This window comes from Cyanobium sp. NIES-981 (assembly GCF_900088535.1).
Taxonomy (GTDB): Bacteria; Cyanobacteriota; Cyanobacteriia; order PCC-6307; family Cyanobiaceae; genus NIES-981.
In genome coordinates this window covers 215,978-272,294 of the sequence record NZ_LT578417.1, presented here as the reverse complement: position 1 = coordinate 272,294, position 56,317 = coordinate 215,978, and the positions used below count along the sequence as shown (strand labels likewise).

54 protein-coding genes and 4 pseudogenes (2 of these 58 cut by a window edge) are annotated in these 56,317 nt (G+C 65.5%); 45 read left to right on the top strand and 13 right to left on the bottom strand.

The features are described 5' to 3' along the window. Positions 1-458, bottom strand: partial view of a 4Fe-4S binding protein gene (locus CBM981_RS01410; RefSeq protein ID WP_087066948.1) — the beginning only. The gene continues 1,684 nt to the left of window position 1, outside the view; the window shows 458 of its 2,142 coding nt (coding positions 1-458); its start codon is at positions 456-458; its stop codon lies off the left edge, out of view. Between the two features lie 110 nt (positions 459-568). After that, positions 569-916, bottom strand: a complete 348-nt coding sequence (locus tag CBM981_RS15130) for a hypothetical protein (RefSeq protein ID WP_172820784.1) — start codon at positions 914-916, stop codon at positions 569-571. A 434-nt stretch (positions 917-1,350) separates the two neighbouring features. Here CBM981_RS15130 and pdeM point away from each other — a divergent pair, with 434 nt between their 5' ends. Continuing rightward, the gene (gene pdeM, locus CBM981_RS01405) at positions 1,351-1,995 is read left to right on the top strand and encodes a ligase-associated DNA damage response endonuclease PdeM (RefSeq protein WP_369801659.1); all 645 of its coding nucleotides are present in this window, start codon (positions 1,351-1,353) and stop codon (positions 1,993-1,995) included. A 9-nt stretch (positions 1,996-2,004) separates the two neighbouring features. Here pdeM and CBM981_RS01400 read toward each other — a convergent pair whose 3' ends face one another. Continuing rightward, positions 2,005-2,442 carry a CBS domain-containing protein gene (locus CBM981_RS01400; protein ID WP_087066946.1) on the bottom strand — a complete coding sequence of 146 codons (438 nt, stop codon included), beginning with the start codon at positions 2,440-2,442 and terminating at the stop codon, positions 2,005-2,007. A 91-nt stretch (positions 2,443-2,533) separates the two neighbouring features. Here CBM981_RS01400 and CBM981_RS01395 point away from each other — a divergent pair, with 91 nt between their 5' ends. Further along, positions 2,534-3,034, top strand: a complete 501-nt coding sequence (locus CBM981_RS01395; RefSeq protein ID WP_087069098.1) for a CDP-alcohol phosphatidyltransferase family protein — start codon at positions 2,534-2,536, stop codon at positions 3,032-3,034. A 17-nt stretch (positions 3,035-3,051) separates the two neighbouring features. Here CBM981_RS01395 and CBM981_RS01390 read toward each other — a convergent pair whose 3' ends face one another. Next, positions 3,052-3,978 carry an NAD-dependent epimerase/dehydratase family protein gene (locus tag CBM981_RS01390; protein WP_087069097.1) on the bottom strand — a complete coding sequence of 309 codons (927 nt, stop codon included), beginning with the start codon at positions 3,976-3,978 and terminating at the stop codon, positions 3,052-3,054. Between the two features lie 63 nt (positions 3,979-4,041). Continuing rightward, positions 4,042-4,950, bottom strand: a complete 909-nt coding sequence (locus CBM981_RS01385) for a hypothetical protein (protein ID WP_087066945.1) — start codon at positions 4,948-4,950, stop codon at positions 4,042-4,044. Here CBM981_RS01385 and CBM981_RS16140 point away from each other — a divergent pair. The 15 genes and pseudogenes from CBM981_RS16140 to CBM981_RS01315 form a co-directional block, all read left to right on the top strand. Next, positions 4,901-5,221, top strand: a pseudogene (locus CBM981_RS16140) (TIGR02450 family Trp-rich protein); the annotation flags it as partial. The gene CBM981_RS01385 and the pseudogene CBM981_RS16140 sit on opposite strands and share 50 nt — an antisense overlap. 27 nt (positions 5,222-5,248) lie before the next feature. Further along, positions 5,249-6,022 (top strand): 1-(5-phosphoribosyl)-5-[(5-phosphoribosylamino)methylideneamino]imidazole-4-carboxamide isomerase, encoded by a 774-nt coding sequence (gene hisA, locus CBM981_RS01380; protein WP_225867610.1) that lies wholly within the window; start codon positions 5,249-5,251, stop codon positions 6,020-6,022. Positions 6,023-6,162: 140 nt separating this feature from the next. Next, complete coding sequence (locus tag CBM981_RS01375) at positions 6,163-6,546, top strand: Fur family transcriptional regulator (RefSeq protein WP_225867609.1); 384 nt, start codon at positions 6,163-6,165, stop codon at positions 6,544-6,546. Between the two features lie 36 nt (positions 6,547-6,582). Then, on the top strand, positions 6,583-8,208 hold the full coding sequence (locus CBM981_RS01370) for a DUF3685 domain-containing protein (protein ID WP_087066942.1): 1,626 nt from the start codon (positions 6,583-6,585) through the stop codon (positions 8,206-8,208). Between the two features lie 157 nt (positions 8,209-8,365). After that, on the top strand, positions 8,366-8,908 hold the full coding sequence (locus CBM981_RS01365) for a thylakoid membrane photosystem I accumulation factor (protein WP_087066941.1): 543 nt from the start codon (positions 8,366-8,368) through the stop codon (positions 8,906-8,908). Further along, a complete protein-coding gene (fumC, locus tag CBM981_RS01360) occupies positions 8,905-10,317 on the top strand; it encodes a class II fumarate hydratase (protein WP_087066940.1) in 1,413 nt (470 codons plus the stop codon). The genes CBM981_RS01365 and fumC overlap by 4 nt, the downstream gene beginning before the upstream one ends. Before the next feature lie 244 nt (positions 10,318-10,561). Continuing rightward, positions 10,562-10,699, top strand: a complete 138-nt coding sequence (locus CBM981_RS15125; RefSeq protein ID WP_157665292.1) for a hypothetical protein — start codon at positions 10,562-10,564, stop codon at positions 10,697-10,699. Between the two features lie 218 nt (positions 10,700-10,917). After that, a complete protein-coding gene (gene speB / locus CBM981_RS01350) occupies positions 10,918-12,108 on the top strand; it encodes an agmatinase (protein ID WP_087066938.1) in 1,191 nt (396 codons plus the stop codon). Further along, positions 12,068-12,511 carry a hydrogenase maturation nickel metallochaperone HypA gene (locus CBM981_RS01345; RefSeq protein WP_369801658.1) on the top strand — a complete coding sequence of 148 codons (444 nt, stop codon included), beginning with the start codon at positions 12,068-12,070 and terminating at the stop codon, positions 12,509-12,511. The genes speB and CBM981_RS01345 overlap by 41 nt, the downstream gene beginning before the upstream one ends. A 5-nt stretch (positions 12,512-12,516) precedes the next feature. Next, positions 12,517-13,230 carry a hydrogenase nickel incorporation protein HypB gene (hypB, locus tag CBM981_RS01340; RefSeq protein ID WP_087066936.1) on the top strand — a complete coding sequence of 238 codons (714 nt, stop codon included), beginning with the start codon at positions 12,517-12,519 and terminating at the stop codon, positions 13,228-13,230. Beyond that, a complete protein-coding gene (glnT, locus tag CBM981_RS01335; RefSeq protein WP_225867462.1) occupies positions 13,227-14,630 on the top strand; it encodes a type III glutamate--ammonia ligase in 1,404 nt (467 codons plus the stop codon). The genes hypB and glnT (CBM981_RS01335) overlap by 4 nt, the downstream gene beginning before the upstream one ends. Positions 14,631-14,737: 107 nt before the next feature. After that, a complete protein-coding gene (locus tag CBM981_RS01330) occupies positions 14,738-15,769 on the top strand; it encodes an ABC transporter substrate-binding protein (RefSeq protein WP_087066935.1) in 1,032 nt (343 codons plus the stop codon). A gap of 20 nt (positions 15,770-15,789) precedes the next feature. Continuing rightward, complete coding sequence (locus CBM981_RS01325; RefSeq protein ID WP_087066934.1) at positions 15,790-16,617, top strand: ABC transporter permease; 828 nt, start codon at positions 15,790-15,792, stop codon at positions 16,615-16,617. Positions 16,618-16,629: 12 nt separating this feature from the next. After that, positions 16,630-17,400 (top strand): ABC transporter ATP-binding protein, encoded by a 771-nt coding sequence (locus CBM981_RS01320; protein WP_087066933.1) that lies wholly within the window; start codon positions 16,630-16,632, stop codon positions 17,398-17,400. Beyond that, positions 17,397-18,443: an aromatic ring-hydroxylating dioxygenase subunit alpha gene (locus CBM981_RS01315; RefSeq protein ID WP_087066932.1), complete on the top strand. Its 1,047-nt coding sequence runs from the start codon at positions 17,397-17,399 to the stop codon at positions 18,441-18,443. Before CBM981_RS01320 ends, CBM981_RS01315 begins: the two co-directional genes overlap by 4 nt. On the opposite strand, the gene CBM981_RS01310 is transcribed toward CBM981_RS01315, so the two are convergent. Together CBM981_RS01310 and CBM981_RS01305 are read right to left on the bottom strand one after the other, a co-directional pair. Further along, positions 18,427-19,275, bottom strand: a complete 849-nt coding sequence (locus tag CBM981_RS01310; protein ID WP_225867461.1) for a sugar phosphate isomerase/epimerase — start codon at positions 19,273-19,275, stop codon at positions 18,427-18,429. The genes CBM981_RS01315 and CBM981_RS01310 overlap by 17 nt on opposite strands. A 35-nt stretch (positions 19,276-19,310) precedes the next feature. Then, positions 19,311-19,511, bottom strand: a complete 201-nt coding sequence (locus tag CBM981_RS01305) for a hypothetical protein (RefSeq protein ID WP_087069094.1) — start codon at positions 19,509-19,511, stop codon at positions 19,311-19,313. Between the two features lie 122 nt (positions 19,512-19,633). Here CBM981_RS01305 and CBM981_RS01300 point away from each other — a divergent pair, with 122 nt between their 5' ends. The 11 genes and pseudogenes from CBM981_RS01300 to CBM981_RS15735 all read left to right on the top strand — a co-directional run. After that, complete coding sequence (locus CBM981_RS01300; RefSeq protein ID WP_087066931.1) at positions 19,634-20,551, top strand: fatty acid desaturase; 918 nt, start codon at positions 19,634-19,636, stop codon at positions 20,549-20,551. Next, positions 20,548-21,549 (top strand): alpha/beta fold hydrolase, encoded by a 1,002-nt coding sequence (locus CBM981_RS01295; protein WP_087066930.1) that lies wholly within the window; start codon positions 20,548-20,550, stop codon positions 21,547-21,549. The genes CBM981_RS01300 and CBM981_RS01295 overlap by 4 nt, the downstream gene beginning before the upstream one ends. Before the next feature lie 49 nt (positions 21,550-21,598). Then, positions 21,599-22,915: a type III glutamate--ammonia ligase gene (gene glnT / locus CBM981_RS01290; RefSeq protein WP_087066929.1), complete on the top strand. Its 1,317-nt coding sequence runs from the start codon at positions 21,599-21,601 to the stop codon at positions 22,913-22,915. A 37-nt stretch (positions 22,916-22,952) separates the two neighbouring features. Continuing rightward, positions 22,953-23,939 carry an integron integrase gene (locus tag CBM981_RS01285; protein ID WP_225867460.1) on the top strand — a complete coding sequence of 329 codons (987 nt, stop codon included), beginning with the start codon at positions 22,953-22,955 and terminating at the stop codon, positions 23,937-23,939. 396 nt (positions 23,940-24,335) lie between these two features. Further along, positions 24,336-25,450 (top strand): IS3 family transposase gene (locus CBM981_RS01280; RefSeq protein ID WP_369801657.1). Its coding sequence is split into 2 segments (ribosomal slippage): positions 24,336-24,597 and positions 24,597-25,450, totalling 1,116 coding nucleotides; the frame shifts between segments, so codons are not numbered across the junction. Between the two features lie 127 nt (positions 25,451-25,577). Continuing rightward, entirely contained in the window at positions 25,578-26,492 is a 915-nt protein-coding gene (locus CBM981_RS01275) for a site-specific integrase (protein WP_087066927.1), read from the top strand. Next, positions 26,489-27,547, top strand: a complete 1,059-nt coding sequence (locus CBM981_RS01270) for a transposase (RefSeq protein WP_087066926.1) — start codon at positions 26,489-26,491, stop codon at positions 27,545-27,547. The genes CBM981_RS01275 and CBM981_RS01270 overlap by 4 nt, the downstream gene beginning before the upstream one ends. Before the next feature lie 618 nt (positions 27,548-28,165). Further along, a complete protein-coding gene (locus CBM981_RS01265) occupies positions 28,166-28,519 on the top strand; it encodes a type II toxin-antitoxin system PemK/MazF family toxin (protein WP_087066925.1) in 354 nt (117 codons plus the stop codon). Between the two features lie 93 nt (positions 28,520-28,612). Then, positions 28,613-29,521 carry a pYEATS domain-containing protein gene (locus CBM981_RS15120; protein WP_157665291.1) on the top strand — a complete coding sequence of 303 codons (909 nt, stop codon included), beginning with the start codon at positions 28,613-28,615 and terminating at the stop codon, positions 29,519-29,521. Between the two features lie 186 nt (positions 29,522-29,707). Beyond that, positions 29,708-29,869: pseudogene (locus CBM981_RS16135) on the top strand (hypothetical protein); the annotation flags it as partial. A 57-nt stretch (positions 29,870-29,926) separates the two neighbouring features. After that, positions 29,927-30,163, top strand: a pseudogene (locus CBM981_RS15735) (transposase); the annotation flags it as partial. Between the two features lie 444 nt (positions 30,164-30,607). Here CBM981_RS15735 and CBM981_RS01255 read toward each other — a convergent pair. The 3 genes from CBM981_RS01255 to CBM981_RS01245 form a co-directional block, all read right to left on the bottom strand. Beyond that, a complete protein-coding gene (locus CBM981_RS01255) occupies positions 30,608-32,014 on the bottom strand; it encodes a penicillin-insensitive murein endopeptidase (RefSeq protein WP_157665290.1) in 1,407 nt (468 codons plus the stop codon). 53 nt (positions 32,015-32,067) lie between these two features. Then, positions 32,068-32,961, bottom strand: coding sequence for an N-acetylmuramoyl-L-alanine amidase (locus CBM981_RS01250; RefSeq protein WP_087069092.1), 894 nt, complete (start codon positions 32,959-32,961; stop codon positions 32,068-32,070). Positions 32,962-33,057: 96 nt separating this feature from the next. Continuing rightward, a complete protein-coding gene (locus CBM981_RS01245) occupies positions 33,058-33,984 on the bottom strand; it encodes a peptidoglycan-binding domain-containing protein (protein WP_197686661.1) in 927 nt (308 codons plus the stop codon). 193 nt (positions 33,985-34,177) lie between these two features. Here CBM981_RS01245 and CBM981_RS01240 point away from each other — a divergent pair, with 193 nt between their 5' ends. Next, positions 34,178-35,017 carry a patatin-like phospholipase family protein gene (locus tag CBM981_RS01240; protein WP_087066922.1) on the top strand — a complete coding sequence of 280 codons (840 nt, stop codon included), beginning with the start codon at positions 34,178-34,180 and terminating at the stop codon, positions 35,015-35,017. Here the strand turns inward: CBM981_RS01240 and CBM981_RS01235 are convergent. Then, positions 34,996-36,134 (bottom strand): annotated as a pseudogene (locus CBM981_RS01235) (IS3 family transposase). The gene CBM981_RS01240 and the pseudogene CBM981_RS01235 sit on opposite strands and share 22 nt — an antisense overlap. A gap of 227 nt (positions 36,135-36,361) precedes the next feature. Between CBM981_RS01235 and CBM981_RS01230 the strand changes: the two are divergent. The 9 genes from CBM981_RS01230 (at position 36,362) to CBM981_RS01200 (ending at position 48,345) form a co-directional block, all read left to right on the top strand. Then, positions 36,362-37,498 (top strand): IS5 family transposase, encoded by a 1,137-nt coding sequence (locus tag CBM981_RS01230; RefSeq protein WP_087066680.1) that lies wholly within the window; start codon positions 36,362-36,364, stop codon positions 37,496-37,498. Positions 37,499-37,613: 115 nt separating this feature from the next. Beyond that, entirely contained in the window at positions 37,614-37,943 is a 330-nt protein-coding gene (locus CBM981_RS15560; RefSeq protein ID WP_172820783.1) for a hypothetical protein, read from the top strand. Positions 37,944-39,181: 1,238 nt separating this feature from the next. Next, the gene (locus tag CBM981_RS16130; protein ID WP_197686680.1) at positions 39,182-39,316 is read left to right on the top strand and encodes a BrnA antitoxin family protein; all 135 of its coding nucleotides are present in this window, start codon (positions 39,182-39,184) and stop codon (positions 39,314-39,316) included. Between the two features lie 112 nt (positions 39,317-39,428). After that, entirely contained in the window at positions 39,429-40,439 is a 1,011-nt protein-coding gene (locus CBM981_RS15110) for a hypothetical protein (protein WP_157665289.1), read from the top strand. Positions 40,440-40,677: 238 nt separating this feature from the next. Beyond that, complete coding sequence (locus CBM981_RS15105; protein ID WP_157665288.1) at positions 40,678-41,391, top strand: hypothetical protein; 714 nt, start codon at positions 40,678-40,680, stop codon at positions 41,389-41,391. 400 nt (positions 41,392-41,791) lie between these two features. Continuing rightward, positions 41,792-41,992, top strand: coding sequence for a hypothetical protein (locus CBM981_RS01215; RefSeq protein ID WP_087066920.1), 201 nt, complete (start codon positions 41,792-41,794; stop codon positions 41,990-41,992). Positions 41,993-42,020: 28 nt separating this feature from the next. Next, the gene (locus CBM981_RS01210; RefSeq protein ID WP_087066919.1) at positions 42,021-42,659 is read left to right on the top strand and encodes a hypothetical protein; all 639 of its coding nucleotides are present in this window, start codon (positions 42,021-42,023) and stop codon (positions 42,657-42,659) included. Beyond that, the gene (locus tag CBM981_RS01205) at positions 42,656-45,547 is read left to right on the top strand and encodes a CAAX protease (protein ID WP_157665287.1); all 2,892 of its coding nucleotides are present in this window, start codon (positions 42,656-42,658) and stop codon (positions 45,545-45,547) included. Before CBM981_RS01210 ends, CBM981_RS01205 begins: the two co-directional genes overlap by 4 nt. 68 nt (positions 45,548-45,615) lie before the next feature. Then, a complete protein-coding gene (locus CBM981_RS01200) occupies positions 45,616-48,345 on the top strand; it encodes an HAD-IC family P-type ATPase (RefSeq protein ID WP_087066917.1) in 2,730 nt (909 codons plus the stop codon). A 237-nt stretch (positions 48,346-48,582) separates the two neighbouring features. Here the strand turns inward: CBM981_RS01200 and CBM981_RS01195 are convergent, their stop codons facing one another. Both CBM981_RS01195 and CBM981_RS01190 read right to left on the bottom strand, forming a co-directional pair. Next, positions 48,583-48,810, bottom strand: a complete 228-nt coding sequence (locus tag CBM981_RS01195) for a hypothetical protein (protein WP_087066916.1) — start codon at positions 48,808-48,810, stop codon at positions 48,583-48,585. A gap of 25 nt (positions 48,811-48,835) precedes the next feature. Then, positions 48,836-50,236, bottom strand: a complete 1,401-nt coding sequence (locus CBM981_RS01190) for a PhoH family protein (protein WP_087066915.1) — start codon at positions 50,234-50,236, stop codon at positions 48,836-48,838. A 90-nt stretch (positions 50,237-50,326) separates the two neighbouring features. Between CBM981_RS01190 and CBM981_RS01185 the strand changes: the two genes are divergently transcribed. The 7 genes from CBM981_RS01185 to lpxD all read left to right on the top strand — a co-directional run. Continuing rightward, positions 50,327-51,538 carry a F420-0:Gamma-glutamyl ligase gene (locus CBM981_RS01185; RefSeq protein ID WP_369801656.1) on the top strand — a complete coding sequence of 404 codons (1,212 nt, stop codon included), beginning with the start codon at positions 50,327-50,329 and terminating at the stop codon, positions 51,536-51,538. A gap of 155 nt (positions 51,539-51,693) precedes the next feature. After that, on the top strand, positions 51,694-52,866 hold the full coding sequence (locus CBM981_RS01180) for a hypothetical protein (protein ID WP_087066914.1): 1,173 nt from the start codon (positions 51,694-51,696) through the stop codon (positions 52,864-52,866). Between the two features lie 2 nt (positions 52,867-52,868). After that, positions 52,869-53,372 carry a Holliday junction resolvase RuvX gene (gene ruvX, locus CBM981_RS01175; protein ID WP_087066913.1) on the top strand — a complete coding sequence of 168 codons (504 nt, stop codon included), beginning with the start codon at positions 52,869-52,871 and terminating at the stop codon, positions 53,370-53,372. Positions 53,373-53,412: 40 nt separating this feature from the next. Further along, on the top strand, positions 53,413-53,970 hold the full coding sequence (locus tag CBM981_RS01170; protein WP_087066912.1) for a DUF3727 domain-containing protein: 558 nt from the start codon (positions 53,413-53,415) through the stop codon (positions 53,968-53,970). Continuing rightward, the gene (locus CBM981_RS01165; RefSeq protein ID WP_087066911.1) at positions 53,967-54,482 is read left to right on the top strand and encodes a YqeG family HAD IIIA-type phosphatase; all 516 of its coding nucleotides are present in this window, start codon (positions 53,967-53,969) and stop codon (positions 54,480-54,482) included. The genes CBM981_RS01170 and CBM981_RS01165 overlap by 4 nt, the downstream gene beginning before the upstream one ends. Positions 54,483-54,520: 38 nt before the next feature. After that, positions 54,521-55,615, top strand: a complete 1,095-nt coding sequence (gene proB, locus CBM981_RS01160) for a glutamate 5-kinase (RefSeq protein ID WP_087066910.1) — start codon at positions 54,521-54,523, stop codon at positions 55,613-55,615. A gap of 83 nt (positions 55,616-55,698) precedes the next feature. Next, a protein-coding gene (gene lpxD, locus CBM981_RS01155; protein WP_087066909.1) for a UDP-3-O-(3-hydroxymyristoyl)glucosamine N-acyltransferase crosses the window boundary here: on the top strand, positions 55,699-56,317 show its 5' portion. Its footprint extends 485 nt past the window's final position; the window shows 619 of its 1,104 coding nt (coding positions 1-619); it begins with the start codon at positions 55,699-55,701; its stop codon lies off the right edge, out of view.

Sequence of the window (56,317 nt, the reverse complement as noted above, 5' to 3'; positions counted from 1 at the left end):
CCTGGGAAATGGCGCTGGGAGGTGCCCGGCCCCGGCGCGCTCCACCGCCCCGTGGCGGCCAGCTCCAGCAGGGCGGGCACCAGCTCCTCGGGAACCTGGTCGACCTTGTCGATCAACAGGGAGCCCGAGCCCAGGCAATCGAGCAGCGCATCCACGCCATCGGAGTCCCTGGGGCCGAACAGGGTCGAGCCGTCGGACCGGAGGGTGGCGCCGTCCAGCCTCAGCATCAGCTGGCGCCGCTGCGGCGAACCGAAATGAATCAGGGCGGCGGTGTTGTCCTTTTCGAGGCCGGGCTCGCCACTGATCAGCACCGGCCGCCGCTGCGGATCCGCCGCCGCCGCACGGATCTGATCCCGGAGCCGGCGGGCGTAGCGGCTGCCGCCGACGACACCGCGCCGGGAGCGGCCCACCAGGTGGGGGGCCAGCTTGAGGAGGCGGTCCTGGGGATCAGAAGACACCGCAGAGGGGTTGCCGTTCCAGACCAGTCTGGATCCAGCCCGTTGGCGCGTTGGCGTGTCGCACGCCAACGCGAGGAGTGTCAGCGCTGAGTGTCAGGTTGAGGGGGAGGTCAGGCCAGCGGCGGCAGCATCGGAGGGATGGAACCGCCCGCCAGAAGAGCGCCGGCAAGGGGAGCGAGCGGACCGCTCGGGTTGAACTGAACTCCGCTGGTGTCGATGAAGCTTGCCGCGGCCACGGGGTTGGCAATGATCTGCTTGTTCAACCGGACAGCCGGTGAAAACGGCACCTGGAGATCATCAAGCCCAAGCAACAAGGAGCCGCTCCTGTTATTGGCCCGAACATTCAACCCACCAGTAATCAGCCTGGTTTTGAAATCCTTGGCCAGGAGTGATTGCTTGGCGCTCAGGATAGCCTTCCCCTTCAGAATGATCCTGCCGGTGAGATAGAGCGAAGCCACCGTGCCTCCCCCCAGGGCCGGCGGCAGGCTGGGCAATGGCGAAACAAGGCTGTCCAGACCAACCTTGGCCTTGAAATTCAGAGTGAATTTCTTCGGCGTGATGTTGAAGCGGCTCTAGACACCAGAAACAGAAGACGAAAGCCCCGGGGCAATCGCCTCACTGAGGTTGTCAACGAACTTCTTGAGCGGCCTGGTGTAGCGATAGTTCGTCCTCTCGCGATACACCTTGCCAGACGACTTGAAAAAGACCGGGTTGGCAGTCATGGCGCTAATCTCCTAACGCACAGCTTCACTGTAGAAATGGCCTGAACTCAGGATTTCCGCCCGTGCGGATTCTTCATCTGCCCCCCCGATCCACCGTTTCACCTCCCTTGCTCCAGGCCCCCGGACCCCCCAGGAGCAGCACGCCGCTCCCTTGTGCAGGCGATCCCTTGGTGAGCGGCCCCGCTGCCACCCCCTTCCTGTGGCGGGGCCATCCGCTCACCCTGCTGGCGGATCGCGCCGTGTGGGATCCGACGCAGGCTGTGCTGCTGGTGGCAGACCTGCACCTCGGCAAGGCCGAAACCTTCCAGAGCCATGGCATCCCCCTGCCCAGCGACGGCGATGCCACCACCCTGAACGCGCTGCTGGCGTTGGCCCATCGCCATCAGCCGCGGCAGGTGGTGGTGCTGGGCGACCTGATCCACAGCCGGCTCGGGCTCACCCAGGAGCTGCGCAGCAAGCTGGCCGCCCTGCCGGCGCTGCTGGGCTGTCCCCTGCGCCTGATCGGCGGCAACCACGAACGGGGCAGCTGGATCGAGGGGTTGCCCCAGGAACCGTCCCTGGCGCTCGGGCCCTGGTGGCTGAGCCATGAACCCGACCCCCGGCAGGACCGGCTCAACCTCTGCGGTCATCTCCATCCGGTGGCGCTGGTGGGGCGGGGGCGCGACCGCCTGCGCCTGCCCTGCTTCAGCTACAGCCTGCAGCAGGAACGGCTGGCCCTGCCGGCCTTTGGTGCCCTCACCGGCGGCCATCCCCTGGGCAGCGGCGAACAGCAGTGGCTGGTGGTGGAAGGAAACGTGCAGGCCTGGCCAGGCTGAGCAGCGCGTTCAGCCCTCGCTGGCCAGGGCCCGCACCACATCCCCCCGGGTCAGCACCCCCACGGGCCGCCGCTCGTCATCCACCACGAACAGGCGCTGGGTGCCGCTCTCGTGCAGCTGGCGTGCCGCCGCCGGCAGCGGCAGATCGGCGCCACAGGTGTGGCAGCCCTTGCGCATCACCTCGCCCACCGTGCTGCCCAGCACCTGATGCACCTGCTTGTCCCACTGCAGGGGATTGCGCAGGTAGATCACCGCGTCGAGCAGCATCACGTAGGGGCCGGCATCGAAGCCGCTCTCCCGCACCATCAGGTCCTGCTCGGTGAGCTCGCCCACCAGGGCGCCGGCCCCATCGAGCACCGGCACGCCACCGATGTGGTGCTCACTCATCAGCTGCACCGCCTCCTGCAGGGGTGTGTCCACGCCCACGCTCAGCACCGGGCTGGTCATCACGGCAGAGACGGACTGGGCAACCACGGCATCGGGAACGGCTTGCAGGCATTCTGAGCCTGTGGGTGGAAGGGCGATGCGGGGCAACACGATGCGACGCCTGGCCGACGGGCTCACCGTGCTGCGGGCCCTTCTGGGATTGCCGCTGCTTCTCGCCCTGCTCACCGATCGCGCGGTGCTGGCCTGGCTGCTGCTGCTGGCCGGCGGCCTCAGCGACTGGGCCGATGGCGCGCTGGCCCGGCGCGCCGGCGGCGGCACGGCCTGGGGCGCCCGGCTGGATCCCCTCACCGACAAGATCCTGATCAGCGCACCCCTGCTCTGGCTGGGGGCCAAGGGCGTGCTGCCGCTGCTGGCGGTGTGGGTGCTGCTGGCCCGCGAGCTGCTGATCTCAGGATGGAGGGCCGGTCAGGGCAGCGGCGGCCCGGCCTCGCTGGGAGGCAAGCTCAAGACGGTGCTGCAGTTTGCCAGCCTGCTGCTGCTGCTCTGGCCCTGGGGAGGCGCGGGGCTGCTGGCCAGCGTGGGCTGGTGGCTGTTCTGGCCGTCGCTGCTGCTGGCCCTCAGTTCCGCCTGGGGCTACCTGCGCGCCGGCTGAGCAGCAGCCGGGCGCCTTCAGGCGGCAGCGGCCAGCAGGGCTTCATCGGTCGAGAAGTCCGGCGTGACGGGGGCACGCAGGGCGTAGTCGTGCACGAAGCTGTCGCGCAGGGTGGCGTCCAGATCGAAGGCCGGCTCCCAGGCCAGTTCCCGCCGCACCCGGGTGGTGTCGGTGAGGAAATGGGCCAGCCGCAGCGGGAAGGCCTTGCGGGCCTTCTTGTCCAGGCCGGTGGGATTGAAGCTGCGCACCTCCACCGCCGCCGGATCCTGGCCGCAGGCCCGGGCCGCCGCCTCCACCAGGCCGCGGAAGGTCACGCCCTTGCTGCCGGTGCAGTTGTAGATCCGGTTCGCTGAGGCCTCCACCTCGATGCAGCGGGCCATGGCCGTGGCCAGATCCCGCACGTGCCCCAGCTGGGTGATGGTGCTGCCGTCGCCGGGAAGGGGCACGGGCCGGCCATGCAGGATCCGATCGAAGAACCAGCTCTCCACCGGGTTGTAGTTGCCGGGTCCCACGATGTACGTGGGCCGGAAGCTGGTGAAGGGAATGCCCTGCTGCCGCAGCCAGGCTTCGGTTTCGGCCTTGCCCGCATGGCGGCTGGCGGGGTCGGTCGGACTCTCTTCATCGAGGGGCCAGAGTTCGGAATCGGCGTAGACCCCGGCTGAACTCACGTAGACGAACCGGTGGCCCGGCGCGCCGGTGCGCTCCAGCACGGCCTGGGAATCCGCCAGGCTGCGGCCGGAGCTGTCCACGATCACGTCGAAACGGCGACCGGCCAGCGGCGCCAGAGCCTCGGGATCGGAACGGTCCCCCACCAGGTGCTCCACGCCGCCAGGCACGGGATTGCGGCCCCGGGTGAAGAGGGTCAGGGCATGCCCCTGCGTCAGCAGCTGCTCCACCAGAGGCCTGCCCACGAAGCGGGTTCCCCCCATGACGAGGATCTGCATGGCGGCGCTGCACAAGGGCAGGGCCATTCTCCCGGTTGGCCCGCCCGCGGAGCTCCGCCGCCCTCAGGCCGTGAGCAAGCTGGCCCAGAGCGGCACCGTGACGAGCCCCAGCAGGGTGCTCCACAGCACCAGGGCCGCCGCCTGCTCCGCCGACGCCCGGTTCAGCCGCTCCTGCTCCGCCGACGGCCCCGGCGGCCGCAGCTCCGCCAGCAGCAGCACGGAGACGGCGGTGGGGGTGGCCGCCTGGAGCACGAGGGCGGCGCGCACCAGCGGCGGCAGGGCCAGCAGCGCCGTCAGGGCGAGCACACAGGCCGGGAACACCAGCAGCTTCCCCCCGAGGGGCCACCAGAGCCGCCGGGCCAGGGGCGCCCCCAGCGCACCACCCATCCGCAATCCCACCACCAGCAGCGAGAGCAGCAGCACCAGCCGGGCCGGCCACCAGAGCATGGCAGCGAGGGACTCGCGCCAGGGGGTCAGCTGCACCACCAGGGCCGCACCCAGCCCGCGCAGCGCCGGGCTGGCGGCCAGGGCGGCCACCAGCGCCCGCGGCCCGGCGGGCTGGCCACCGAACAGCACGGGCCCGAGGCTCCAGGTGAAGAGGGTGGCGGCCAGGTCGTAACTCACGCAGTAGGCCACGGCCTCGGCCGGCAGCAACGCCAGGGCCGCCGGGATGCCGAAGTAGGCCGTGTTGCCCACCACGGCCCCCCACTGCTCCACCGGCCCTGGCAGGGCCCGACGCAGGACCGGCAGCCGCTGCAACAGCACCAGGGCGGAGGCCACCAGCGCCAGGGTGATCAGCAGCACGTCCACGAAGCGGCCATCCACCCCCGTGCGCAGCAGCAGCCCCATCACGCTGAACGGCACGCCCCACCGCACCAGCAGGGGCGCCACACGGGTGGAGAGGTGGGGCCAGCGCCTGGCCATGGCGAGACCGGCTACCAGGGCAGGCACCAGCTCCAGCAGAAAAGCCATGGCGGCGCGAGGTGCAGCGCGAAGTGCAGCGCGAAGGGCGGCTTCAGCGACGATTCACAATGACACCAGTGAGTCGGGAACCATGCGTCTGAGTCGGGCCTACACGGCCCAGGCCGGGATGCTGGAGCGCAGCGGCGGGTACCGCCATTTCGCCCTGGTCGGTGAACGGGGCCGCCGCGGCGCGCGCGCCGCAGAACTGGCCGCCGTGCTGGACCCGGGCCTGCGGCTGCTGGTGCCGCTGCCGCAGTTGCGCGACAGGCGGCTCTGGCAGCCTGGCTGGCAGCAACTGCGCCGCCCCATGCAGATCATCCCGGCCATCGACCTGCTGGAGGGGCAGTGCGTGCGGCTGCATCAGGGCGACTACGGCCAGGTGACGCGCTTCTCCGACGATCCCGTGGCCCAGGCCCTGGCCTGGCAGGCCCAGGGCGCCCAGCGCCTGCACCTGGTGGACCTCGACGGTGCCCGCACCGGGCTGCCGCTGAACGACGCGGTGGTGAAGGCCATCACGGCGGCGCTCTCGATCCCCGTGCAGCTGGGCGGGGGAGTGCGCACGGCGGAGCGGGCCGAAGAACTGCTGGCCTGCGGCCTTGACCGGGTGATCCTCGGCACCGTGGCGGTGGAGCAACCCGAGCTGGTGGACGCCCTGGCGGCCCGCCACCCCGGCCGCATCGTGGTGGGCATCGACGCCCGCGACGGCATGGTGGCCACCCGCGGCTGGGTGAGCGCCAGCAGCACCGAGGCCACGGCCCTGGCCGAGCGGTTCAGCGGCAGTGGCGTCGCCGCCATCATCAGCACCGACATCGCCACCGACGGCACCCTGGCGGGGCCGAATCTCGAAGCCCTGCGGGCCATGGCCACCGCCAGTGCGGTGCCGGTGATCGCCTCCGGAGGCATCGGCTGTCTCGAACACCTGCTCTCACTGCTGAGCCTCGAGCCGCTTGGCGTGGAGGGGGTGATCGTGGGGCGCGCCCTCTACGACGGCTCCGTGGACCTGGGCGAGGCGATCGCCGCCGTGGACGAGGGGCGGCTGCAGGATTGCGGCAATCCGCCGGCCAGCGCCAGCCTCGCCTGAGCCAACCCGAACACGGAACGCTTGTGGGCTGGCCTATAACAGATTCAGTCCTGCCGTGATGAAACGGATTGAACGCGTCGGCCCCAGCAAGCCTCCCCACCAGCGTGGAAGCGGTCTACCGACGCTGCCGTGATCTCGGCATGCGGCTGAGCCGTCAGCGGCGCATGGTGCTCGATCTGCTGTGGGCCGAGAAAAGCCATCTCAGCGCCCGGGACATCTTCGAGAAGCTCAATGACCTGGGCCGCAACATCGGCCACACTTCCGTCTATCAGAACCTCGAGGCGCTCCAGTCCGCCGGGGTGATCGAGTGCCTCGACCGGGCCAACGGCCGCCTCTACGGCTACCGCAGTGATCCCCACAGCCACATCACCTGCCTGGAATCCGGAGCGATCGAGGATCTCGATGTGGAACTTCCCCCCGACCTGCTGCGGCAGATCGAGGAGCGCACCGGCTACCGCATCGAGACCTACACCCTCAACCTCACCGGACGCCGCTGCCGGCCCCCGCTGGAGAAACAGCCCTGAGCTCGTTACCTTGGTCCATCACCGTGGCCCTGGTGCGTGAGTCCGCAGCTGCTGCTGTTCGCTGAACCCCTGGTGGCGTCGGGGCTGCTTCGCCTGCTGGCCGAGCATTTCGACGACCTGGAGGTGGTGCTGGAGCCGTCACGGCTCGAGGGGGCTCCGGCGCTGGTGCTCTGGCGCCCGGCGGCCGGCACCGGTGCCGAGGTCCTGCGGCGGGAATGCCTGCTGCTGCGCGAACGCTGGCGCCCGGCTCCGCTGCTGGTGCTGCTTCCCCCCGGCCACGGGCTGGCCGCTTCGACACTGCTGGCCCTTTCCGCCCACGGCCTGCTGGAAGCACCCGGCCTGGAGGATCTGCTGGAAGCGGTGCGCACCCTCCGCGCCGGCGGCAGGGTGCTGCAGCTCCAGACTCCGCTGCCCCAGGGCATGCCGCAGGAACGGCCCCAGCAGCTCGGCCTGGGCCAGAAGCTGCTGGTGAGCGGGCTGGAGCAGATCGAGGCCAGCAGTGCCCTCTGCCGCCGCCTCCTCGATCCGCCGCCCAGCCAGCCCCTGCAGCGCTGGGCCCTGGAGGGCCGCCTGCGGGAACTGGCCTGTGCCCGGCAGCTGCTGCTGCTGCTCTGGGGACCCCTCAGCATGGCCTGGGAGCTGCCGGACACCGCCGCTCCCGTTCCCGAAACCCCGGCGGCGCGGGCCGGCGGCGGCGGCAGCCTCACCCTGCAGCAGCGCAACGCCGCCGGCATCTGGCTGGCGGTGCGTCAGCGCCTGGAAACCGCCATCACCGCCGGGCTCGAGAACCAGAGCGGACAGCTGCTCGCCATCGAAGGGCTCCACCCGGAGCGCTGCCGCGACCTGCTGCTGGCGCTGCTCGACCAGCTGGAGAGCCTGCGCGGCCAGCTGGCCTCGGAGGCGGAGGGGGCCAACGCCCTGCTGGAGCGGTGGCTGGCCTGCCAGCCCCAGCTGCGCGAGCAGGCGCTGCGCACCATGGCCAGCCCGTACGTGCAGCTGCCCCGCCAGGGCGTGCTGGAACCGGTGGCCCGCACCCTGATCGCCTCCAGCGACCTCACGGTGGTGGACCCGGACCTGCCCGATCTGCAGCCGATGCTGGCCACCCTGGTGCTGGCCCAGCCGCTGCTGGTGGAGGGCCAGCTGGTGCCCGCCGACGAGATGCGCGCTGTGCTGCACCTGGAGCGACTGGTGGCCAACTGGCTGGTGCGCACGGCGGAGCTGCTGGCGGCGGACGTGCTCGCCTGCTGCGGCAGCTGGCCCGAGCTGCGGCGCTACCTGCTGCGCTCGGACCTGCTCGCCACCCGCAACCTCGAGCGGCTGCGCAACCAGCTCAACGCCCAGCAGCGCTGGGGCGACCTGTTCGAGCGGCCGGTGGCCATCTACGAAAGCCGCCGCCAGCTGCTGTGCGTGGACACCGGACGCATCGCCGCCGTGAACCTGCTGGAGCCCCGGGACGGGGAACTGCAGCGGCTGGGCCCACTGCAGCAGCTGGTGACCCTGGCCCTGGAAACCCGGGATGCCGTGGCGCCCCAGCTGCGGCAGCTGATCCAGAGCCTGGGCAACCTGGTGGTGGTAGTGCTCACCGAGGTGGTAGGCCGGGCGATCGGCCTGGTGGGACGCGGCATCCTGCAGGGGATGGGCCGCCGGACCGGCCGCCCCTAGGCAGGCCCAACCCTCCATGGGGCCCAACCCTCCACAATGCCCCCATTCCTCGGGGACCAGGGCGTTGCGGATGCCAGACCACACCAGGCCAAGCCACACCACGCCAGATCACACCACACCACGCCACGCCGCGCCAAGCCATGGCAGGACGGGTTGGATGGGGAGCCTGCTGGCCGCCCTGCTGACCCTGGCGGCGCTGTTCAGCGGCGGTCCGGCGGCCCTGGCCTCCCTCACCAACAACACCTACGACGGCAACATCTACGCCCTCTATGCCGGCAACGGGTCGCTGGTGCCACCCCGCAGCAGCCTGGCCCAGACCCTCCAGGAGCACCGGCCGGCCGTGCTGGTGTTCTATCTCGACGACGATGCCGCCAGCAAGCAGTTCTCCCCGGTGGTGTCGGAGCTGCAGCGGCTCTGGGGCAACAACATCGAACTGATTCCCCTGGTCACCGACCCCCTGCAGAACCGACCGGATTCCGGGCCCTCCGACCCGGCCCACTACTGGCGCGGCCACACGCCCCAGGTGGTGGTGCTCAACGGCGAGGGCCGCGTGGTGCTCGATGCCGAGGGGCCCGTGTCGGTGGACCGCATCAACCCGGCGGTGAGTGAAGCCACCGGCATCCCCCTGCCGGACTCCTTCCGCAGCAGCGGCAGCGTGAGCTTCAACGAGCTGAACACCGAGGTGATCGGCAGCCGATGACAACGCCGAGCCGAGCCACCCGGATCGAGACCGACAGCATGGGCGCCATGGAGGTGCCCGCCGAGCGCTACTGGGGCGCCCAGACCCAGCGCTCGATCCGGTTCTTTCCCTTTGGCCAGCCGATGCCGGCGGCCGTGGTGCATGCCTTCGGCCAGCTCAAGGCCGCCTGCGCCGAGGTGAATGCCGCCCGCGGACGGCTGGATCCCGCCCTGGCCGCCCTGATCGTGGCGGCGGCCGAGGAGGTGGCCGCGGGGGAGCTGGATGCGGAATTTCCCCTGAAGGTGTGGCAGACGGGCTCCGGCACCCAGACGAACATGAACGTCAACGAGGTGATCGCCAACCGGGCCATCGAGGCGGCTGGCGGCGTGCTGGGGTCCAGGCAGCCAGTGCATCCCAACGACCACGTCAACCTCAGCCAGTCGAGCAATGACACCTTCCCGGCCGCCCTGCACGTGGCCGTGGCCCTGGAGCTGCGGCGGCAGCTGATTCCGGCCGTGGAGGGCCTGCGGGCGGCCCTGGAGGCCAAGGCCTCGGCCTACGGCGGGGTGATCAAGATCGGCCGCACCCACCTGCAGGATGCGGTGCCCCTCAGCCTGGGGCAGGAGTTCAGCGGCTACGGGGCCCAGCTGGAGCTGGGGCTGCACACCCTCGAGGCCGCCCTGCCCCAGCTCCACCAGCTGGCGATCGGCGGCACGGCCGTGGGAACGGGCCTGAATGCCCCCCACGGCTTCGGTGAGGCCGTGGCTGCGCGGCTGGCGGAGCGCCTCGGCCTGCCGTTCACCAGCGCGCCGAACAAGTTCCAGGCCCTGGCCGGCCATGAGCCCCTGGCGGCGGTGCACGGGGCCCTCACGGTGCTGGCGGGCTCGCTGATGAAGATCGCCAACGACATCCGCTGGCTGGCCAGCGGTCCCCGCTGCGGCCTCGGCGAGCTGGTGCTGCCGGAGAACGAGCCGGGCTCCTCGATCATGCCGGGCAAGGTGAATCCCACCCAGTGCGAGAGCCTCACCATGGTGGCGGTGCAGGTGATGGGCAACAACACGGCCGTGCAGATGGCCGCCAGCCAGGGCAACTTCGAACTCAACGTGTTCAAGCCTCTGATCGCCCACAACGTGCTCGAGAGCATCACGCTGCTGGCCGGCGCCTGCCAGGGCTTCCGCACCTTCTGCATCGAGGGCCTGGTGGCCGACGAGGCGCGGATCGCCACCCTGCTCGATCAGAGCCTGATGCTGGTGACCGCCCTGACGCCGGCCATCGGCTACGACCGGGCCTGCGCCATCGCCAAGCACGCCCACCAGCACCAGCTCAGTCTGCGGGAGGCGGCGCTGGTGCTGGGGGAACTGAGCGCCGAGGAGTTCGACCGCTGGGTGCAGCCCGGGGAGATGGTGGAGGCCTCCGGCGGCCGGCCCTGAGCGTCCGGCCCTGAGCGCCCGGCAGCGCGGCCGGACCCTCGCAGCCAGACCCTTCCCGGCCGGATCGCCCCCGGGGTTGGTGTCAGGCGCTACCGGGCTGGGACCTGGCGCTGGATACGGTCGACCGTTCCCCTTTGCCGGCAGAGTCCGAATGATACGCGCGCCCCGTGAGCTTGGAACACGCAACCCTCTGAGGTGGCGCGCCCCCCTGAGTGCCTGGCTTCTGGCTGGTGGCTCGGCCCTGGTGCTGGGCCTGCCCGCGACGCCGGCGCACGCCCACCCGGACCACCACCAGCCCACCCAGCAGGGCAGCCATACCGCCGGCCAGCAGCACACCAACCCCCAGCACGACCACGACCACAGCCACGACCACAGCCACTGAGGCTGGCCGGCTCAGCCCGTTGGTAGTGATGGGCACGGAGCGATTGCTCCGCGTCGCCCACACTCCTGAGGCGGACAGGTTCTAGGGTTCCGGCCCGTTTCCCGCTGATCATCAGCGGGCAGCGTGGTGTCTGGTCCGAGAGAACCCCACCGGCATTGCCGGTGCACGGAGGGATAGAAGCCCGGGAGACCGCCCCATCGCCCTCTCCCGTCTCCCCCATGGTTTCACCGTCAGGTGCCGAAGGCGCCTTCGATCGGCAGCATCCCAGCGAAGGATTCCGCGCCCTCGAGAAGGAGCGCCAGCTGCCCCTCACCGGCTGGCAACAGGAGGTGGATCAGGCCCATCGCTTCGGCCTGGAAGCGGCCGAGAGCATCGTGGACCGGCGCATCTCCACCTTCTCCCGCGGTGAGCTGCCCCACTACGCGGGCATCAACACCTTCATGAAGGCCCCCTACATCGAGGATGTGAACCGCGTCGGCGACTTCGACGTGGCCATCCTCGGGGTGCCCCACGATTCCGGCACCACCTACCGGCCCGGCACCCGCTTCGGCCCCCAGGGCATCCGCCGCATCTCCGCCCTCTACACCCCCTACAACTACGAGATGGGCGTGGATCTGCGCGAGCAGATCAGGCTCTGCGATGTGGGCGACATCTTCACGATTCCGGGCAACAACGAGAAGAGCTTCGACCAGATCTCCAAGGGCGTGGCGCACGTGTTCAGCAGCGGCGCCTTCCCGATCATCCTGGGCGGCGATCACTCGATCGGCTTTCCCACCGTGCGCGGCGTGTGCCGCCACCTGGGCGACAAGAAGGTGGGGATCATCCACTTCGATCGCCACGTGGACACCCAGGAGATCGATCTCGACGAACGGATGCACACCTGCCCGTGGTTCCACGCCACGAACATGGCCAACGCGCCGGCGCCCAACCTGGTGCAGCTCGGCATCGGCGGCTGGCAGGTGCCGCGCGAGGGGGTGAAGGTGTGCCGCGAGCGGGGCACCAACGTGCTCACCGTCACCGACATCTGCGAGATGGGGCTGGAGGCGGCGGCGAAGTTCGCGATCCAGCGCGCCACCGACGGCACCGACTGCGTGTACATCTCCTTCGACATCGACTGCATCGACGCCGGCTTCGTACCCGGCACCGGCTGGCCCGAGCCGGGCGGCCTGCTGCCGCGGGAGGCCCTCAAGCTGCTGGAGCTGATCGTGCGCAACGTGCCGGTGTGCGGCTTGGAGGTGGTGGAGGTGTCGCCCCCCTACGACATCAGCGACATGACCTCCCTGATGGCCACCCGGGTGATCTGCGACACCATGGCCCACCTGGTGGTGAGCGGCCAGCTGCCCCGCAGGCAGAAGCCCGCCTGGCTGCATGAGGCCTGCAACATGGCCGTCGATCAGAAGTGGAGATAGGCCGATGCATGAAGTCGACATGACCAGATGCCTGCTGCTGGCCATGCAGGAGTGGAAGCAGCAGCACGCCCCCGCCGAGCCGGAGGTGTCCACGGTGCACCTGATCGTGGGGGCCTTCACCTGCGTGGAGCCGGAGCAGCTGGTGTTCACCTGGAATGCCGCCGTGACCGGCAGCTGGCTCGCCGGTGCCGCCCTGGCGATCGAAACCGTTCCCCTGCTCGGGCGCTGCCTGCGCTGCAGCAACACCTACGCACCGTTGGCCGAACAGGGCTACCGCTCCCCCTGCTGCGACCACCCGATGGAGGAGATCGTGAGCGGCCGCGAACTCAAGATCCGCTCCGTCGATTACACCCTCCGGCCGCCGGTCTGCCGCCCGTCCTCGTCCCTGCTCACCCCCGCCTGATCACCATGCACATGCCCCTGGAAGACACCCTCGGCCTCAATCTGCTGGCCGCCAACCAGCACCAGGCCGAACACAACCGCGAGCATTTCGATGCCTGGAACCTGCTCACGCTGAATGTGATGAGCAGCCCCGGCGCCGGCAAGACCTCCCTGCTCGAGCGCTCCCTGGCCCAGCTGGCCAGCCGCTTCGCCATGGCGGTTCTGGAGGGGGACATGACCACCCAGCTCGACGCCGAGCGCCTCGAGGCGGTGGGCGTGCCCGTGGTGCCGATCACCACCGGCCGCGCCTGCCACCTGGATGCGGCCATGGTGGCCGACGGCCTCAAGCTGCTGCGTCAGCGCCTGGATCCGGCCGCCCTCGACATCCTCTGGGTGGAGAACGTGGGCAACCTGGTGTGCCCCGCCGAATTCGAGGTGGGCGAGCACCGCAAGGTGGCGCTGCTGAGTGTCACCGAGGGCGACGACAAGCCGCTCAAGTACCCGGTGATGTTCCGGGAAGCCGATTGCGTGCTGATCACCAAGACCGATCTGCTGCCCTACCTGCCGGTGGATGTGGAGCGGATCGAGGCCCATGTGCGCCAGGTGAATCCCCGTTGTGCCGTGATCCGGGTGTCCGCCACCAGCGGCGAGGGCCTGGATTCCTGGCACGCCTGGCTGGAGCAGCAGCGGGCCCTGCAGCAGCAGGCCGCGGTGCCGCGTCCCACCCTGGTGAGCCCATGAGCGCCACCGGTGTGATGGAGCCGCCCTGCCTGGCCCCGGGGCTGCGGCTCCCCGAGGGGCTCAGTGCCGAGGAAGCCCGCACCCAGCTGGCGGCCCAGGGCGTGCGCTACGCCCTGGCCAGCTTCGTGGACCTGCATGGGGTGTGCAAGGCCAAGGCCGTGCCGATCGCCCACCTGCCGGCGATGCTGGCCGGCTCGGAGCTGTTCACCGGTGCCGCCCTCGATGGGGTGCCCCAGGACGTGAGCGACGACGAGGTGGCCACCCTGCCGGATCTCAGCTCGGCCACGGTGCTGCCCTGGCGCCCCGACACGGTGTGGATGGCCAGCACCCTGCACCTGCACGGCCAGCCCTTCGAGGCCTGCAGCCGCGGCATCCTCGAGCGCGTGCGCGGGCAGGCGGCCCGCATGGGTCTGCGCTTCCACCTCGGCGTGGAGACGGAGTTCTTCGTGCTGAAGCGCGGCGCCGACGGCTCCCTCGCCCCCGCCAGCAGCAGCGACAGCCTCGAGAAGCCCTGCTACGACCTGCGCGGGCTGCTCGACAACCTCGACTGGCTCGATGAGCTGGTGCAGGCCATGAATGGCCTCGGCTGGGGCGTGTACTCCTTCGACCACGAGGACGGCAACGGCCAGTTCGAGACCGACTTCGGCTACGCCGATGCCCTGATCACGGCGGACCGGGTGACCTTCTTCCGGCTGATGGCCCGGGAGATCACCCGCAGGCACGGGCTGATCGCCAGCTTCATGCCCAAGCCGTTCGCCGACCGCACCGGCAGCGGCGCCCACTTCAACATGTCGCTCGCCGATCTGGAGAGCGGCACCAACCTGTTCACCCCGGCGGATGGCGCCGGCAGCTGGGTGAGCCCGCTGGGACGCCAGTTCATCGCCGGCATCCTGCGCCACGCCCCGGCGCTCTGCGCCGTGATCGCCCCCACGGTGAACAGCTACAAGCGGCTGGTGGTGCAGGGAAGCATGAGCGGCTTCACCTGGGCGCCGGTGTTCATCTGCTACGGCAACAACAACCGCACCAACATGCTGCGCATCCCCGGAGCCGGCAGCCGGGTGGAATGCCGCGCCGCCGACAGCTCCTGCAACCCCTACCTGGCCGCCGCCATGCTGCTGGCGGCAGGCCTGGAGGGCATCCGCGAGGGCCTGGATCCCGGCGAGCCCAACCTGGTGAACGCCTACCGGCTCAGCCCCGAGGAGCGCGAGGCGCGGGGCCTGCACGCCCTGCCCCGCACCCTGGGCGAAGCGGTGGAGGCGTTCGCGGCCGATCCCCTCGGCCGCGAGGTGTTCGGCGAGGCCATGGCCGAGGCCTTCATCAGTTTCAAGCGCCAGGAGTGGGCCAGCTACCACGGCGCCATCTCCCGCTGGGAAACCGAACGCTACCTGGAGCTGTTCTGACCCATGGCCGACCCGATCCGCCGCTCCATTCCCCCCTGATCGGCACCCAGCCGCCGGCAGCCCCGGCCCGTTCCCGCTCCACACCCTCCACCACCACAACCCCGTTCATGACCTCACCACGAACCACTCCCCGAACCTCACCGGGCAAGCCCCGCCGGCGCCAGCGCCTGCTGGCCACCCTGCTGCTGCTGGGCCTGGGCGCCGGCGCCCTCTCGGCCTGCAGCCAGCAGGGCGGCGGCGGCGCCGACACCCCCGTGCGGGTGGGCTACAGCGCCTGGCCGGGCTGGATTCCCTGGAAGGTCACCGAGGAGAAGGGCCTGTTCGGCCTTCCGGTGACGCTGCAATGGTTCGACGGTTACCTCGATTCGATCAACGCCCTCAACGCCGGCCAGCTGGACTGCAACAGCCAGACCCTCAACGACACGATCAGCTCGATCGCCGGTGGCGCCGATCTGCAGGTGGTGCTCACCAACGACAACTCCACCGGCAATGACCAGATCATCGCCGCCGAGGGCATCACCAGCATCGCCGATCTGAAGGGCAAGAAGGTGGCCGCCGAGGAGGGCACGGTGGATCACTACCTGCTGCTGCTCGGCCTCAAGCAGGCCGGCCTCACCGCCGATGACATCACCTTCGTGCCGCTGGAAACCGGCGCCGCCGCGGCGGCCTTCGTGGCCGGCCAGGTGGATGCGGTGGGCGTGTTCGCCCCCTTCACCACCCAGGCCCTCAAGCGCAGCGGCAGCGCCACCCTCTTCTCCTCGAAGGAGTTCCCCGGCGCCATCAGCGACCACCTGGTGTGCCGCACCGAGTTCGTGGCCAAGAATCCCGAGAAGGTGCAGAAACTGGTGGATGCCTGGTTCGCCACCCTGGGCGAGATCGAAGCCAATCCCGGCCCCTCCCTGGCGATCATGAGCCAGCGGGCCGGGGTGAGCGAGGAGGAGTACAAGGAGTACAACGCCGGCACCACGATCTTCACGCTGGAGGACAACCTCAAGGCGCTGGAGCCGGGCACCACGATGGCCTCGCTGCCCTACGCCGCCGAGGAGATCAGCGCCTTCCTGCAGAACGTGGGTCTGGCCAAGACCCCGCCGAAGCTGGATGGGCTGTTCGTGGACACCTTCGTCAAAGCGGCGAAGTGAGCTGAGGGACACCTACCACCATGACCTCTCCCGCCAGCAAGGCTGCATCGATCCCGGCCGATCCCCTCGCCCCACCGGCGCTGGAGAGGCTGAAGCGTCTGGCCCAGCACCCCTGGGTGCTGGGCCTGGCGGGCGTCCTCGCCGTGGTGGTGGTGTGGACAGCGGTCACCAGCGCCGGGGTGGTGGACCCGCTGTTCCTGCCCAGCCCGGCCGGGGTGATCGCCGCCGGCCAAAGCCAGGCGGCCCAGGGGATTCTCTGGGCCGACCTGGTGGCCAGCGTGGGCCGGGTGTTCGCCGGCTTTGCCCTCTCCGCCGCCGTGGCGCTCCCCCTGGGGATCGCCATGGGCACCAGCACGGTGATCTGCCGGCTGCTGGAGCCCTTGATGGCCCTGATCCGCTACATGCCGGCACCGGCCTTCATCCCGCTGCTGATCATCTACTTCGGGCTGGGCGAACTGCCGAAGATCCTGCTGATCTTCATCGGCACGTTGTTCTTCAACACGCTGATGATCATGGATGCGGTGAAGTTCGTGCCGAACGAACTGGTGGAAACGGCCCTCACCCTGGGGGGCCGCACCTCCCAGGTGCTGCTGCGGGTGATCACCCCCTGCATCGCCCCACAGGTGATCGATGCCTACCGCATCAACATGGCCTCCGCCTGGAACCTGGTGATCGTGGCCGAACTGGTGGCGGCCAATGAGGGCCTGGGCAAGCGCATCAGCCTGGCCCAGCGCTTCCTGCGCACCGATGAGATCTTCCTCGGCCTCATCGTGATCGGCCTGATCGGCCTCTTGATCGATCTGGGCTTCCGTCTGCTGATGCGGCGCACCTGCCGCTGGGCCAACTGACTCCTCACCGCCATGCATCTCAGCGTCGACAATGTGTCCAAGGTGTTCGGCGTGGGCCGCGCCGCCAAGTGCGTGCTCGACGGCATCAGCTTCGAGGTGAACACCGGCGACTTCGTGGCCCTGGTGGGCAGCTCCGGCTCGGGCAAATCCACGGTGATGCGGCTGGTGGCCGGCCTGGAGCGGCCCACCACCGGCTCGATCACGGTGGACGGGCAGAGCGTGAAGGGCCCCGGCTCCGACCGGGGCATGGTGTTCCAGAAGTACAGCCTCTACCCCTGGCTCACGGCCGCCCAGAACGTGGCCTTCGGCATGGAGCTGCAGGGGCTGGCCAGGCGGGAGATCCGCGAGCGCACCAGCTACTTCCTCGATGTGGTGGGCCTGGGCGACGCCGCCCGGCGCCTGCCGCGGGAGCTCTCCGGCGGCATGCAGCAGCGGGTGGCGATCGCCCGGGCCCTGGCGGCCCAGCCCAAGGTGCTGCTGCTGGATGAGCCCTTCGGGGCCCTCGATCTCCAGATCCGCGAATCGATGCAGGAGTTCCTGCACCAGCTGTGGCAGCGCACCGGCCTCTCTGCCCTGCTGATCACCCACGACCTGGAGGAGGCGCTGCTGCTGGCCCAACGGGTGCACATCATGGCGCCGCGGCCGGGGCGGATCGTGCGCAGCGTCCAGGTGGATCTGGACCACACCAACATGGGGCATCTGCGGGTGTCGCCCGAATTCCTCACCCTGCGGGAGGAGCTGGCCCAGTGCCTGCGCAGCCTCGAACCGGCCCTGGCGGCATGAACCCCGGCCCGGCCGCGGCCCACTTCCTGCCCTCCGAGGCCTACGCCTGCGCCGCCACCGCCCGGCGGGAACGGGAGCGCTACGCCCCCCGCTTCTGGCATGCGGTGGCACCGCTGGCGGCCCTGCCCGAGGGCCACAGCCTGGCGCTGGAGCTGCTGGAGCTGCCGCTGCTGCTCACCCATGCCCCCGGTGAGGGGGTGAGGGCCTTCCTCAACCGCTGCCCCCACCGGGGTGTGGCCCTGCAGGAGCCGGGCGGAGCGGCCCAGCCCACGCGGCGCCTGGTGTGCCCGTACCACGGCTGGACCTACGGCCTCGACGGCGAGCTGCGGGCGGCGGCCCGGGAGGGGGAGTTCCTCGAGCCCTTCTGCCGCGCCGACTGGCCCCTCCAACCCCTGGCCTGCCGGATGAGCGGGCCGCTGATCTGGGTGGCGATCGGCGCCGATCCCCTGCCCCTGGAGCAGCAGCTGGATCTGGTGCTGGAGGAGGCAGGGGAGGCCTGGGCCCGGCCCCTGCAGCTGCTGGGCCAGAGCAGCCGCGAGCTGGCCTGCAACTGGAAGATCGCCCACGACAACACCCTCGACGACTACCACGTGGCCATCGCCCACCCGCGCACGCTGCACCGGGAGCAGGGGCCGGTGCGGCACTACCGCCATGGCCTCAGCCGCCACGGTTCGCTGCTGGCCACCCCGATGGAGGGAGGCGAGTTCCTCACCTTCGGCCTCGCCCCCTGGACCCATCTGCTGGTGTGGCCCGATGGCCGGCTGGCGGTGATCAGCTTCCCCCCCCTCACGCTCGAGCGCTGCGCCATGCAGCTCTGGCTGCTGGGCACGGCCGAACACGGCCCGCTGGCCGCCGACTGGCTGGCGAGCCTGCTGCTGTTCCTGGAGGAGGATCGGCGGCTGGTGGAGTCAGCCCAGCGGGGCTACCGCAGCGGCCTGGCGCCGGGGCCGCCGCACCGGCTGGAGCAGCGCCTGCTGCAGCACCAGCGCCTCTACGCCGCGGTGATGGGCCTGCAAGTGATGGGCCTCACGCCGGAGCCATGACGTCGGCATCGAGAGCGCCGGAGCGGATCCAGCGGGCCATGGCCGTGTTGATCTCCAGCAGATCGGCCACCGGCTCACGGCTGAAGGGCCTCTCGGGCAGGTAGCCATCGGGCCCGAATTCGGGCGTGACCGTGAACGGCAGAGCGGTACCTGTGCGGCTGAGGCGGAACAGCCGCCAGCAGCGGCGGTGGGCCTCCAGGGCCCCGGCCCACTCCGGCGCGAAGGGATGACCCACCGAGGGGCCCTGGGGATGGCCCACCCGGGCATGGATGTGGTCCACCCGGCACGCCATCGCCGCCACAGGGGCCAGCTCAGGGGTCATGAGGCGCTCGGCCAGCACGCACCAGTGGCTCAGGTCGGCCGTGAGCCGCAGGCCGGGGAAGGCCTCGAGAAAGGTCTGAATCGTCCAGGGGCTGTGGAGGCTGCGGGAGCGGTGGGTCTCGAAACTCACCGCCAGCCCGGAGGCCTCGGCCAGGGGGATGGCCCGGCTCCAGAACCACTCCTGCTGCATCCAGTTCCAGGCATCGGAGCCCGTGATCACCGTCACCCTGAGCGGGGCGTAGGCCGGGCACGACGCCAGCAGGCGCTCCAGCTCCCGCAGGTGGTGCTCCGGGCCCAGCTCCAGCCGGGGCACGTAGTCGCCCCCGGTGACCAGCTCCAGCACCAGGGGCATGGCCGCAGCGGCGAGGGCCCCAACCACGGCCGGGGGCTCCAGGCCCGCCAAGGCGGGATGGCGGAGGTTGGCCTCCAGCCCGTGGAAGCCGCCGCCGCAGGCCTGCCGCATGGCCTGCGGCAGGTCGCCGGCAAAGCCCCAGAGGCTGTGGAGCAGCACGGGAGCGGAAGGCTGGAAGCGGGGGTGAAGCCTGCTCAGTTGGCGCCCACGAACTGCTCGGGGGGAATGTTGAGGTACACGCCTTCCTGGAAGAGGGCCTGCTTGGCGGCGGCATCGCCGCGGCTCACGGCATCGGCGTAGCGGCGGCGCAGCGACTCCACCAGCGCCTGACGGCGCAGATCGGCACCGCCCTTGGCGGCCCGGGAGTCGAGCGCAACCTGTTCGGCGCAGACCATGGGGATTGTGTTCATTGTGGACATTCCGATTGTAGGGAGGGCAAGGCCTGGACACAGCCCCCCGCCATGGGGTGGTTTCAACCCCTACCGCAGGGGGGCCCCCGAACTGCTGGACTCGTGCCATGGCCACCACCAGCACCGGGCTGATCGACCGCCCCGCCCTCGCCGAACTCAACACCCTCCGCAGCGCCCCCGCCGTGGTGCGGCTCGTGAGCCATCTGCTCACGATCGGACTGGCGGGGCTGATCTGGCGCAGTCCCGGCCTGCCGCTGGCCCTGCGCCTGGCGGGCCTGGTGGTCAGCGGCATCGCCCTGGCCACCTGCTTCGCGCCGCTGCATGAGTGCTGCCACCGCACCGCCTTCCGCAGCCGCGAGGCCAACGACGCGGTGGCCTGGTGGGCCGGCGTGCTGAGCTTCTACAACGCCACCTTCTACCGCCGCTACCACCAGTGGCACCACCGCTTCACCCACCAGCCCGGCCTGGATCCGGAGCTGGAGGATCCGGTGCCCACCAGCCTCGGGGGCTACCTGCTCGAGCTCAGCGGCTGGAACTGGTGGATTGGCAAGCTCCAGGGCTACGCCCGCCTGCTTTGGGGAAACCTGGACGAGCTGCCCTACCTGAGCCCCGAGGTGATCCCCCAGGTGCGCCGCTCGGTGCGGCTGCAGTTCCTGGTCTACGGGGTGGTGCTGGCGCTCTCCTTCATCCAGGCCAACGGCTTCCTGTTCTGGAGCTGGCTGCTGCCCCTGGCGGTGGGCCAGCCCTTCCTGCGCTTCGTGCTGCTGGCGGAGCACAGCGGCTGCAGCTTCAGCCAAGACGGCACGGCCAACACCCGCACGACCCTCACCATTGCCCCGGTGCGCTGGCTGATGTGGAACATGCCCTTCCACGCCGAACACCACCTCTATCCCTCGCTGCCGTTCCACGCCCTGCCCCGGGCCCATGGCTGGATCGGGCCGCGGCTGGAGCACCTGGATCCGGGCTACCTGGCCGTGCACCGCACTCTCCTGCGCAACCTCAGGGCCCTGGCCCTGCCGGCATGAGCAGCGCCAGCGCAGCGGCGGAGGCCCCGGTCGCCCAGAGCTTTCGCCTGGGCGATGTCCCCCTCTCCTGCGGCCAGGTGATCCCGGAGGCGCAGCTGAGCTACGTGGCCCTGGGCCGCGCCAACCCGGAGCGCTCCAACCTGATCCTGGTGCCCACCTCCTACGGCGCCCGGCCCGCCGATCTGGCCTGGATGTTGGGGCCGATCTTCGATCCGGAGCGCTGGCTGGTGGTGATCGCCGGCATGTTCGGCAACGGCGCCTCCTCCAGCCCCAGCCATGGCGCCATGGGCCTGGCCGAGCAGGGCTGGGTGGTGCACCACCGCGACAACGTGCTCGCCCAGCAGCGGCTGCTGGCTCAGGTGTTCGGCGTGGAGCGGCCGGCCCTGATCTACGGCTGGTCGATGGGGGCCCAGCAGGCCTACCAGTGGGCGGTGCAGGCGCCGGAGATGGTGGAGCGGATCTGCTGCGTGTGCGGCACGGCCCGCACTTCGCCCCACAACCGCCTGTTCCTGCTCAGCCTGCGCCAGGCCCTCACGGCCGACCGCCACTGGAATGGCAGCGGCTTCGACGCCCCCCCCGAGCAGGGGCTGCGCACCTATGGCCTGATCTATGCGAGCTGGGCCGCCAGCCAGCCCTTCTTCCGCACGATCGGGCAGCCGGTGGAGCAGCACGTGGAGGAGCAGTGGCTGCCCCACTACCGCCGCCACGACCCCCGCGACCTGATCGCCATGCTCGACACCTGGCTGGCCCACGACGTGGCCGCGGGGGGCGATCTGGACGCTGCCCTGGCGGGCATCCAGGCCCGCACGGCCGTGGTGGCCGCCGACCACGACCTCTACTTCACGGTGGAGGACATGGCCGCGGACGCGGCGCGGATCCCCGGCGCCGAACTGCACGTGCTCCGCTCGCGGCTCGGCCACCGGGCGGGCAACCCCCACAGCAGCGCGCCGGAGCAGCGGGAGCTGCGCCGCATCGTGGACGGCCTGCTGGCCGCCTGATCCACTTCTTCGATCCCCACCCCGGGCCTCACCCCCAACCCTCAACTCCATGTCCGACCTCGCCAGCCAGGCCCGCGAGCTGCAGCTCAAGTTCCTGCTGATCTCCTTCACCGACCTGTTCGGCATCCAGCGGGCCAAGCTCGTGCCCGCCGCCGCCATCGCGGCGATGGCACGGGATGGGGCAGGCTTCGCGGGCTTCGCCGCCTGGCTGGATCTCTCGCCGGCCGATGGCGATGTGATGGCGATTCCCGATGCCGCCAGCCTCACGCCGTTGCCCTGGCAGCCGGAGGTGGGCTGGGTGGCGGCGGAGCTGTGGCTGAACGGCAGCCCGATGGCCCAGTGCCCCCGCCGCCTGCTGCGAAGGCAGCTGGAGCGGGCCGAGGCCATGGGATGGTCGTTCCACAGCGGCGTGGAGGCCGAGTTCTTTTTGCTGGGGGCCGATGGCGCCGGCATCGCCGATCCGGCCGACCACCAGGAGAAACCCTGCTACGACCAGCTGGCCCTGATGCGCCGCTACGGGCTGATCGGGCCGCTGCTGGAGGCGATGGAGGGCCTGGGCTGGGGGCCCTACCAGGCCGACCATGAGGACGCCAACGGCCAGTTCGAGGTGAACTGGACCTTCGCCGAGGCGCTCACCACTGCCGACCGCCATGCCTTCTTCAAGGTGATGGTGAAAACGCTGGCGGAGCAGCAGGGACTGAAGGCCAGCTTCATGGCCAAGCCCTTCGCCGAGCGCACCGGCAACGGCTGCCACACCCACCTCTCGCTGTGGGGAGCCCCGGGCACGGCCCAGGCCGGCGCCAACCTGTTCCACGATCCGGCCGGTGAGCTGGGGCTCTCGGCGCTGGCCTATCAGTTTCTGGCGGGGCTGCTGGAGCATGCCCCGGCCCTGTGCGCCCTCACCAATCCCACGGTGAACAGCTACCGGCGGCTGGCGGCGCCGCCCACCAGCTCCGGCGCCACCTGGAGCCCGGCGGGCATCAGCTACAGCGGCAACAACCGCACCCACATGCTGCGCATCCCGGACGACCAGCGGCTGGAGCTGCGGCTGCCGGATGGCTCCACCCATCCCTACCTGCTGCAGGCGGCGATCCTGGCGGCGGGGCTGGATGGCATCGAGCGCCAGCTGCAACCCGGCCCCCGCCACGACAACGACAACTACGCCGCCCCGCTGGCGCCGGAGACCTGCCCCAGGCTGCCCGCCGATCTGGGCGAGGCCCTCGATGCCTTCGATGTCGACAGCCGCCTGCGCCAGGCCCTCGGAGAGGAGTTCTGCCAGGCCTACGGCAGGCTGCGCCGCCGCCAGTGGCAGCGCGAACGGGGCGACATCAGCGATGCGGAGCGCCGCACGTCGCTGGATTGCTGAGATGCCTGGGCAGCCGTGGCAACTCTGAGTCGTCGCCATGGCGCAGGCCCCCATGCCAGAGCAACCCAAGCCCGCGGGTCTGATCCAGCGGTACCGGGAGGAATTGCAGACCCGCCACTACGCGCGGCGGACGGTGAAGACCTATGAGCAATGGTTGAGGAGGTTTCTTCGTTTCCACAACCTGCGCCATCCCCGGGAGATGGGAAGCGCCGAGGTGAACAGCTTCCTCACCCACCTGGCCGTGGAGCTGCAGGTGAGCCCCTCCGCCCAGAACCAGGCACTGGCAGCGCTCCTGTTTCTGTACCGGGAGCTGTTGGATCGTGACCTCGACCTGGATGGCGTGGTGCGCGCCAGGAACCGACGGCGGTTGCCGGTGGTGCTGAGCGAGGCGGAGGTGCGTGCTGTTCGCGATCACCTGGAGGGCGATCCAGCGCTGGTGGTGGGGCTGCTCTATGGAAGTGGAGTACGCCTGATGGAGGCCCTGCGGCTGCGCGTGAAGGATCTGGACTTCGAGCGACGAGAACTGAGCGTGCGGGATGGGAAAGGGGGTAAAGACCGACTCACCCTCCTCCCCCAGAGCCTGGTGGCTGAGCTGCGGCACCATCTGCTGGGCGCGCGAGGACTGCATCAGGCGGATCTGGCCGCTGGGTGGGGCCGGGTGCTGATGCCCTATGCCCTGGCAAGGAAGTACCCCAATGCCGATCGGGAGTGGGCCTGGCAGTGGGTCTTCCCCCAGGAGCATCGCTGGCACGATCAGGCCTCAGGCACCCAGGGGCGGCACCATCTGGATACAAGCATCGTGCAGAAAGCCGTGAAGCGGGCCGTCGCTGCAGCTGGCGTGTCCAAGGCTGCCAGCTGCCAAACCTTCCGCCATTCGTTTGCCAGCCACCTTCTGGAGCACGGCCAGGACATCCGCACGATCCAGGAGTTGCTCGGCCACAAGGACGTGAGCACCACAATGATCTACACCCATGTGCTCAACCGTGGACCGCTGGGTGTCCGCAGCCCCGCAGACATTCTGTAGCAATCCAAACAAGTGGTTTGCGGACCCGCGAACCACGGCTAGATTTTGGCTCCAAACTTAGAAACAGGCTGGTACAAAAGGGTTCGGAAGGGTCCCAAGAGCCCATGCCTCTGTGGTTATCGGAAGGCAAGTAGACATGGACCGTGGTTCACGGAACCCTCCATTGACTAGTTGAACTAAGCCGCTGCGCGGCAGATTCATTGAGTCAGCATAACGCAACTGCTCCGATTCATGACGCGTTGGCTTTGCGTGGACGCCTCGTGCCCGAGGCTGCGGGCAAGGGCTGAAACGATTCTGCTTGCAGCTGACTACGGCGGCACCTTGACGTGGACCCCGGAAACCGGTCCAGGGTGAATGAGAGTCATCAGCCGGCCAGACTGGGCCGGGGACTCCAGCATGAAACGCACCAGGCACACAGCGGAGCAGATCATCCGCAAGCTCAAGACCGCCGAACAGCTGATCGCCCAGGGCAAGACCGTCGCCGATGTCTGCCGCGTCATCGAGGTGACACAGCCGACCTATCACCGCTGGAAGCAGCAGTACGGCGGGATGCAGGCCGAGGAGGCCCGCCGGCTGACGCAGCTGGAGAAGGAGAACGCCCGGCTCAAGAAGCTGTTGGCAGAAGCCGAGCTGGAAAAGGCGATGCTCAAGGATCTCGCCGAGGGAAACTTCTGAGCCCGGAACGCCGTCGCAGAGCCGTCGCGGTTCTGCGTGAGCGTTACCGGGCCTCTGAACGCCTGGCCTGCCGTGTTGTGGGGCAGCACCGGAGCACCCAACGAAATCCCGGCAAGGTTGTCGGCATTGAAGAGGCCAAGCTCCGCCATCGCCTCCGCGAAATCGCAGCGGAGCACATCCGCTGGGGCCGCCGGATGGCCTACCGGCTGCTCAGGCGGGAGGGCTGGACCATCAATCACAAGCGCGTGCAACGACTCTGGCGGGAGGAAGGCCTGCAGCGGCCGACACCCAGAAAGCGAAAGCGGGCACGGCCCGCTGACGGCTCGGTGCGGCGTCACCGGGCTGAGCATCCCCACCAGGTGTGGGCCATGGACTTCCAGTTCGATGCCACAGCTGATGGCCGCAGACTCAAGTTCCTGAACGTGATCGACGAGCACAGCCGCCTCTGCCTGGCGATCCGGGTGGGCAGGCGCTGCAAGGCCAAAGACGTGGTGGCCGTGCTGGAGGAACTCACCAGCCTCTACCCAGCACCGGCGTTCATCCGATCGGACAACGGCCCGGAGTTCATTGCGCAGGCCCTACGGGACTGGTGCGAGGCCAGCAGCGCCACCAGCACGGCCTACATCGCGCCGGGATCCCCATGGGAGAACGGATTCGCAGAATCCTTCAACGGCCGCTTCCGCGATGAATTCCTCAACACCGAGCTGTTCACTACAGCCCCGGAGGCGCAGATCCTGGCCGATCGCTGGCGATGGGAGTACAACTCACTCAGGCCGCATTCGGCCCTCCAGGGGCGTACGCCCCTGGAGGCAGCTCAACAAGGAGCTGCAGCATGACCATGACCACCCACTCTCATAAGGACTGGACCGATAAAGGGGGTCACGTCAACCTCATCAAGACACTGAGGGATGCGCATCTGCTGATGCGCGCAGTCCCTTCGTCTTCCCAAGGGAAGCTACCGCCATGGATCCATCTGAACAGGAGCGCTTTGAGCGACTTTGTGCGGCCAACGTGCAAGCGATGAAGCTGCACGGGTTGCGCAGTAAAACAATTGTCAGCTACAGCCGAACGTTGCGGCGGGTCGCGGGGCATTTCGACCGTTGCCCCGATGATCTCAGCCCGGCTGAACTCAAGGGCTACTTTGCCGCTTTGCTTGAGCAGTACTCATGGAGCACCATCAAGGTGGATCTCTGCAGCCTGCAGTTCTTCCACCGCTATGTGCTTGATCGCGAGATGGAGTGGATCAAGATCATCCGTCCGCCGCGTGTCCGCAGTCTGCCGGATGTTCCAACCCGCGAGGAAGTGCACAGGCTGATCAATACGGTGCGCAGGTTGCGCTACCGGATCTTCCTGCTGGTGGTCTACAGCCTGGGCCTGCGGATCGGTGAGGGCCTGGCGCTGGAGGTGGCGGACATCGATGGCAGCCAGCGGCGCGTGCACATCCGCGATGGCAAGGGCGGCAAGGATCGCTACGTGCCCATGCCGGCGCTAACGCTGCAGGCGCTGCGCCGGTTCTGGACGACCCACCGCCATCCCCGGCTGCTGTTCCCCAGTCCGGCCGGCAGCCCGTTCATCGTGCGGATCGCCAGCGCGCCGATGGATGCCAGTGGCGTGCAGGCGGCCCTGAGGGCGGCCCGCCTGGAGTGCGGGATCGAGAAGCGGCTCACGGTGCACTCACTGCGCCACGCCTACGCCACCCATCTGCTGGAGCAGGGAATGGACCTGCGCCTGATCCAGTCCCTGCTCGGCCACAGCCACAGCAACACCACCGCCCGCTATGCCCACATCACCAAGGTGGTGCGGGAGCACACCGGCGATCGCATCGAGACCCTGCTGAGCGGCTTCCAGCTGCGCTGGGCGGAGGAGGAGACGTCATGATCCTTCTCTCCCAACTGGTGGAGCGCTACCAGGTCGAGCTGGAACGCCGCCGTGGCCATCAGCTGCTGCCGAGCCATCGCCAGGCCCTGCAGGCGCTGCGGCGCTGCCGGCGTCAGGGCAGCGACCTGATGGTGCTGCAGTGTGGCGCGTGTGAGCACAGCCTCAAGATCCCCCATTCCTGCGGCCACCGCAGCTGCCCCCACTGCCAGCATCAGGAAAGCCAGCGATGGATTGAGCGCCAGCAGGCCAAGCTGCTGCCGGTGGAGTATTTCCTGATCACCTTCACGGTGCCCGCCGAGCTCAGAGCTCTGTTCTGGCGACATCAACGACAGGCCTATGATCTGTTGCTGAAAACGGCATGGCAGACCCTCGCTTCCTTTGCCCGCCGTGATCCAAAGCTGAGGGGACAAATCGGAGCCCATGCCGTCCTGCACACCCACAACAGGCGCCTTGACTACCATCCCCATGTGCATCTGATCGTTCCTGCTGGTGCGCTTCATGCACGCAGGCGCCAGTGGCGCAGCAAGCCCAAGGGCTATCTGTTTCCGGCAGCCAACCTGGCCAGGGTGTTCAGAGCCAAATGGTTCGAGGGGATGCGGCTGCTGGGCTTGCAGGCACAAGGCTCACTACCACACGAGTGGGTGGTGCACTGCAAACCTGTGGGTGGGGGCAGCAAGGCACTGGTCTACTTGGGCCGCTATCTGTATCGCGCTGTTCTCAGCGAAAAGAACATCCTCGCTGATCAGGCAGGCAAGGTGACCTTCCGCACAGAGGACAACACTGGCCAGGAGGTGATTCAAACCCTCTCGGGCGCCGATTTTCTGTGGTTGCTCCTGCGTCATGTTCTGCCCAAGCGATTTCGGCGTGTGCGGGACTATGGCCTGCTGCATGGCAACGCCAGACAACGGATCAAGCTCCTGCAACTGCTGTTGAGGGTGGTGCAGCCCGAGCCTGCAGTGCAGCGCCGGAAGCCACCTCTGCTCTGCCCTCAGTGCGGAGCGGTGATGAACGTGCTCGCCGTGCGGGTGCAGACGATGACGCCGCTGCTCTGCTGAGCGGGTGGGAATCGAGAGGATAATAATCCTAGAGGTAGCCCTGTGCCCCGATCCATGCCGTGTTGGATGAAGGAAACCGGCCTTGGAGGCTCGTTGCGGCCTACGCTGGGAAAGCTGTGGAGGGCACCAGATCCAGTGGCCGATGGATCGCGTCGTTCTACCCATGGAAAATCGAAAGCCACTGTGAAAAACGGCCCGATCTTTCTGCAGTAGGGCAAGGGCGCCGGAATTGCGGGCTTATTCAACTTCGGATAAGATCGTGGCTGCGCACGATCTATCCATAATCGTTAGAAGGATGGGTAGGAGGCTGTCGACTCAATCCCTTGGGTAGAGGTGCCCAGGCTCCCTTTGGCAAGCCAGGGGGAGGCTGTTCGATGATTTCCTGGCTAGGGTGGAGCACGAATGCAAGGGAGTTCCAAAGAAGGGAATGGAAAACCTCTATGAAGCTGTCGTTGAGCATGACGGTAGAATACGGCTCAGTACATCAGTTCACCTAGAAAAGGGCCTCAAGGTCTTGGTCGCAGTGCCCCGAAGCGTGAAGGATTCAGCTTTCAGCGGAATTGCCTTAAGCGAACCCTCGCTTTCAAAAGATTGGCTCAATCAAGATGAAGAAGAAGCATGGGCGCACCTTCAGTAGGGGATGTTGTAATTATCCCATTTCCCTATTCTGATCTATCGCAATCCAAGCGCAGACCTGCTCTGGTGCTAGCTGAGGTGGGCAGAGGTGATTTCCTGCTATGCCAGATCACCAGCAAGCAATATGGCGATCTTCATGCCGTGTCCCTCAAAGAGTCCGACTTCTTCTCCGGAGGCATCAAGCGAGATAGTTTCATCCGCGGCACCAAGCTCTTCACTGCCAATGAGGCTCTCATTCTTGGAGTAGCTGGCCATCTCACCCATTCCAAGCTTTCAGAGGTTGTTTCCCAACTCATTGACATCCTATCTGCTTGCCTGAAAGATGACACCTTCTAACATCCAGATACAGAAGGCGGGAGCGATGGCTGTCTTCCATGCCGAGATTCATGCCCGCTTCTGATCTGAAGCGTTAGGCGGCGGAGAGAACCCTTGAGCAACTATCTCAAGATCGTGTCTATAGCCTGGGAAATGATCCTTATGGCTCGGCCTGGCGTCTGCATGGGTTGCTCAGCCAACCGCCACCCATCCCATTATCTTGACCACGAGAAACCCGTGGCTAGAGTTCCATTGATTTTCTGTGCTCTCCATATGATTAAGCAGCCTCGATACGACACACTTCAACGAGTGTTGACTCTTCTGGCGCTTACATGTGTCACTCTTGCAGTGACCCGTGTAGCTGTTGGGCTCTTCCATCACGATGAGAAGATTCGGGAGCAGGCTGGGAAGTTGATTGATGAAAAGACTCTTCTCTATCTTGGCTTGGCTGGCGGGCTGCTTCTACTAAAGGATGTCAAGTCTTTGGCTTATGGCGACCTTAAGCTTGAATTTGAGCGGAGACTTGAAGAAGTACGTGTTAGCGCAGAGAACGCACAAGCTGCTGCTACAGGGCAAGGTGGAAAAAGGGAGATGCAGCATTCCATTCCTGAAGCCACCGCCTCGTTAGGGCCCATCTCCCCAGGTAAGGTTCCTGATGATCCTTGGAAGGGAGTTTTTGGTGAGCCTGCCAGCAATACTCGCCAGCTTGAGGCTCAGATCGTCCCAAGCGCTAATCCCGGATATTACCGAGTCTACCTAAAAGTCAAGTCGCTTGATCCTGAAACGAACCCGCTAACAGGCTCAGTTCAGTTTTTCCTGCACGACTCATTTGCCAATGATAAGCCTGTTGTTGCTGTTGGCCCAAATGGCATTGCACAACTAACTTTGGATGCTTGGGGCGCCTTTACGGTTGGCGCTATTGCTGACTCTGGAAATACTCGACTTGAGCTTGACCTTTCAAAACTAGAAGACGCGCCAGCCGCGTTTAAGGGACTAACGAACTTTATGGTAGCTGACGCCTAACATCATCATTCACCCGACCCGCTTGAAGGATGCTTGTCAAAAGCAACGATCCATGCGGTCGGGTAATGATGAGCGTTAGGCCCACCTGAAGGCTGCTTGTTGAGCTGGAGTTGCCTGGGGCACTTCCTGTAGCTTCACGAAAGTGTTCAGTTTGATTTCGAACCTGGCTAGGACGCTACCAATCTCAGCAAGCACGGCCTCTCCTTGGCTGCCGCAGCTGAGCTCAGATGGAAAGCAGCAGTCGTCTTGCTTGATGATCGTGCTGACTGTGGTGAAGTAAGGATGGTTGCCTTAGCTCCAATAGGAGACATACTCTTCTTTGTAGCCCTTGTAGATCGCGAGCAGGTAAGGAGAATCACTGGGGCTCTGCCGCAGTGCCACCCGACAGGTCGAAGACACTGCGACGACAATATCCTGGTGGAGAGGCTGTGGCGTACCGTCAAATACGAGGAGGCCTACCTACGCGCTTACAGCGTTGGCTGGGAAGCAGAGATCAGCCTGGCCAGCTTTCTGTGGTGGTACTTTCATGTAAGGCCGCACAGCTCCCTGGGAGGCAAAACTCCCCATGAGGTCTACCCTGAGACCGAAGCCTGTTCCTCCCGTCCGAAGTTAACGATGTCAGGGGCCACAGCTGTCCAATAAAAGGCACCCACCTCAGACAGCGGAACCCATCGGGCCAGCGCGCCTTCTTGAATGCAGCCGCACATTGGCTCCTCGGTTCCGAAGAGCCGCTGGAAGCGAGGCAGCGAAAAGCCTTGCTGGAGCTGGATGGTGATGCGCACCATGGCTGGGCTAGTATATTTGTAACAGTTCATGGCCCCAAGGAGCCAGCCGCGGAGCGAGTTGGGCAATCAAGATGGTTGATGATTCCAATGTTAGTACTTATCTGCTAAGTCGCACATGAAGATGATCGTCATGGCCCGGCCATGGTTGAACTCCTTTTAACTTGTTGTCGTTACAAAGAATTAATTGAACAGTTAATAAGGAATTGCTAATAATGGTATTAATTAGATCTTGGGTTCGCGTGAGGGAATAGTTAGGATCTCGAAAAGTAACACCTATTCTTGCTCCATCTGATCTTAAGAGTCAAAAATCGACATCTAAACCGGTTTGATGGCTCTTATGGGGTGGGACAGGCCCACCACCATTTTTACTAATGTTTCCTATTCCAATTACCGGTCCTGTTCGATGGTTCTCAAACCATGCCTTACCAATCTCTTCTATAGCTTTGATAGTTGCCGGCAATCCAAATTGCTTGTCACGAAATTGAGAATAACTATAGTAACCTGTTCCCAATATGGGAAGCTGTGTATTAACCGCAGGAAAAGGCACTGCTTCAATGATTAAATCCTCAAGAGATCCATCATCCAGAGGGCAAAAACACGGAGTATCCTCTAATTGAATAGGAGTTTCATTATCTACTGCCTCCAGGTCAATGGGACTTGAAAATATGACAATAGGGGATTCGTTAGGTGATTCAATTACAAGCCTTCCTGAAAGCAGTTCATCAAGACGTCGCTGAATAATTGCAGCAGGCACTGCATAGTTTTCTTGTTGGAATATTCCTCCAAAGTGGAGACCTATAGCTTTTCCTGTTTTAAAGTCTAAGACAACAGAACCAGAATTTCCTCCCAGAGTTGAGCAGTCATGAGTAAACACGGGCACATTTTGCGACAATCTCGCTGTTGACATCACTTCACCGGGCTGCAGCCGCTTGATATCATATATGTCCTCAAATGTTTCATACAGTTTTGCAGGCTCAATTGGGTTACGTTGACTATCTCTTGCTGGGTAACCAATCACTGTGATCTCACTCTCTCCACTGACAGATTCAGTTGCTAAAGCAATAACTGAGCGAGATGTATCTCCACTGCGCTTTACTTTCAAAAAGGCCATATCCGAGCCTTGTTGGGGTTCAATATACAAAACATCAACAATGTCAAATTGCTCCTCTTGATCGATTCTATATTCTTCTCGAAAATCAACGTTAACTTTGATTGTCTTGTTTTCAAACGGATTGGTTTGGAAGGTGAATTTACGACCCTCTTGAAAAGCAAAAGTTTGCGCCACATGTCGATTAGTGACAATAATATCATCAGTAACGAGCCAACCTGTTCCGACGTAGCTAAGACCACGGGGGTGCTCTCTCAGCTCAATTCTTCCAACTGATTTGATTACTGTGTCAATAGTTGTACGGTGAGGTTCTAATCGTCTTCTCCAATATTCAGTACGTGGAGTCTCAAAGGAATTATTTTGAATCTTTATGGCTGGACGCTCTGCTTGCTTAATGATAGCTTCAAGGAGAATTGCATTCAGAGGTTCTAATTCTGCAGCTGCTTTGGCAGTTCCCTCAGCTAAAGAAGCTTTAAGATAGTCTCTAGCAAGCTTTGGATCAATTTCAGCTGCTCTTAATCTTTGACTATCCTCAAAATAATTAGTTTCAAGAAGCTCTTGAGTTAACTCAGTGTTGTTGAATAGACTTTCTGACGGCATGGTTTGCTTGCTCCAAAATTAGTGCAGGTGAATGGTAAAAGGTCAAATACTCCTTAAGGGCAACCAACGGATTCTTCTACTGAATATGTATCATTAAAGACTTTGACTAAGATTGATACCGTTGCTTGAAATACTCCGCCCGTAACAACTAACAATGTTTGTCCTTCCTGTTCTGCAAGAGATACTATACAAGATTGCCACTTACCATCATCGCTTCTTGTGGCTTTGGGAATCACAGAAATAACACGTTCCCAAGCAAAATCTAAGGGGACAACACCTTGCCCTTGATTATCTAAAGATAAGGATATACTATGAGTTACCAGACTTAGATTAGCTTGAATATCTACCTGTTCTTGTGACATAAAGGATGCAAGAGCAACTCCTTCGTCAAGGCCAACTGATTCTAGCCTTCCACCCATGATAATCTCGACTTCAGTTTTGGTATATCCAGGATCCCAGTGGTCATTTTCAGGAACATGAGAATGTCCATAATGCCCCCCTTTTGAATCCCAGTTTGTAGCATTGCGGTTATGTCCTCCAGGATCAGTTGAACCTGTTTTAGGGAATCCGTTTGGCCAAACTTTAGGTACACCATGAGTAGCTTCTATCCAGCGACACAATTTAGAAATATTATTGAGGGTTTCTTTGCTTTTAGGTTTACCTGCAAAACCAACTACCTCGATTTGAATCGCTGAGTCTCTGTTGGTTTGAACACCTCCATCTGCATTAAAGAGAGAGCGGGCAGAAACGCCTGTATCGATATGTTGATAAATAGTTGTAGAATCGACTGTAAAGTGAGGGTCAGATCTGTTGCTCTGATAAGCTCTCATCGCACTTGATGCTGTAGAACCTTCAGTGGTGTGATGAACAATCTTAAAAGGGCCTCCTAAATAAGCACCCACTCCTCCTGTAATCGGTTTCCAAATAGCAAAAGGGCAACGTGCCATAATAGTCTCCCAAAAGGATTGACTCGTGAAGCGGAATCGAGAATGAGAATAAGTAAGTCCGATTTGTCAGAAACTAATTTGTGCTACCGAAGAATTTTAACTGCTCATAATTTGCTTTAAAGTTAGCTCGCTAACCGGATCTAGATCTAAACTAAAATCTGACGATTCTTGTAAGTCTATTTCAGTTGTGTCCCCAAGCGAGATACTCTCAAGAGTACTAATTTGACGCTGCCAATCTTTTGCATAGCCAGCAATCAAAGCCGGTTTATCACCAGGGTTAACCACATCTCTTGCACCTATAAAGTTTGTTTTATTTCCGTTGACATAAGTTCCTAGTTTTTTTGATGTAAACCGACCTTTGCTCATGCCATCAACTAAAATGAACAAGGCAATATTCGGATCCATGGCTTTATCAGGATTACCTAGAAGATTGACCCCTAAGATGTCACTGTACTTCTTATAGTTATAGTCCCAAGTAAGCTGTACATAGCCACGTCCATAGTATGGATAATATCGAAGATTTTTACGTCGCCACTCCTCACTTAGCCAATAGGCTTCTCGAACAGGCTTAAAAGTATTGTTGGTTTCGTGCTGAACCGTTGCCAATACGTATGAGATTTGTGAGTCCAGAGTCAATCCTTGCCGTTTACATTCTCGTAGAATTGCACTTTGTATCTCCTTTTTAGAAGCGGTGGCTGTTAGCTTTCCATCTTCGGGCTGGATTGTATCGAGTCTCAGCAAAAACTCAGCAGTTGTGGGACCCAAAATATCTCCTCCTGACAGCGCATAAGCTTCATTGAAGTCCCTTAAAGCTTCCCTTGTAATCTTGCCATAAAGTCCATCAACATCGTAGTTATAGAATTTACTCTTGGCGAGTACTTGTTGAATCTCCTTGCACAGTTGTTGATCTTGAACTAAGTAAGATGTTCCTATATCTCCGTAGTCAATCCGCAGACTATTCCTGATAACATCTTGCAAAGTCGCCATTGATTTCTCCTTGTTGTTATGGCGTGTGATTTTCAAAATCTAATACAGGTTGGGCATTCCATTCATTTCATTTACAAAAACCCATAAAGCCACCATGACAGTCATATCGGTAGTCCACGCTACGAAAGTATGATCTTTATTTATTTGTTCAGCGTTTCACAATGTGTCAATGCGGACCATGCTTGCATGTAACAGCGACTAGAGTATGCGTTTGTATGGATAAGACATCATGGCAGTAAAATCGTTTATTCTTGCATGCGACGGAGGAGGAATTCGCGGCTTGGCAACTGCCGCAGTGCTCGCGACTATTGAGGACAGACTCCAAAGAATCAATCCAGGCAAGCCACTGCATGATTACTTCGATTTGATTGCTGGCACCTCAACCGGAAGCATCGTCGCCTGCGGCTTATCCAGCGGACTAACAGCCAGGCAAATCCTTGACCTATATCTGCGCGATGGCATTAAGATCTTTCCACCATTTAAAAAGGTGTTGAAGTCTCTCGTAGATAGGCTAAGAATCGGCTATTCTCAGCCTATCTACCAGGCGGGCTATGAAGACAAAACTAATCCCCATGGGGTGGAGCCTGTGCTACAAAGGGTATTCTCTGACCCCCAAGGTAAAGGCCTTCTCAAGTTTGGGGATTTAGAAAAGCCAACTCTCGTTACCAGCTACGATACATATAATCAGCAGTTTGTTGTGTTCAAGAGTCGCTCATCAGAGTGCAAGGAAATTGATGTGTGGGAAGTGGCGAGAGCATCCTCGGCAGCTCCAGTCGCATTTCCTGCTTACGAGCTGTCCAACAAGACCTTTATTGATTTCTGGAAAGCTCAGGGGTTCCAGACAATCCCTTCGAGGTCGGGAGAGGATTGCATCCCACTTATTGATGGAGGTCTGTCTGCGAACAATCCGGCGTTGTGCGCATTGGTTGAGCGATTGTCCTGGAGTCATGATCGGATTCCGATTGAGGAGATAGCCATTCTTTCAATAGGCACAGGTGACGTGACCCCCTTTATCGGTCCAGTCCTTATGAGAGTGGGTGGTCATGGTCATGCTGCAGCTCCTTGTTGAGCTGCCTCCATGGGCGTACGCCCCTGGAGGGCCGAATGCGGCCTGAGTGAGTTGTACTCCCATCGCCAGCGATCGGCCAGGATCTGCGCCTCCGGGGCTGTAGTGAACAGCTCGGTGTTGAGGAATTCATCGCGGAAGCGGCCGTTGAAGGATTCTGCGAATCCGTTCTCCCATGGGGATCCCGGCGCGATGTAGGCCGTGCTGGTGGCGCTGCTGGCCTCGCACCAGTCCCGTAGGGCCTGCGCAATGAACTCCGGGCCGTTGTCCGATCGGATGAACGCCGGTGCTGGGTAGAGGCTGGTGAGTTCCTCCAGCACGGCCACCACGTCTTTGGCCTTGCAGCGCCTGCCCACCCGGATCGCCAGGCAGAGGCGGCTGTGCTCGTCGATCACGTTCAGGAACTTGAGTCTGCGGCCATCAGCTGTGGCATCGAACTGGAAGTCCATGGCCCACACCTGGTGGGGATGCTCAGCCCGGTGACGCCGCACCGAGCCGTCAGCGGGCCGTGCCCGCTTTCGCTTTCTGGGTGTCGGCCGCTGCAGGCCTTCCTCCCGCCAGAGTCGTTGCACGCGCTTGTGATTGATGGTCCAGCCCTCCCGCCTGAGCAGCCGGTAGGCCATCCGGCGGCCCCAGCGGATGTGCTCCGCTGCGATTTCGCGGAGGCGATGGCGGAGCTTGGCCTCTTCAATGCCGACAACCTTGCCGGGATTTCGTTGGGTGCTCCGGTGCTGCCCCACAACACGGCAGGCCAGGCGTTCAGAGGCCCGGTAACGCTCACGCAGAACCGCGACGGCTCTGCGACGGCGTTCCGGGCTCAGAAGTTTCCCTCGGCGAGATCCTTGAGCATCGCCTTTTCCAGCTCGGCTTCTGCCAACAGCTTCTACTCCTGCGGAGAAGCCTTCGGCTAGAGCCGGGCGTTCTCCTTCTCCAGCTGCGTCAGCCGGCGGGCCTCCTCGGCCTGCATCCCGCCGTACTGCTGCTTCCAGCGGTGATAGGTCGGCTGTGTCACCTCGATGACGCGGCAGACATCGGCGACGGTCTTGCCCTGGGCGATCAGCTGTTCGGCGGTCTTGAGCTTGCGGATGATCTGCTCCGCTGTGTGCCTGGTGCGTTTCATGCTGGAGTCCCCGGCCCAGTCTGGCCGGCTGAGGACTCTCATTCACCCTGGACCAATTCCCGGGGTCCACGTCACAGGGAGTGATCCCATAGCTTCAGAAAAGGACGGAACCAGCTACAGACAGCTTAGTTTTCAGGACGCATCTGGATGGTGCTTGATGGAATGGTTAAGAGTTCGCTGAAAAACCCGCCCACCCCTGCGAAAATGGAGTATCCGCCTCAGGCTTGATGCGTGGTCAGCAGGAGCGCACAGGCTCACTGTTCTCCTACGTCTCGATCGAGGAGCGGATTCCGGCCGGCCATCCGCTGCGGCGGATTCGCAAGCTGGCGGATCAGGCTCTCGATCGCCTCAATCCCACCTTCTGCCATCTCTATGCCTCAGAAGGCAGGCCATCGATACCGCCTGAGCAATTGCTGCTGGCCTCACTGCTGCAGGCGTTCTACGGGATCCGTTCGGAGCGCCTGCTGCTGGAGCAGCTCGACTACAACCTGCTGTTCCGCTGGTTTGTGGGCTTGAGTCCTGACGATCCGATCTGGCATCCGACCACGTTCACCAAGAATCGTGAGCGGCTGCTCAACGAGCAGTTGATGGGCCGGTTCCTGGAGAAGCTGATGGCGGCACCGGAGGTGAAACCGCTGCTCAGCAATGAACACTTCTCCGTCGATGGCACCCTGCTCCAAGCCTGGGCCTCACATGCCTCCCTGGAGCGAATCGACGGAGAGGATGACCCGCCGCCTCCGCCATCAGGCCCTGGCGAGGGATTCGGGGCGGCCAAGGATGGCAGGAAGCGGGCCAAGGGCGACTTCCGCGGGGTGCGTCTCAGCAACAAGACCCATCGCTCCGGCACGGATCCCGACGCTCTTCTGGCCCGCAAGTCGAATGTTCACCCGGCCCTGCCCAGCTACCGGGGGCATGTGCTCATGGACAACCGCCATGCCCTGGTGGTGGATTGCCGGGTGACCCAGGCTGACGGCTACGGCGAACGGGATGCGGCCAAGGAGATGGCCGCCGATCTCCCCGGGCACCACCAGAAAACCATCGGTGCTGACAAGAACTACGACACCCATGGATTCGTCGCAGAGATGCGACGGATCGGCGTTACCCCGCATGTCGCCCAGAACGCAGGACGCTCCGGCGGCTCCGCCATCGATGGCCGCACCACTCGCCATGAGGGCTATGCCAAGTCGATCCATGCACGCCGCGGCATCGAGAAGGTTTTCGGCTGGATCAAGCAGTTCGGCGGCCTGCGCCAGTTCAAGCTGCGCGGCCAGGCCAATGTCAGTGCCATGTTCGGACTGCATGTGATCGCCTACAACCTGATCCGCCTGAGCAACCTGCTCAGGCCTGTGGAGGCGATGGCATGAACAGGCCGTTCTCCAGAGATGGGAGCCTGCGAGGAGATTCAGCGTCGAGCGAGGTACCAATCCCGAGGATCAGGGACTCACAGCGAGCCTGAGTCATTCCAATAATCGCCTCGCCATGACCAGCTGGCTGGGTCACGGAGGGGGAGAACTCGCCTCGCGACGAGATTTTTTCTGCAAACTCTTAAGCCCTCGGCGTGATATTCCACTGCTCCGGGCCACTTCCGATGGATCCTCCGATGCCGTCGAATATCAAGCGAAAATGCTGTTAGCAGCTAACAACTACTACCGTTTACAACCAATATATCAGCAACCGCATGAGTCATTCAACGCCAATACAGACAATCTAAAGGGTATGGTTGCCGATTCCTCGGCTTACCTTCTTACCGGAGTGGGATCCGTAACGCTGGAAAGGCTCATTACAGCACTGTTGAATTATGCCAACTAAATCCCTTGGTAACTCCCTAGCGATACGAAATCCATTCAAGCCATCAGATCTCCTGGTCCTAAATACACAGTGGGTATGCCTCCTTTGGCTCGTTGCGATTTTTTTAACCATACTGCTTAATGCTCTCCCAGTTAGCCCAGGAGCCCTTCAGTTTGAATTCTTTCCTCTTCACGTTCTGAGCCTGTGGACGGCAATCGAAAAACAATGGGCGGCGTTTGGACTCGGTCTGGACTTTCTCTATATGCTAGTTTATTCGCTATCTATAGCCATATTATGCCTACTTGGGTCCAGGGCTCTATCCGTCTCTAGATGTCAATCGGGCTCTAGTCGTGTTTCTAGCTGTTTCATTCACTTTGCTTGGCTGGGGGTTGCGCTGGCATGGGGACAATTCGCTGCGGTGGTTTTGGATACGGCAGAAAACATCTCTTTGCTTTCGCTGCTGTTTAACCTCGTTCCTGAGCACTCGCAGACAATCGCACATCTTTCAGTCAGTTTTGCGTTTCTCAAGTTTGTCATTATCCTATCTGGATTTCCCCTTTATCCAATCGTATGCCTAGTCTGCTTACTGAAATCTAGGAGCACTAGAAACACTTGAGCATGAAGGCGATGCTAAGGAAACTCTGGAAATACCCCACAAATAGGCGAGCAGAGAGATTGCAAGTAATCGTTCAGGGTGAGCGAAGTAGAAGCGCTTCAATGTCCCGCGCGCCGCTGGATTGCAACAGCCAGGATGGGATGATCTGAGGCGCAGCTTTGCTTCCCTGCCCCCCCTCTGGCGAAGGCCCATTAGAAGTTAACCAGAAGCCAGTGGCTCGAATGGTTCTCGCCAGCCCAGAAGCTCCAATAACCCCCTGATGTCGAGCGCGAGGGCGGCCATGCCCTCGGTGATGGACTAGATGCCATCGAGCCGCACGGCATTCATCGCCAAGCTCCGCAATGTCCCCAGGATCTGGACGCCATTGGGCTCGCGATAGCGCAGACCGTCTTCGCCATGTTGGGTGTCGGGAGGAAAGTACCCAGAGTTAGTCTACGCAAAGCCAATCGCCGTGAGGTCAATCACTATGTCAAAGCCACTAAAGAAGATCAGCCTGAGTATGCCGACACTTGAGGAAGTTCAGTTGATTACAGCGGCGGCGGAATCAGATCCTGATGGCCCTCCCTTTACACACGATCAGATGAGCGCGATGGTCCCCATGCGAATGGTTCGCGGACGACCAATGTTGGCAAATGACTAGCAGCTGGTTTCAATCCGATATAGTCCTGAAGTTAATGACTATTTCAAGGCCTCCGGAGCTGTTTGGCAAGCTCCTATGGATGCTGTACTGAAGGACTATGTCGAAGCTCACTCCACAGGCGATGCGAAGGGGGCCTAACGTCAAGATTCAGAAGACGGGAGCGGAGGTAGCCGACAATTCCAAGGCTTTGGCCCGCTTCTGATCTTGAGCGTTATACTTACTAGCATGAAAGCCCCGAACCTCTCCTGCCATGAGTGGAGACAGCCTCTCACTTGAAAGCTTTGGATTTAGCAAAGAAGAGATAATAATCCTTACTTCTATTACGTACCACGGGATCGTATTCGAAGCCGAGCAGAGCAAGTCATATTCACGAATGAGAAGGTACTTTCGAAGCGAAGAAGATAACAATGCCGAACAAAGCGCCTACCAACTTAAAAAGAGAGAATGGGCATGGGACTGGATGAATATAACTTGCAAGCTCCTTGAGATAAATGGTGTAATTGACTCGGCCACCCTGCCTGATTCACTCAAGAAGCTCAGTCTTTCCGAGGCAAAGAAAAACGCGATGATAGTTGAGCTGTCAACATTCGAGCCATACTTTGATCTATCTAATGACCAGAGCGGGCGAGACCTCAGATATGACGATGCAGACAGGTCACGTTATTTCAGATTCTGCTCTACCATTCTAGGAAACTCAATGAGTTTCCCAAAGGCTTATTCAGAGTTTAATGATTGTGCTAAGAAGATTACCAAATCCATTGCGGGCCCTAACTGGACATGGGCATGGATTGGCCTTGGGGCTGCAGTGTTGTTGATTACCGCTCCATATCTTGCCGGCGCGATTGGAGGTGTAATGGGGCTTGGGGGAGCCGCCGCAACATCTGCAGGCCTAGCATTCCTTGGTGGCGGGTCACTCGCAGCCGGAGGCTTAGGAATAACAGGAGGCTACTTTGCATTGATGGCGGGTGGTGCAATACTTGGGTATGGGGCAGGCTCAAAGGACTACAAGGATCGGCTCAAAGCTTCAAGCAAAGAGGAGCTCCTTGTGTCATGCTCAAAGCTATTTGCTGTAACACGCATTTCTTCAACATCCAACCTCAATAAGCTTGAGATATGCAAGAGGGCTCTGGCAATGCAGACAGACTACGAGGCTGAGGCCGATGGCATGTTCATCAACGCTGCGCAAAGTGAAGGTCAGAAGACTGATGCAAAGGCATTGGTACTTCGAGCCTTCAGAAGGGTGCTTCGCGGGGAATTGTGACTTGCAACCATGGGCAGCTCAACTTCCCTTGCTTGACCAGGCATGTTCGGTTTGTTTTCCGCGAGCGGAACTGCGAGATTTACAGATGCCATTAGCATTGATTCTTAGAATTCTTGATAACCTTTGAAACGTATAACATCTATAGATGCAGAATGCGGGGTGATAGCACAATATTCATCACCAGAAACGCCTGCCCGCCTCTGATCTGGAACGTTATGCAAGCCAACAGACTATAGCCATGAAAGTGTTTCGAGTCCTCGTTTTGGGTGAGCATTTCAAACTGGACTATTCCGGCAACCAAGGCTACATGGGATTCTATTCGACACGTTTCATAACAGCAGCAAATTCTGATGTAGCATCTGCTGCCGCGATTGAGGCGGTTCGCCTGGACCCGAGACTCGATGGCCTGGCCATCAACGCGGTGGATGACCCTCCGCGACTCAGCATAGAGGAGATTGAAGAGCTTACCGATCTCTCTATCCCCGAAGCGAAGCCCGGTTTCGTTCTCTTCGAAGACGAGACGCCTGCTCAAGAGAACGAAGTCGGCCCGCCGCCTTATCTGGTGATCCGTAAAGATGTGGCGTTCTGGGCGGAACACAGACCACTCGGCAAATGGTCCGCAACGCCACAAGCCTTCAACAACGGTTGTTATCGTAATGCCTGTATTTATGACACGAGTGGGCGTCTATGGAGGATTGGCCATTCCGAGCTTGACAAGGCCCCAACACTCCTGAACAGGATCATGCCGTGGAGACAGCTGCGCGTGCGGATTGAATTGGATCCTTACGTAGAACCGAACGTTGCGGATGTCGCGGCCGAAATTGCCGCCATTCTCGAGTCCGGGACTTCGTTTAGTGAACGCCTGTGCCATAACCCGGCAGACATTCTTCGGGGCCTTGGCAACGCCGCTACGCCCAAGGAACGCATTGAACAGATGGCGAACTACGAGTAGTTCATTTGATGCACAACGCATCAACGACTATATCTAGTGAGACAAAGAAAACCCCATACTGCTGGCAAGGCTTGGGCTGGACAATGCAACGATGCACTGGAGTTCCTCTGAACAGCCCAAGGTTGATGCGCGTATATCCGCACTGCCCAAAATGGGCTTCTTGTGAAACCTCGCTAGTCGTCTGAGTTCCTGCACGAGGCCTTCTTCAATCAAACAACCATCCCATCAAGCATCGCACCACTGAAAGCGGCGCTCCTCGTAACCAGTCCCAGCCTTGGACTTGCTCGTACCCATCGGCACCTTCGGCGCCAAGAGCACCCCACATCGAACCGGGGCCAAAACTGCACTCAGCACCTAACGTCAAAACAGCCAACCCGCGAGGGCTTTCAGGCCTGGACCGATGTCTGAGATCAACGTGCGGCAGGTGATCCTCGGCGTGCTCACCGTGGCCATCTCCCTGGTGCTGCTGGTGGTGGCGGTCACCAGGCACTACCCCAGCGGCTCTGCCGGCATCAGCCCCACGGACGAAGCCGGCCAGATGCTGGATGTGGAGTTGGGGGTGTCCTCGGAGATGGGGCCCACCGCCGACATGCCCTCGTGACACGCCGCGGGAGGTTCCGGCAGCGCTGATGGACACCTTCACGGAGCTGGTGGGCCACACCCTGCGCCTGCAGCCGGATGGCTTCCGCCTGCTCGGCTCCGGCGCGGTGTCGGCCTGGTGGGGGGTGCTGATCGCCCTGCTGGCCGGCCTGTCCCAGGGGATCGGCCACGCCTTCATCCTGTTCGTGAACCGGGTGTCGCCGCTGCGCTTCGCGCTCAGCCTCGTGGTGGAGGCGGTGCTGGTGGTGGTGGGCTTCCTGTTCTGGGCCCTGAGCACCTGGCTGGTCACCTGGCTGGGCTTCGGTGTGGCGCTCTCCCCCACCCGGGTGGTGCTGGCCCTGGGGGTGGCCCATGCCCCCGAGCTGCTGGCCTTCCTCGGCGCACTGCCCTACCTGGGCGTGCCCTGGCTCACCCTCCTCTCCCTGTGGACGGCGATCGCCTTCGTGGTGGCCCTGGGGGAGGTGGCGGGGCTGGGGGCCTGGCAGGCCTTCATCGCCCTGCTCGGCGGCTGGCTGGTGATGCTGCTGTTGCAGCACCGCGCCGGGCAGCCGTTGATGCGGCTCGGCCGCGGCCTGCTCAACCGCACCGCAGGCGTGCAGCTCGTGCAGAACCGCCGCGCCCTCAGCGTGTTGCTGGATGCCGACCCCCCCGCCCGGCCGCGGCGATGAGGGTGTGGCTGCGCCACCACCGCCGCTGGCTGCTGGCCGGCCTGCTGCTGGCCCTGGCCGTGCTGCTGCCGGGGGCGGGCCTGCTGCTGGCCCTGGCCCGCCACACCCTGGTGAAGAGCTTCGGGCTGGTGGTGGACCTGGCCGGCATCGGCCTGGTGCTGTTTCTGGTGGCCGCCTTCCTGGCGCCGCTGCAGGCCCTTGGCTGGTGGGCCGGCTGGTTCGGCGACGCCGAGGAGGGCCCCTCCAACCTCGGCCAGCTGGCGGCGCCCCTGAGCGCCGGGCGGGCCATGCGCCGCTGGGTGGTGTATCTCGATGGCATCGGCCAGGCCTCCCAGCAGGCCCTGCCCGAGGGGGAAGACTTCCTGCGCCGGCTGGCGGCCGCGCTGCCGGATGACATCGCCATCCTGCGCGGGATCATGCCCTACTCGATCACCAACCAGCCCCTCACCGAGGGCCGCTGGCTGGCCGGGTTCTGGCGCTGGGTGGAGGCCTGGCGTGTGCGCCGTCCGCTCGCCTGGCTGGGGCTGCTGGTGAACCTGCGCAACCTCACGGTGGTGGCAGTGTCGGCCGATGGCCGCTACGGCCCGCTCTACAACGCCGGCATGGCGGAGCTGATCGTGGGCTCCCTGCTGGCCAACGGCTACGCCCCGGGCAGCGGCACGCCGGTGACGCTGCTCGGCTTCAGCGGCGGCGGTCAGATCTCCCTGGGGGCCCTGCCCCACGTGCGCCGCAGCCTCGCGGCCCCGGTGCAGGTGATCTCCCTGGCGGGGGTGTTCGCCGGCAACAACCGCGTGCTCCAGGCCCAGCACCTGTTCCATCTGGTGGGCCAGCGCGACCGGGTGGCCCCCCTGGGCGCCATCCTCTTTCCCCGCCGCTGGCCCATCGCCCTCTTCTCCCAGTGGAACCGGGCGCTGCAGCGGGGCCGCGTGAGCCTGGTGCCCCTGGGGCCGGTGGGGCACGAACTGCCGGGCGGGGTGATGGACGCCCAGCTCACCCTCCCCGACGGCCGCACCGCCATGCAGCAGACCGTGGACCTGGTGAGCGCCATCCTCACCGCCCCGGAAACAGGCTCGGAGTTGGGCGCGGAGGCGCCCACGGCAGCCAGCGGCAACTACGGCCGCTTCCTCACCAACCCCTGGCACCAGCCCGATGGCAGCCGGGATCGCGCCCCGCTGCCGGATCCGCGCCTCACGCCACGGCCCCACTGGATCGGCCGGCTGATCCTGCCGGCCGCCGGCGCCCGCGACGGCTCGGTGGGCTTCGAGGTGCTGCAGACGCCCCCCGGCTGGGAGCACTGCCGCGGCCGCCTCGCCGCCCTGCGCTGGCGCGATCCGGCCCTGGCCCAGGTGACCATGGACGTGACCTTCAGCGATGAGGCCCGCGACAGCGTCCGCGCCGGCAACATCCACCCGCTGCGGCTCGAGGGCTGGGCCCAGGTGACTCCGCTGGAATCCCTGGCCGGCGCCCATCCCCACGACGACCTCCTGGTGCGCCTCATCGAGCCGGTGACGGTGCTGCACGGCCGAACGGATGCAGCCGAGGGCCAGCAGCTGGAGCTGGAGGTGGGCGCCGAACCCCTGCAGACCGCTGGCCTGGCCAAGGCCCTGGTGCGCTTCACGCGGCCTCTCGAGGGCGACGCCTGGGAGGCCCTGGCCTTTGATCCGGCCCAGGGCAGCTTCACGGGGCCGCCGCTGCGGCTGCGGCTACCCCCGCCGGTGGCCAACCAGGAGGGCATCCTGCCCGCCTGCGCCGATGGCCTGGAGGAGGGGGAGCTCAACCAGGAGGGCTGGCTGGTGAGCGGCGTGCCGGATGGCTCAGGCGCCTTCGTGGTGCAGGCCCTGCTGCCCAGGCGGCTGCGCCGGCTGGCCCCCCAGCGGGTGATCCCCCAGCGCCGCGCCGCCTGGCGCTACCTGCGCCACCAGGCCTGGGCCGACACCACCCCCGCCGCCGCCAGCTCCGTGCTGCTGGCGGGGCGGCGGGCGGACAGGGCCGGGCCCCAGGACCTGCTGCAGGAGTGGCAGGAGGGCGATCGGCTGCTGGTGCTGCACGTGTTCGGCGGCATCGGCGGCGAACAGCGGGAACAGGCCCTGCGCGGTGGCGTGTGCACCGGGCACTTCGCCTACGGCTTCGGCCGGGTGGTGCGCGAGCCCCTCGCCGGCGGCGAGCTCTCGGTGGCGGTGGACTACCGCCAGGTGTATGCCCACAACCCTGATGGCCTCGTGGCCGGCGCCCACGACCGCTGGCGCTACCTGGGCGAGCGCCAGTGGGGCTGGCTGGGCTGCCGGCCGGTGGCCGACATCCTGGTGCGCTTTCCCCCCTTCACCGGCCTCTACAGCCTCGGCCAGGCGGGGGCCGAGCGGCAGCGCTGCCCGCTCGATCTCTTCGACCGCCAGCTGATGGCGATGACGGCCCGCTACCGCATCGGCGATGGCAGCGGCGGCAGCTTTGTGGGGCCCGCCCACAACTGCGCCCAGGACTCCAACCTGGCCCTGTTCGCCGCCATCCGCGACCTCGACGCCGAGATCCGGGGCGCCGATCCGCAGCGCCTGCGGGCCTGGGAGCAGCGCCATCCCCACCAGGCCGAACATCTGCGCAGCCTGCGGCAGCTGGAGCAGACCCTGCGCCGCCGCCTGCTGCCGGTGCCGCCCCTGCGCAACGACTGGCGGCGGGGCTCCTTCCGCCTGGGCAGCAGCCTCGAGGATCAACCCCTGCACGACCTGCTCCAGGGCCTAGGCAGCTGGCGCTGCCTGCTGCCCAGGCTGGCCTGCGAGTCGGTGCTGAAGGTGTTCCTCGCCCAGGGGGCCTCGGCCCTGGTGCTGCGGGCCAACCAGGTGGGCGGCCGCAACCCCCGCATCGCTCCGGTGGCGCCCCTCAGCCTGGGGTGCTGAGGAGGGATAGCTTCCCCCAGCACCGCTGCTCTGGATCCATCAGGATCGAGAGAGGGGGGGGAGACTCCATGGTCGAGGCGCGCGCTCACGAGGCCCCCAACCCCTGGCACGCCCTGCCCATCGCCGCCATCCCCACGGCGCTGGCAACCGGCAGGGAGGGCCTCACCACTTCGGAGTCACAGCGCCGGCTGGAGCGGCAGGGTCCCAACGCCCTGCCGCGGGCCCAACCCCCCAGCGGCTGGGCGATCCTGCGGCGCCAGTTCCGCAGTCCCCTGATCGCGATCCTGGCTGTCGCCGCCGTGGTGTCGCTGGCGATCGGCGATCTGAAGGATGGCCTGTTCATCGCGGCGGTGCTGCTGATCAATGGCGTGGTGGGCGGCCTGCAGGAGTGGCAGGCCGAGCGCCAGAGCCAGGCACTGCAGCAGCTGCTGCGGATGCGGGCCACCGTCATCAGAGGCGGGGTGGCCCTGGACATCGACGCCGAGGAGCTGGTGCCGGGGGATCTGGTGAGCCTGGAATCGGGCCAGCGGGTGCCGGCCGATCTGCGGCTGATCGGCAGCAGCCAGCTGGAGCTGGATGAATCCCTGCTCACCGGCGAATCGCTCACGGTGCTGAAGTCGGCCGACTGGAGCGGCGCGGCGGACACCCCCCTGGCCGAGCGGCTCAACATGCTCTTCGCCGGCTCCACCGTGGTGCGGGGACGGGGGCAGGGCTTCGCTGTGGCGACAGGGCCTCGCACCGAGGTGGGGCGGCTGGCCCTGGCGGTGCTGGGTGCCGCCGGCGGGCGGCCGCCGTTGCTGCGGCGGATGGAGCGCTTCAGCCGGGTGATCGCCATCGCCGTGCTGGTGGCCGCCAGCGGCATCGGCCTGCTCGGGGCCCTGCACCACGGCTACGGGCCCATGGAGATGTTCCTCTTCGCCGTGGCGCTGGCGGTGTCGGCGATTCCGGAGGGCCTGCCGGTGGCCCTCACCGTGGCGCTGGCGGTGGCCACCCGCCGCATGGCGCGGCGGCAGGTGATCGTGCGGCAGCTGCCCGCGGTGGAAGGCCTTGGCAGTTGCACCCTGATCGCCTGCGACAAGACCGGCACGCTCACCTGCAACGAGCTCACGGTGCGGCGCATCGTGCTGCCCGACGGGGAGAGTTTCGAGGTGAGCGGCGAGGGCTTCCATCCGGCGGGGCAGGTGCTGCGGGAGGGGCGGAGCTTTTCGGGCGAGCACCCGCCCCTGGCTCGCCTGGCCCGCACCGCGGCCCTCTGCAACGAGGCCGACCTGCGCCGAGCCGAGGAGGACCGCTGGATCTGGCGTGGGGATCCCACCGACATCGCCCTGCTGGCCCTGGCCCACAAGCTGGGCTGGTCGCGGGAGCACGGACTGGAGCGCCATCCCCAGCTGCACCGGATTCCCTTCGAACCGGAACGGCAGTACGCCGCCTCCTTCCATCCGATCGAGGGCGAGGACCACGTGCTGGTGAAGGGCGCGCCGGAGCGGGTGCTGGCCATGTGCAAGCCCGTTCCCGGCAGGCCCTCCCCCCATGCCCTGGCCCGGCAGATGGCGGAGCGGGGCTACCGGGTGCTGGCCCTGGCGGAGGGTCCCGCCCCCCTGGCTCCGCCCGCGGAGGGGCCCCATCCAGCCGGCTTCGAGCCCACCTGGCTCAACCTGCTGGGCTTCGTGGGGATGATCGATCCGCTGCGCCCCGGGGTGCGCCAGGCCATTGCCACCTGCCACCGGGCCGGCATCACCGTCTGGATGGTGACCGGGGATCACCCCGTCACCGCCCTGGCCATCGCCCGGGATCTGGGGCTGGCGCCCGCAGGCCCGGGGGCCGTGGTGACCGGCCGCCAGCTCGATGCGGCCTCGCCCGAAACGCTGCGGGGGATGATCCGCGGCAGCTGCGTCTATGCCCGCATGGCGCCGGAGCAGAAACTGCGGCTGGTGAATGCGGCGCGGGCGGCCGGCCACTGCGTGGCCGTCACCGGCGACGGGGTGAACGATGCTCCGGCCCTGCGGGCCGCCAACATCGGCGTGGCGATGGGCAGGGGCGGCACCGATGTGGCCCGCGAGGCGGCCGAGCTGGTGATCGCCGACGACAACTTCGCCACGATCGTGGCCGGCGTGGAGGAAGGACGGATCGCCTATGCCAACGTGCGCAAGGTGATCTATCTGCTGGTGTCCACCGGCGCGGCGGAGATCGTGCTGATCACCCTGGCCGTGGCGCTGCGGCTGCCCCTGCCGCTGCTGCCGGTGCAGCTGCTGTGGCTCAATCTGGTGACCAACGGCATCCAGGATCTGGCCCTGGCCTTCGAGCCCGGCGAGGGGGATGCCCTGAGCCAGCGGCCGCGGCCCCCCAGCGAGCCGGTGTTCAACGGTCTGATGATCCAGCGCACCCTGCTCGCCGCAGCGGTGATGGGGGGCGTGGGGTTCGCCACCTACGACACCCTGCTGCGCAGCGGCGCCCCCCTCGCCGAGGCCCGCAACGCCCTGCTGCTGCTGATGGTGCTCTTCGAGAACGTGCACCTCGGCAACTGCCGCTCGGAAACGCGCTCGGTGCTGCAGCTCTCGCCGCTGCGCAGTCCTGTCCTGCTGGCCGGCACCGTCACGGCCTTTCTGTTGCACGTGCTGATGATGCACATCCCCTTCGGCCAGCTGATGCTCGACACCGAGCCGGTGGCGCCGGCGCTGTGGCTGCGCCTGGTGGGCCTCAGCCTCACGGTGCTGCTGGTGATCGAGGCCGACAAGGGGGTGCGGCGGCTGGCCGCAGCCTGGCGACGGCGGCGGCAGCGGGTCCCTGAGGCTGGATGATGTCGCCCATGATCCCCTGCAGAAGCTGACGCCTCGACGTTGCTCTGGACTCCAAGAAGCCCATCAACGCGGCATCAGCGCCTGCACACCGCTGCCCATGGCTGTGAGCGGGCCCGCGTCTCCGGACCCGACTCGACAGCTGCGCGACACCCCTGGAGATGGCGAAGCAGGCCAGCCTTCACGGCATGGCATCCCTGCTCGCTGGGAAAGCACCGCTACAGCCGCAGCGCCAATCCTTCATCCCGGCAGGCGTGCTGACTGCGGGAAGGTGAACGTCTCCACGGTTGTGCCGCCCGCCCGCTCCACGATCGACAGCCCCTTGATCGCCCCATCGGTGCGGAACCAGCGGTCCGCGCAGAGCGTGCGGAACAGCTCCTGGGCTTCCGCCAGGCTCGCAAACTCACCCACGCTGGTGCTGCCCCAGCCGTCGTGGCTGATCACGCTGTAGGGCCTGGCGTTGTCCATCCTCAATCCTGGTGTTCAGACGGGCTCAGAGCAGGTTCGCCGCCAGCTCCGCCAGCGGTGAGCGCTCGCCGCGCATCAGCGTCACATGGCCGGCCAGCTGCTGGCCCTTGAACCGCTCCACCAGCCAGGTGAGGCCGTTGCTCTCGGCATCCACGTAGGGATTGTCGATCTGATACGGGTCGCCGGTGAGCACGATCTTGGTGCCCTCGCCCACCCGCGTCACGATCGTCTTCACCTCATGGGGGGTGAGGTTCTGGGCCTCGTCCACCACCATGTACTGGCGGGGAATCGAGCGGCCGCGGATGTAGCTGATCGCCTCCACCTCCAGCAGCCCCATCCCCTTGAGATCACTCCAGTTGCCCCGCTGGCTGCGCTGGCCATGGCCCCGGCCCCCGCCCATGGCGCCACCGGAGCTGCGGCCCTGGTCCTCCGGACTGCTGCCCAGCAGGAAATCCAGGTTGTCGATGATCGGTTGCATCCAGGGGCCCATCTTCTCCTCGAGGTCGCCGGGCAGGTAGCCCAGATCCTTACCCAGGGAGATCACGGGCCGGGTCACCAGCAGCCGCTCGTAGAGGCGCTCATCCGCCACCTGGTGCAGCCCGGCCGCCAGGGCCAGCAGGGTCTTGCCCGTGCCCGCCTTGCCCACCAGGGTCACCAGCTGGATGTCGGGATCGAGCAGCAGGTCGAGGGCGAAGGTCTGCTCGCGGTTGCGGGGCTGAATCCGGCCCAGCCGGGCCTTCGGCGCTCTCTGCAGCGGTTGCAGGGTGCCGGTGGCGGCCGTGTAGCGGGTGAGGAAGGTGTGGCTCGGCTGGGCCCGGTCGATCAGCATCACGCCCTCGTTGGCCTGCAGCACCCCCGGCAGCTCCAGGCCCTCCACCGGCAGCCCGGGGGCCTGCTTGACGGCATCCATCTGGGCCGCATCGGCCCACACCTCGCACAGCCCGGGGTACAGATCGTCGAGGGCCACCTTGTCGGTGGTGTAGTCCTGGGCGATCAGGCCCACGGCATCGGCCTTGATGCGCAGGTTGGTGTCCTTGGTGACCAGCACCACCGGCGGCTGGCTGCCCATCACCACCTCCAGCCGCTGCTCCTCGAGCGCCACGGCCAGGATGTTGTTGTCGCCGTTGCCCGCCTTCAGCTCCGGCGGCAGCTGGCTGAGGGTTTCGGCCCGGCAGAACACCACCTTCAACGTGCCGCCCTCGTCGCCGTTGGGCACCCCGTCCGCCAGGTTGCCCAGGGTGCGCAGATCATCGAGCAGGCGCGACACCTGGCGGGCATTGCGGCCCTTCTCGGCCGGATCCCGCTTGAAGCGGTCGATCTCCTCCACCACCTCGATGGGGATCACGATGTTGTTGTCCTCGAACCGGGTGATCGCCGCCGGGTCGTGCAGCAGCACGTTGGTATCGAGCACAAACGTCTTGCGCATGGGGCGGCGGCCCGAGCAGATGCTCTGACGCTAGAGCGCAACTCGGGCGCGAGCTGCACCTACGCTCCGGCGAACCGCCCGCCGCTGCCGTTGCTGCTCGTCGCCCTCCTGAAGGCCCTGCTGGTGGCCGCCCTGCTGCTGGGACTCACCCTGCTGTGGCTTGAACTGCGGCACCGCCTGCGGCCGGCCTCCCCCCTGCGGCTCCGGCCCGAAAGCTTCAGCGTCGACGCCTCGGCCGCCGACCTGCCGGGGGGCGTGAGGGTCCGGGGAATCGTGACAATCCACAACCCCCATCCCCGCATGGAGGTGTTCGTTCCCCAGCTGGAGCTCAAGCCCACCCTGCTGGGCCGCGGCGACCTGGCGGATGTTCAGGTGCGCAGCTCCGTGGAGGCGCTCCACCCCGATGAGGAGGCCCGCCCGGACGGCTACTGGGCGGCCTACATCGTGAAGGGCCGCAAGGCCACCCAGGCCCGGCTCACGGTGGACCTCACCGGCGCCTCCGGCACCGATCTGGCGGCCCTGCTCGACACACTCTGGCTGGAGGTGCTGTGGGTGAACTACGGCCCCTTCGGACGGCTCTGGCGGCGCGACGGCATCCTGGTGCCCCTGCGGCGTCCCCAGCGCCTCGAGCCGGCCACGGCTGCCTGGCGGCACGGTGAGGGTTGCGCGGTGCTGCCCGTGCGCACCCACCTGCTCGGCACCCTCGACGACCCCGAGAGCGTGCTCCGCCACTACACCGGCAGCCTCGTGCAACCCGGCGATGTGCTCACCATCGGCGAGACGCCCCTGGCCGTGATGCAGGGCCGCTACCACCACCCCGAAACCGTGACGCCCTCGGGCCTGGCCCGGCTGCTCTGCCGGGTGTTCCACCCCACCAGCTCCCTGGCCACCGCCTGTGGCCTGCAGAGCCTCATCGACGTGGTGGGGCCGGCCCGGGTGCTCGGCGCCTGGCTGGTGGGCACCGCCATGAAGCTGGTGGGATCGAAGGGCTGGTTCTACCGGCTGGCCGGCGAGCAGGCCCGCCTCATCGACGATGTGACAGGCACCACCCCGCCCTACGACCAGACCATCGTGCTCGGCCCCCACGACCCGGCCGGCTTCTGTGCCCGCATGGCGGCGGCGCTGGGCGTGGCCGTGGCCGTGGTGGATGTGAACGACCTCGGCCGCGTCAAGGTGCTCGCCGCCAGCCAGGGCTGCGACGAGGCCCTGCTGCAGCGGGCCCTGCGGCCCAACCCCGCCGGCAACGCCAACGAGCGCACCCCCCTGGTGCTGGTGCGCCCGGCCGCCACCTCCCGGCCCTGAACTCCCGGCCCTGAGCTCCCAGTGGTGGTTGCCCAGCCGTGATCCCGCCCGCAGGCCGGCTGTGCCAGCGGTAGGATCGGCTTTGGAATTGGCAGTTCTGGCCTCCACTGCGCCAGCCCCTCCCCTGTCCAGGTCACCCCTGAGGTCTTGCCGGGATGTCGGTGCTCCCTCCATCCACCACCCGGAACCGCAGCGGTCGCACCGATCCGGCAGCGCCGAAGCCCTCCTCCCACGCTGCCCTGCAGTGCGCCGCCCTCCACACCGACGGGCGGGAGGAGGCGGCCAGCCCCGCCGCGGCCTCTCCCCCTTCCAGCCCCGTCAGTGGCGCCGCCCTGCGCATCGAGCCCCTGGCGGGCTGGCACATTCCCCTGCTGGGGGATCCGGCCTACCTGCCGCTGCATCCCCTGCTGCAGCAGGCGGTCCTGCTGAGCCTCCCCGAGCAGCTGCTGCGGCTGCTGCGCACCCAGCCCTCGCTGGGGCCCCAGGTGCTGGTGGCCTTCCAGGCGATGACACCCGTGGGGCTGATCGTCACCCGCCGGCTCAACCGCAGCGGCAGCTGCTGGCAGATCCAGCATCTGCGCCTTTCCGGCCCCACCAGCCGCCGGCAGGTGGCCTCCACCCTGCTGCGGGAGGCCATCGACCGGGGCCGCGGGGCGAGCAGCTGGATCGCCACCGCCTCCAGCAGCGATGCCGATCGGCTGGCCATCCTGCGCGAACAGGGCTTCCAACCCCTGCGGACCGACCGGCTCTGGCGCTGGCCGGCGAACAGCCGCTGCAGCGGCGATGCCGGCGGGCTGCAGCTGCGCAGCCTCAACCGCCGCACGGCTCCCCTGCTCTGGCACCTGGAGCAGTCCGCCTGCCCGGCCCACCTGCGCCAGCTGCTGGACCGGCGCATCGAGGATCTGCTCGACCAGAGCCGCCGCCGCGGCTGGATGCTCGTGGATCCCAGCCACGACCAGGCCGTGGCCGCGGTGCGCTGGGTGGCCGACCATGCCGGCGGCGGCCATGACGTGAAGCTCACCGTTCATCCGGGCTGGCAGCACCTCTTCGGCGGGCCGGCGGCCCTCCTGCTCAACCAGGCCCAGCAGGCCCTGGGCAACCAGGCCCCTCTGTGGCTGGCCTGCGACGTGCTCCAGGAGGGCTGCCAGCAGTGGCTGGAGCGCAGCGGTGCCGAGGAGCGCGGCGAGCGGGTGCTGATGGCCCGCAGTGTGTGGCGGCGGCAGGAACTTCAGGCTCCCGCCCAGCTGGCCGCCCGGCGGTTCGAGGCCATGCTCGAGCAGTGGCAGCCGAAGCGGCGCCCCCTGCCCACCCCGGTGGCCCCCCGCTAGCCATGGGCCAGCCCAGGCCCCGCTCGGTGCTGGCCCTCGATGTGGGCCGCCGCCGCATCGGTCTGGCGGGCTGCGACCCCCTGGGGCTCACGGTGCGGCGGCTGCCGGCCCTGGCCCGGGGCCGCTTCCCCGCCGATCTGCTGCAGCTGCAGCCGCTGCTGGCGGAACGCCGGGTCGACGCGCTGGTGGTGGGACTGCCCCTCGATCAGGCCGGGCAGCCCACCGAGCAGGCCCGCCACTGCCGGCGCTATGGCGAGCGGCTGGCCGCCGCCACCGGCCTGCCCCTGGCCTGGGTGAACGAACATGGCAGCACCTGGAGTGCCGCCGAGCGCCACGGCCTCCATGGCGACCGCTCCGGCGCCCTCGACAGCGCCGCCGCTGCCCTGCTGCTGGAGCAGTGGCTGCAGGAGGGTCCGGAACCCCAGCTGCTGCCGCCGTCGCCGCCGCTGCCGGTGAAGATGGCGGCCATCGCCTGCGGCCGAACGGCAGGCCCTGCACCATCCTGAGGGCAACGCTCCACCGTTCCCGAGCACCGCACGTTCTTTCATGACAGGCTCCGGCGAGATCCGCTCCGATGTGCCGACTGTGCTGGTGGGAGACCGGCAGGGGCGGCAGCTGCTCTGCTTCCTCGAGCAGCTGATCCCCCTCGACGGCAACGAGTACGGGCTGCTCACCCCGGTGGACACCCCGGTCTGCCTGGTGCGCATCGCCCCGGACGACGACAGCGAGGACGAGGTGATCGAGGAGCTCGACGGCGCCGAGTCGATCCTGTCGGTGGCGGAGGTGGTGCTGCAGGAGCACGACCTCACCCTGGTGCGCTCGGCCGTGACCCTGACCGTGAGCGGCGACCTGGAGGAGCCGGATCCCGAGGAGATCGAGGAGGCGTTCGACGGTGAGGACGACGACGACGAGACCGATCTCTACGAGATGCTGATCCAGTTCCGGGCCGCCAACCAGGAATACGGCCTCTACATCCCCCTCGACCCCTTCTTCGTGGTGGCCAGGCTGGAGGGCAACGGGGCCGTGCTGGTGGAAGGCGAGGAGTTCGACCGGGTGCAGCCCCGCATCGAGGCCGAGCTGGAGGAGCGGGAGGGCCTGGCGTGAGCCTGCGTCAGCTGCTGCGCCCCAACTGGCTGATCGACCGCACCCTGGCCGACCTGCCCCTGCAGGACCTGCTCGACCAGGGCATCCGCGCCCTGGTGCTGGATGTGGACCGCACCCTGCTGCCGCGCGGGCAGGCCGTGCTGCCGGAGAGCGCCGTGCGCTGGCTGGAGGCGGCGCGCGAACAGCTGCCGATCCACCTGCTGAGCAACAATCCCTCCCGGCAGCGGATCGGTGCCGTGGCCCGGCAGCTGGGGCTGCCGTTCACCACCTCCGCCGGCAAGCCCCGCCGCAGTGCCCTGCGGCGGGTGCTCAGCCAGTTCGCCCTGCCCCATCACCAGGTGGCCCTGATCGGCGACCGCCTGTTCACCGACGTGATCGCCGGCAACCGGCTCGGCCTGTTCACCGTGCTGGTGAAGCCGATCGACCCCCTCGGCCAGCCCTGTCAGCGGGATCGGCTCCAGAACCTGGAGCTGCGCATGGCCCACTGGATCGGCACCAGTTTCGGCGGATGACGTCCAGAGAACGACTTCCAGAGAATGAGCACCAAAGGATGACCACCAAACCCCTGCGCCGGGTCGTGAAGGTGGGTACCAGCCTGCTGCGCGGCTCTCCGGAGCGCCCCACCACCGCCGTGATCGCCGACCTGGCCGCCAGCCTCAACCGGGCCAGGCGGCGCGGGGATGCCGTGGCCCTGGTCACCAGTGGCGCGGTGGGGCTGGGCTGCGCCACCCTGGGCCTCGCGCGCAGGCCCGCTGAGGTGGCCGCCCTCCAGGCGGCGGCCGCCATCGGCCAGGGGCAGCTGATGGCCCTCTACCAGGACGCCTTCGCCGTGCGCGGCCAGACCGTGGCCCAGGTGCTGCTCACCCGCGGGGATCTGGCCTCCCGGCGCCGCTACCAGAACGCCTGCCGCACCCTGGCCCAGCTGCTCGACTGGGGCGTGGTGCCGGTGGTGAACGAGAACGACACCCTCGCCACCGACGAGCTGCGCTTCGGCGACAACGACACCCTCTCGGCCCTGGTGGCGGTGGCCGTGGCAGCGGACGAGCTGATCCTGCTCACCGACGTGGATCGCCTCTACTCCGGCGATCCCCGCCACGACGCCACGGCACGGCCGATCGACGAGGTGCGCGACCTGGGCGAGCTGGAGCGTCTGAGCCATGGGGCCACGGGCGGCGGGCAGTGGGGCACCGGCGGCATGACCACCAAGCTGGCGGCGGCCCGGATCGCCACCTCCAGCGGCATCCGGGTGCATCTGGCCGACGGCCGTGATCCCGCCGTGCTCGATGCCCTGCTGGCCGGCGAGCGGGTGGGCACCGTGTTCCAGCCCTCCGTCACCCCCCTGCCCGACCGCAAGCGCTGGCTGGCCCACGCCCTGCTGCCCCAGGGCAGCCTGCGGCTCGATGGCGGCGCCGAGCGGGCCCTGATGACCCGCGGCGCCTCCCTGCTCGCGGTGGGGGTGGTGGAGGTGAGCGGCGATTTCCGGCCCCGGGAGCCGGTGCGCCTGCTCAGCAGCGACGGCCGTGAGCTGGGGCGTGGGCTGGCCACCCATGGCAGCGACGAACTGCGCCGGCTGATCGGCCGGGCGGGCGTGGAGGTGGTGCACCGCGACCAGATGGCCCTCACCCTCGCCCCGAACGACTCCTGAGCCCGGCCGCAGGCGGGGGCAGCGCTGCGGGGCTGCGGCGCGCGGACGCCCTCTACGATCCGCCCCAGACCACGGCATCGGCCATGCGCTTCAGCGACCTGCTCGGCCTCCTGAGCGAAGTGCGGGACGCGGGCGGGCTTCAGGCGGTGCCCCACCACCTGGCGGAGGATGCCTGCATCGAGGCGGCGGCCGCCATCGATCAGGCCGGCCCCGGCCAGATCAGCTTTCTGGACTCCGGCCATGCCCCGGGCAGCGCCCTGGACACCTGCAGGGCCACGGCCCTGCTGCTGCCGGCCCGCAGCGACGACACCCCGAAGCTGCAGGAGCTGGCCAGCGGCCGGGGCATGGCCTGGGTGGTGCTGCAGGACCCCCGCCTCGGCTTCGCCGAAGTGCTCGAAATCCTCGTTCCCCCGGTCAGCCCGCCGGCGGGGATCCATCCGTCCGCGGTGGTCGATCCCACCGCGGCCGTGGGCAGGGGCTGCCACATCGGCGCCCGCGCGGTGGTGGGGGCACACGTGACCATCGCGGAGAACTGCTGCCTGCACCCGGGGGTGGTGCTCTACGACGGGGTGGCGCTGGCCGAGGGCTGCACCCTCCATGCCGGCGCCGTGCTGCACCCCGGCAGCCGCCTCGGCCGCGGTTGCGTGGTGCACTCCAACGCGGTGATCGGCAGCGAGGGCTTCGGCTTCGTGCCCACCGCCG

Excerpts from the sequence above, each read along its gene's own strand:
- hypB (WP_087066936.1), top strand. The coding sequence starts at position 12,517 with ATGCACATGCCCCTGGAAGACACCCTCGGCCTCAATCTGCTGGCCGCC.
- CBM981_RS01270 (WP_087066926.1), top strand. The coding sequence starts at position 26,489 with ATGATCCTTCTCTCCCAACTGGTGGAGCGCTACCAGGTCGAGCTGGAA.
- CBM981_RS15105 (WP_157665288.1), top strand. The coding sequence starts at position 40,678 with ATGAAAGTGTTTCGAGTCCTCGTTTTGGGTGAGCATTTCAAACTGGAC.
- glnT (WP_225867462.1), top strand. The coding sequence starts at position 13,227 with ATGAGCGCCACCGGTGTGATGGAGCCGCCCTGCCTGGCCCCGGGGCTG.
- CBM981_RS01180 (WP_087066914.1), top strand. The coding sequence starts at position 51,694 with ATGTCGGTGCTCCCTCCATCCACCACCCGGAACCGCAGCGGTCGCACC.
- proB (WP_087066910.1), top strand. The coding sequence starts at position 54,521 with ATGACCACCAAACCCCTGCGCCGGGTCGTGAAGGTGGGTACCAGCCTG.
- CBM981_RS01250 (WP_087069092.1), bottom strand. The coding sequence starts at position 32,961 with ATGGCACGTTGCCCTTTTGCTATTTGGAAACCGATTACAGGAGGAGTG.
- CBM981_RS01210 (WP_087066919.1), top strand. The coding sequence starts at position 42,021 with ATGGACACCTTCACGGAGCTGGTGGGCCACACCCTGCGCCTGCAGCCG.
- speB (WP_087066938.1), top strand. The coding sequence starts at position 10,918 with ATGGTTTCACCGTCAGGTGCCGAAGGCGCCTTCGATCGGCAGCATCCC.
- CBM981_RS01240 (WP_087066922.1), top strand. The coding sequence starts at position 34,178 with ATGGCAGTAAAATCGTTTATTCTTGCATGCGACGGAGGAGGAATTCGC.
- ruvX (WP_087066913.1), top strand. The coding sequence starts at position 52,869 with ATGGGCCAGCCCAGGCCCCGCTCGGTGCTGGCCCTCGATGTGGGCCGC.
- CBM981_RS01200 (WP_087066917.1), top strand. The coding sequence starts at position 45,616 with ATGGTCGAGGCGCGCGCTCACGAGGCCCCCAACCCCTGGCACGCCCTG.
- CBM981_RS01365 (WP_087066941.1), top strand. The coding sequence starts at position 8,366 with ATGGGGAGCCTGCTGGCCGCCCTGCTGACCCTGGCGGCGCTGTTCAGC.
- fumC (WP_087066940.1), top strand. The coding sequence starts at position 8,905 with ATGACAACGCCGAGCCGAGCCACCCGGATCGAGACCGACAGCATGGGC.
- CBM981_RS01345 (WP_369801658.1), top strand. The coding sequence starts at position 12,068 with ATGAGGCCTGCAACATGGCCGTCGATCAGAAGTGGAGATAGGCCGATG.
- CBM981_RS01295 (WP_087066930.1), top strand. The coding sequence starts at position 20,548 with ATGAGCAGCGCCAGCGCAGCGGCGGAGGCCCCGGTCGCCCAGAGCTTT.
- CBM981_RS01275 (WP_087066927.1), top strand. The coding sequence starts at position 25,578 with ATGGATCCATCTGAACAGGAGCGCTTTGAGCGACTTTGTGCGGCCAAC.
- CBM981_RS01385 (WP_087066945.1), bottom strand. The coding sequence starts at position 4,950 with ATGGCTTTTCTGCTGGAGCTGGTGCCTGCCCTGGTAGCCGGTCTCGCC.
- CBM981_RS01375 (WP_225867609.1), top strand. The coding sequence starts at position 6,163 with ATGCGGCTGAGCCGTCAGCGGCGCATGGTGCTCGATCTGCTGTGGGCC.
- CBM981_RS01190 (WP_087066915.1), bottom strand. The coding sequence starts at position 50,236 with ATGCGCAAGACGTTTGTGCTCGATACCAACGTGCTGCTGCACGACCCG.
- CBM981_RS01390 (WP_087069097.1), bottom strand. The coding sequence starts at position 3,978 with ATGCAGATCCTCGTCATGGGGGGAACCCGCTTCGTGGGCAGGCCTCTG.
- CBM981_RS15560 (WP_172820783.1), top strand. The coding sequence starts at position 37,614 with ATGACCAGCTGGCTGGGTCACGGAGGGGGAGAACTCGCCTCGCGACGA.
- CBM981_RS01255 (WP_157665290.1), bottom strand. The coding sequence starts at position 32,014 with ATGCCGTCAGAAAGTCTATTCAACAACACTGAGTTAACTCAAGAGCTT.
- CBM981_RS01285 (WP_225867460.1), top strand. The coding sequence starts at position 22,953 with ATGGCGCAGGCCCCCATGCCAGAGCAACCCAAGCCCGCGGGTCTGATC.
- CBM981_RS15110 (WP_157665289.1), top strand. The coding sequence starts at position 39,429 with ATGAGTGGAGACAGCCTCTCACTTGAAAGCTTTGGATTTAGCAAAGAA.
- CBM981_RS01395 (WP_087069098.1), top strand. The coding sequence starts at position 2,534 with ATGCGACGCCTGGCCGACGGGCTCACCGTGCTGCGGGCCCTTCTGGGA.
- CBM981_RS01300 (WP_087066931.1), top strand. The coding sequence starts at position 19,634 with ATGGCCACCACCAGCACCGGGCTGATCGACCGCCCCGCCCTCGCCGAA.
- CBM981_RS01400 (WP_087066946.1), bottom strand. The coding sequence starts at position 2,442 with ATGACCAGCCCGGTGCTGAGCGTGGGCGTGGACACACCCCTGCAGGAG.
- CBM981_RS01325 (WP_087066934.1), top strand. The coding sequence starts at position 15,790 with ATGACCTCTCCCGCCAGCAAGGCTGCATCGATCCCGGCCGATCCCCTC.
- CBM981_RS01305 (WP_087069094.1), bottom strand. The coding sequence starts at position 19,511 with ATGGTCTGCGCCGAACAGGTTGCGCTCGACTCCCGGGCCGCCAAGGGC.
- CBM981_RS01330 (WP_087066935.1), top strand. The coding sequence starts at position 14,738 with ATGACCTCACCACGAACCACTCCCCGAACCTCACCGGGCAAGCCCCGC.
- glnT (WP_087066929.1), top strand. The coding sequence starts at position 21,599 with ATGTCCGACCTCGCCAGCCAGGCCCGCGAGCTGCAGCTCAAGTTCCTG.
- CBM981_RS01230 (WP_087066680.1), top strand. The coding sequence starts at position 36,362 with ATGCGTGGTCAGCAGGAGCGCACAGGCTCACTGTTCTCCTACGTCTCG.
- CBM981_RS01205 (WP_157665287.1), top strand. The coding sequence starts at position 42,656 with ATGAGGGTGTGGCTGCGCCACCACCGCCGCTGGCTGCTGGCCGGCCTG.
- CBM981_RS01170 (WP_087066912.1), top strand. The coding sequence starts at position 53,413 with ATGACAGGCTCCGGCGAGATCCGCTCCGATGTGCCGACTGTGCTGGTG.
- CBM981_RS01215 (WP_087066920.1), top strand. The coding sequence starts at position 41,792 with ATGTCTGAGATCAACGTGCGGCAGGTGATCCTCGGCGTGCTCACCGTG.
- CBM981_RS01315 (WP_087066932.1), top strand. The coding sequence starts at position 17,397 with ATGAACCCCGGCCCGGCCGCGGCCCACTTCCTGCCCTCCGAGGCCTAC.
- hisA (WP_225867610.1), top strand. The coding sequence starts at position 5,249 with ATGCAGATCATCCCGGCCATCGACCTGCTGGAGGGGCAGTGCGTGCGG.
- CBM981_RS01265 (WP_087066925.1), top strand. The coding sequence starts at position 28,166 with ATGGGCGCACCTTCAGTAGGGGATGTTGTAATTATCCCATTTCCCTAT.
- CBM981_RS01320 (WP_087066933.1), top strand. The coding sequence starts at position 16,630 with ATGCATCTCAGCGTCGACAATGTGTCCAAGGTGTTCGGCGTGGGCCGC.
- CBM981_RS01195 (WP_087066916.1), bottom strand. The coding sequence starts at position 48,810 with ATGGACAACGCCAGGCCCTACAGCGTGATCAGCCACGACGGCTGGGGC.